Source organism: Pantoea sp. MBLJ3, from assembly GCF_000816655.1.
GTDB classification, from domain to species: domain Bacteria; phylum Pseudomonadota; class Gammaproteobacteria; order Enterobacterales; family Enterobacteriaceae; genus Pantoea; species Pantoea eucalypti.
The window spans coordinates 57,672-114,756 of record NZ_JSUT01000008.1 but is presented as its reverse complement, the minus strand read 5'-3'; the positions used below and the strand labels follow the sequence as shown (position 1 = coordinate 114,756).

Annotated in this window: 54 protein-coding genes (2 of these 54 only partly in view); 38 read left to right on the top strand and 16 right to left on the bottom strand. The window is 54.9% G+C overall.

From position 1 onward, the window contains the following. Window positions 1-688, bottom strand: partial view of an ABC transporter substrate-binding protein gene (locus NP77_RS14590; RefSeq protein ID WP_008926600.1) — the 5' portion only. Its footprint begins 374 nt before the window's first position; the window shows 688 of its 1,062 coding nt (coding positions 1-688); its start codon is at window positions 686-688; its stop codon lies off the left edge, out of view. Window positions 689-894: 206 nt separating this feature from the next. On the opposite strand from NP77_RS14590, the gene NP77_RS14585 reads away from it, so the two are divergent. The 4 genes from NP77_RS14585 to ubiA all read left to right on the top strand — a co-directional run bounded on the left by NP77_RS14585 (window position 895) and on the right by ubiA (window position 3,576). Beyond that, entirely contained in the window at window positions 895-1,602 is a 708-nt protein-coding gene (locus tag NP77_RS14585; protein ID WP_008926601.1) for a UTRA domain-containing protein, read from the top strand. Between the two features lie 69 nt (window positions 1,603-1,671). Then, window positions 1,672-2,082, top strand: coding sequence for a phosphate-starvation-inducible protein PsiE (psiE, locus tag NP77_RS14580; protein WP_003855792.1), 411 nt, complete (start codon window positions 1,672-1,674; stop codon window positions 2,080-2,082). An 86-nt stretch (window positions 2,083-2,168) separates the two neighbouring features. Next, the gene (gene ubiC, locus NP77_RS14575; RefSeq protein ID WP_003855790.1) at window positions 2,169-2,681 is read left to right on the top strand and encodes a chorismate lyase; all 513 of its coding nucleotides are present in this window, start codon (window positions 2,169-2,171) and stop codon (window positions 2,679-2,681) included. A 10-nt stretch (window positions 2,682-2,691) separates the two neighbouring features. Further along, window positions 2,692-3,576: a 4-hydroxybenzoate octaprenyltransferase gene (ubiA, locus tag NP77_RS14570; RefSeq protein WP_039660681.1), complete on the top strand. Its 885-nt coding sequence runs from the start codon at window positions 2,692-2,694 to the stop codon at window positions 3,574-3,576. 60 nt (window positions 3,577-3,636) lie between these two features. Here ubiA and plsB read toward each other — a convergent pair whose 3' ends face one another. Continuing rightward, on the bottom strand, window positions 3,637-6,060 hold the full coding sequence (gene plsB / locus NP77_RS14565; protein ID WP_003855785.1) for a glycerol-3-phosphate 1-O-acyltransferase PlsB: 2,424 nt from the start codon (window positions 6,058-6,060) through the stop codon (window positions 3,637-3,639). Between the two features lie 128 nt (window positions 6,061-6,188). On the opposite strand from plsB, the gene NP77_RS14560 reads away from it, so the two are divergent. From NP77_RS14560 to NP77_RS14545, 4 genes are all read left to right on the top strand, one after another. Next, window positions 6,189-6,557: a diacylglycerol kinase gene (locus NP77_RS14560; RefSeq protein ID WP_039660679.1), complete on the top strand. Its 369-nt coding sequence runs from the start codon at window positions 6,189-6,191 to the stop codon at window positions 6,555-6,557. 105 nt (window positions 6,558-6,662) lie between these two features. Continuing rightward, on the top strand, window positions 6,663-7,277 hold the full coding sequence (gene lexA / locus NP77_RS14555) for a transcriptional repressor LexA (RefSeq protein ID WP_003855777.1): 615 nt from the start codon (window positions 6,663-6,665) through the stop codon (window positions 7,275-7,277). Window positions 7,278-7,375: 98 nt separating this feature from the next. Then, window positions 7,376-8,698, top strand: coding sequence for an MATE family efflux transporter DinF (gene dinF / locus NP77_RS14550; protein WP_039660678.1), 1,323 nt, complete (start codon window positions 7,376-7,378; stop codon window positions 8,696-8,698). Window positions 8,699-8,862: 164 nt separating this feature from the next. Beyond that, window positions 8,863-9,075, top strand: coding sequence for a CsbD family protein (locus tag NP77_RS14545; RefSeq protein WP_003855774.1), 213 nt, complete (start codon window positions 8,863-8,865; stop codon window positions 9,073-9,075). Window positions 9,076-9,164: 89 nt separating this feature from the next. On the opposite strand, the gene zur is transcribed toward NP77_RS14545, so the two are convergent. After that, the gene (zur, locus tag NP77_RS14540) at window positions 9,165-9,686 is read right to left on the bottom strand and encodes a zinc uptake transcriptional repressor Zur (RefSeq protein ID WP_033763401.1); all 522 of its coding nucleotides are present in this window, start codon (window positions 9,684-9,686) and stop codon (window positions 9,165-9,167) included. A gap of 450 nt (window positions 9,687-10,136) precedes the next feature. Here zur and NP77_RS14535 point away from each other — a divergent pair, with 450 nt between their 5' ends. The 3 genes from NP77_RS14535 (at window position 10,137) to pspG (ending at window position 12,932) form a co-directional block, all read left to right on the top strand. After that, window positions 10,137-11,387 (top strand): conjugal transfer protein TraF, encoded by a 1,251-nt coding sequence (locus NP77_RS14535; protein ID WP_039660677.1) that lies wholly within the window; start codon window positions 10,137-10,139, stop codon window positions 11,385-11,387. A gap of 105 nt (window positions 11,388-11,492) precedes the next feature. Further along, entirely contained in the window at window positions 11,493-12,485 is a 993-nt protein-coding gene (dusA, locus tag NP77_RS14530; RefSeq protein ID WP_008926606.1) for a tRNA dihydrouridine(20/20a) synthase DusA, read from the top strand. Between the two features lie 180 nt (window positions 12,486-12,665). After that, the gene (gene pspG, locus NP77_RS14525; RefSeq protein WP_003855759.1) at window positions 12,666-12,932 is read left to right on the top strand and encodes an envelope stress response protein PspG; all 267 of its coding nucleotides are present in this window, start codon (window positions 12,666-12,668) and stop codon (window positions 12,930-12,932) included. 211 nt (window positions 12,933-13,143) lie between these two features. On the opposite strand, the gene NP77_RS14520 is transcribed toward pspG, so the two are convergent. After that, window positions 13,144-14,127: a quinone oxidoreductase gene (locus tag NP77_RS14520; RefSeq protein ID WP_003855757.1), complete on the bottom strand. Its 984-nt coding sequence runs from the start codon at window positions 14,125-14,127 to the stop codon at window positions 13,144-13,146. A 96-nt stretch (window positions 14,128-14,223) separates the two neighbouring features. On the opposite strand from NP77_RS14520, the gene dnaB reads away from it, so the two are divergent. The 6 genes from dnaB to NP77_RS14490 all read left to right on the top strand — a co-directional run bounded on the left by dnaB (window position 14,224) and on the right by NP77_RS14490 (window position 19,193). After that, window positions 14,224-15,630, top strand: a complete 1,407-nt coding sequence (gene dnaB / locus NP77_RS14515) for a replicative DNA helicase (RefSeq protein ID WP_003855755.1) — start codon at window positions 14,224-14,226, stop codon at window positions 15,628-15,630. Between the two features lie 129 nt (window positions 15,631-15,759). After that, on the top strand, window positions 15,760-16,239 hold the full coding sequence (locus tag NP77_RS14510; RefSeq protein ID WP_003855753.1) for an Lrp/AsnC family transcriptional regulator: 480 nt from the start codon (window positions 15,760-15,762) through the stop codon (window positions 16,237-16,239). A gap of 241 nt (window positions 16,240-16,480) precedes the next feature. Next, window positions 16,481-17,095 carry a YitT family protein gene (locus NP77_RS14505; protein ID WP_003855751.1) on the top strand — a complete coding sequence of 205 codons (615 nt, stop codon included), beginning with the start codon at window positions 16,481-16,483 and terminating at the stop codon, window positions 17,093-17,095. 40 nt (window positions 17,096-17,135) lie between these two features. Then, window positions 17,136-18,329, top strand: coding sequence for an amino acid aminotransferase (locus tag NP77_RS14500; RefSeq protein ID WP_156137299.1), 1,194 nt, complete (start codon window positions 17,136-17,138; stop codon window positions 18,327-18,329). A gap of 121 nt (window positions 18,330-18,450) precedes the next feature. Continuing rightward, window positions 18,451-18,870 (top strand): secondary thiamine-phosphate synthase enzyme YjbQ, encoded by a 420-nt coding sequence (locus NP77_RS14495; protein ID WP_003855749.1) that lies wholly within the window; start codon window positions 18,451-18,453, stop codon window positions 18,868-18,870. Next, the gene (locus NP77_RS14490; protein ID WP_003855748.1) at window positions 18,870-19,193 is read left to right on the top strand and encodes an MmcQ/YjbR family DNA-binding protein; all 324 of its coding nucleotides are present in this window, start codon (window positions 18,870-18,872) and stop codon (window positions 19,191-19,193) included. The genes NP77_RS14495 and NP77_RS14490 overlap by 1 nt, the downstream gene beginning before the upstream one ends. A gap of 53 nt (window positions 19,194-19,246) precedes the next feature. Here NP77_RS14490 and NP77_RS14485 read toward each other — a convergent pair whose 3' ends face one another. Together NP77_RS14485 and uvrA are read right to left on the bottom strand one after the other, a co-directional pair. Continuing rightward, window positions 19,247-20,311 carry an NAD(P)-dependent alcohol dehydrogenase gene (locus NP77_RS14485; protein ID WP_039660673.1) on the bottom strand — a complete coding sequence of 355 codons (1,065 nt, stop codon included), beginning with the start codon at window positions 20,309-20,311 and terminating at the stop codon, window positions 19,247-19,249. Window positions 20,312-20,544: 233 nt separating this feature from the next. After that, window positions 20,545-23,373, bottom strand: a complete 2,829-nt coding sequence (uvrA, locus tag NP77_RS14480; RefSeq protein ID WP_003855745.1) for an excinuclease ABC subunit UvrA — start codon at window positions 23,371-23,373, stop codon at window positions 20,545-20,547. 224 nt (window positions 23,374-23,597) lie between these two features. On the opposite strand from uvrA, the gene ssb1 reads away from it, so the two are divergent. Next, entirely contained in the window at window positions 23,598-24,149 is a 552-nt protein-coding gene (ssb1, locus tag NP77_RS14475) for a single-stranded DNA-binding protein SSB1 (RefSeq protein ID WP_003855743.1), read from the top strand. A gap of 83 nt (window positions 24,150-24,232) precedes the next feature. On the opposite strand, the gene NP77_RS14470 is transcribed toward ssb1, so the two are convergent. Next, the gene (locus NP77_RS14470; protein ID WP_039660694.1) at window positions 24,233-24,754 is read right to left on the bottom strand and encodes an isochorismatase family protein; all 522 of its coding nucleotides are present in this window, start codon (window positions 24,752-24,754) and stop codon (window positions 24,233-24,235) included. 119 nt (window positions 24,755-24,873) lie between these two features. Between NP77_RS14470 and NP77_RS14465 the strand changes: the two genes are divergently transcribed. After that, window positions 24,874-25,701 carry an AraC family transcriptional regulator gene (locus NP77_RS14465; protein WP_039660672.1) on the top strand — a complete coding sequence of 276 codons (828 nt, stop codon included), beginning with the start codon at window positions 24,874-24,876 and terminating at the stop codon, window positions 25,699-25,701. 77 nt (window positions 25,702-25,778) lie between these two features. Continuing rightward, on the top strand, window positions 25,779-26,738 hold the full coding sequence (locus NP77_RS14460) for a DMT family transporter (protein WP_039660670.1): 960 nt from the start codon (window positions 25,779-25,781) through the stop codon (window positions 26,736-26,738). A 923-nt stretch (window positions 26,739-27,661) separates the two neighbouring features. Here NP77_RS14460 and NP77_RS14455 read toward each other — a convergent pair. Continuing rightward, window positions 27,662-28,057 carry a transposase gene (locus NP77_RS14455; protein WP_003855733.1) on the bottom strand — a complete coding sequence of 132 codons (396 nt, stop codon included), beginning with the start codon at window positions 28,055-28,057 and terminating at the stop codon, window positions 27,662-27,664. A 525-nt stretch (window positions 28,058-28,582) separates the two neighbouring features. Here NP77_RS14455 and NP77_RS14450 point away from each other — a divergent pair. Both NP77_RS14450 and NP77_RS14445 read left to right on the top strand, forming a co-directional pair. Then, window positions 28,583-29,839, top strand: a complete 1,257-nt coding sequence (locus tag NP77_RS14450) for an oligosaccharide flippase family protein (protein ID WP_039660669.1) — start codon at window positions 28,583-28,585, stop codon at window positions 29,837-29,839. An 8-nt stretch (window positions 29,840-29,847) separates the two neighbouring features. Next, window positions 29,848-30,798: an ATP-grasp fold amidoligase family protein gene (locus tag NP77_RS14445; protein ID WP_008926611.1), complete on the top strand. Its 951-nt coding sequence runs from the start codon at window positions 29,848-29,850 to the stop codon at window positions 30,796-30,798. Window positions 30,799-30,864: 66 nt separating this feature from the next. Here the strand turns inward: NP77_RS14445 and NP77_RS14440 are convergent, their stop codons facing one another. Together NP77_RS14440 and soxS are read right to left on the bottom strand one after the other, a co-directional pair. After that, the gene (locus NP77_RS14440) at window positions 30,865-31,146 is read right to left on the bottom strand and encodes a YjcB family protein (RefSeq protein ID WP_008926612.1); all 282 of its coding nucleotides are present in this window, start codon (window positions 31,144-31,146) and stop codon (window positions 30,865-30,867) included. A 253-nt stretch (window positions 31,147-31,399) separates the two neighbouring features. Further along, the gene (gene soxS, locus NP77_RS14435; protein WP_003855727.1) at window positions 31,400-31,825 is read right to left on the bottom strand and encodes a superoxide response transcriptional regulator SoxS; all 426 of its coding nucleotides are present in this window, start codon (window positions 31,823-31,825) and stop codon (window positions 31,400-31,402) included. Window positions 31,826-31,925: 100 nt separating this feature from the next. Between soxS and soxR the strand changes: the two genes are divergently transcribed. The 4 genes from soxR (at window position 31,926) to NP77_RS14415 (ending at window position 36,619) form a co-directional block, all read left to right on the top strand. Beyond that, window positions 31,926-32,411 (top strand): redox-sensitive transcriptional activator SoxR, encoded by a 486-nt coding sequence (soxR, locus tag NP77_RS14430; RefSeq protein WP_003855725.1) that lies wholly within the window; start codon window positions 31,926-31,928, stop codon window positions 32,409-32,411. 39 nt (window positions 32,412-32,450) lie between these two features. Further along, window positions 32,451-33,116 carry a glutathione S-transferase family protein gene (locus tag NP77_RS14425; RefSeq protein ID WP_033743428.1) on the top strand — a complete coding sequence of 222 codons (666 nt, stop codon included), beginning with the start codon at window positions 32,451-32,453 and terminating at the stop codon, window positions 33,114-33,116. Window positions 33,117-33,474: 358 nt separating this feature from the next. Beyond that, a complete protein-coding gene (locus NP77_RS14420) occupies window positions 33,475-34,824 on the top strand; it encodes an NCS2 family permease (RefSeq protein WP_008926615.1) in 1,350 nt (449 codons plus the stop codon). 145 nt (window positions 34,825-34,969) lie between these two features. Continuing rightward, a complete protein-coding gene (locus NP77_RS14415) occupies window positions 34,970-36,619 on the top strand; it encodes a Na+/H+ antiporter (protein WP_003855721.1) in 1,650 nt (549 codons plus the stop codon). Between the two features lie 44 nt (window positions 36,620-36,663). On the opposite strand, the gene NP77_RS14410 is transcribed toward NP77_RS14415, so the two are convergent. Next, window positions 36,664-37,566 (bottom strand): LysR family transcriptional regulator, encoded by a 903-nt coding sequence (locus tag NP77_RS14410; RefSeq protein ID WP_008926616.1) that lies wholly within the window; start codon window positions 37,564-37,566, stop codon window positions 36,664-36,666. 103 nt (window positions 37,567-37,669) lie between these two features. Here NP77_RS14410 and NP77_RS14405 point away from each other — a divergent pair, with 103 nt between their 5' ends. The 3 genes from NP77_RS14405 to NP77_RS14395 all read left to right on the top strand — a co-directional run bounded on the left by NP77_RS14405 (window position 37,670) and on the right by NP77_RS14395 (window position 39,469). After that, complete coding sequence (locus NP77_RS14405; RefSeq protein ID WP_033763398.1) at window positions 37,670-38,095, top strand: CidA/LrgA family protein; 426 nt, start codon at window positions 37,670-37,672, stop codon at window positions 38,093-38,095. Further along, window positions 38,088-38,783, top strand: a complete 696-nt coding sequence (locus NP77_RS14400) for an LrgB family protein (protein ID WP_039660666.1) — start codon at window positions 38,088-38,090, stop codon at window positions 38,781-38,783. The genes NP77_RS14405 and NP77_RS14400 overlap by 8 nt, the downstream gene beginning before the upstream one ends. Window positions 38,784-38,923: 140 nt before the next feature. After that, on the top strand, window positions 38,924-39,469 hold the full coding sequence (locus NP77_RS14395; RefSeq protein ID WP_003855717.1) for a YfaZ family outer membrane protein: 546 nt from the start codon (window positions 38,924-38,926) through the stop codon (window positions 39,467-39,469). Between the two features lie 82 nt (window positions 39,470-39,551). Here the strand turns inward: NP77_RS14395 and NP77_RS14390 are convergent, their stop codons facing one another. The 3 genes from NP77_RS14390 to acs form a co-directional block, all read right to left on the bottom strand. Next, entirely contained in the window at window positions 39,552-41,207 is a 1,656-nt protein-coding gene (locus NP77_RS14390) for a cation acetate symporter (RefSeq protein ID WP_003855716.1), read from the bottom strand. Next, window positions 41,204-41,533, bottom strand: coding sequence for a DUF485 domain-containing protein (locus NP77_RS14385; protein WP_003855715.1), 330 nt, complete (start codon window positions 41,531-41,533; stop codon window positions 41,204-41,206). Before NP77_RS14385 ends, NP77_RS14390 begins: the two co-directional genes overlap by 4 nt. A 140-nt stretch (window positions 41,534-41,673) precedes the next feature. Continuing rightward, complete coding sequence (gene acs / locus NP77_RS14380; RefSeq protein WP_008926618.1) at window positions 41,674-43,629, bottom strand: acetate--CoA ligase; 1,956 nt, start codon at window positions 43,627-43,629, stop codon at window positions 41,674-41,676. Window positions 43,630-44,214: 585 nt separating this feature from the next. On the opposite strand from acs, the gene gltP reads away from it, so the two are divergent. The 5 genes from gltP to NP77_RS14355 all read left to right on the top strand — a co-directional run bounded on the left by gltP (window position 44,215) and on the right by NP77_RS14355 (window position 51,209). Then, entirely contained in the window at window positions 44,215-45,516 is a 1,302-nt protein-coding gene (gltP, locus tag NP77_RS14375; protein ID WP_039660663.1) for a glutamate/aspartate:proton symporter GltP, read from the top strand. A gap of 608 nt (window positions 45,517-46,124) precedes the next feature. After that, window positions 46,125-46,499 (top strand): helix-turn-helix domain-containing protein, encoded by a 375-nt coding sequence (locus tag NP77_RS14370; RefSeq protein ID WP_003855711.1) that lies wholly within the window; start codon window positions 46,125-46,127, stop codon window positions 46,497-46,499. A 572-nt stretch (window positions 46,500-47,071) separates the two neighbouring features. After that, window positions 47,072-47,983, top strand: coding sequence for an N-acetylmuramic acid 6-phosphate etherase (gene murQ, locus NP77_RS14365; protein ID WP_039660662.1), 912 nt, complete (start codon window positions 47,072-47,074; stop codon window positions 47,981-47,983). Then, complete coding sequence (murP, locus tag NP77_RS14360; RefSeq protein ID WP_039660660.1) at window positions 47,983-49,437, top strand: PTS N-acetylmuramic acid transporter subunit IIBC; 1,455 nt, start codon at window positions 47,983-47,985, stop codon at window positions 49,435-49,437. The genes murQ and murP overlap by 1 nt, the downstream gene beginning before the upstream one ends. 227 nt (window positions 49,438-49,664) lie before the next feature. Continuing rightward, on the top strand, window positions 49,665-51,209 hold the full coding sequence (locus NP77_RS14355; protein ID WP_039660657.1) for a PAS domain-containing methyl-accepting chemotaxis protein: 1,545 nt from the start codon (window positions 49,665-49,667) through the stop codon (window positions 51,207-51,209). On the opposite strand, the gene NP77_RS14350 is transcribed toward NP77_RS14355, so the two are convergent. Continuing rightward, window positions 51,206-52,171 (bottom strand): AraC family transcriptional regulator, encoded by a 966-nt coding sequence (locus NP77_RS14350; protein WP_039660656.1) that lies wholly within the window; start codon window positions 52,169-52,171, stop codon window positions 51,206-51,208. The genes NP77_RS14355 and NP77_RS14350 overlap by 4 nt on opposite strands. Before the next feature lie 105 nt (window positions 52,172-52,276). On the opposite strand from NP77_RS14350, the gene NP77_RS14345 reads away from it, so the two are divergent. Next, the gene (locus tag NP77_RS14345; protein WP_003855706.1) at window positions 52,277-53,464 is read left to right on the top strand and encodes an MFS transporter; all 1,188 of its coding nucleotides are present in this window, start codon (window positions 52,277-52,279) and stop codon (window positions 53,462-53,464) included. Between the two features lie 212 nt (window positions 53,465-53,676). Continuing rightward, complete coding sequence (locus NP77_RS14340; RefSeq protein ID WP_039660655.1) at window positions 53,677-53,886, top strand: DUF1471 domain-containing protein; 210 nt, start codon at window positions 53,677-53,679, stop codon at window positions 53,884-53,886. A gap of 152 nt (window positions 53,887-54,038) precedes the next feature. Here the strand turns inward: NP77_RS14340 and sbmA are convergent, their stop codons facing one another. After that, window positions 54,039-55,280, bottom strand: a complete 1,242-nt coding sequence (sbmA, locus tag NP77_RS14335) for a peptide antibiotic transporter SbmA (RefSeq protein WP_008926625.1) — start codon at window positions 55,278-55,280, stop codon at window positions 54,039-54,041. Window positions 55,281-55,555: 275 nt separating this feature from the next. Between sbmA and NP77_RS14330 the strand changes: the two genes are divergently transcribed. Both NP77_RS14330 and NP77_RS14325 read left to right on the top strand, forming a co-directional pair. Continuing rightward, a complete protein-coding gene (locus tag NP77_RS14330) occupies window positions 55,556-56,290 on the top strand; it encodes a gluconate 2-dehydrogenase subunit 3 family protein (RefSeq protein ID WP_008926626.1) in 735 nt (244 codons plus the stop codon). A 2-nt stretch (window positions 56,291-56,292) separates the two neighbouring features. Then, window positions 56,293-57,085, top strand: the 5' end (the start) of a protein-coding gene (locus NP77_RS14325) for a GMC family oxidoreductase (RefSeq protein WP_039660652.1). It continues 992 nt past the right edge of the window; the window shows 793 of its 1,785 coding nt (coding positions 1-793); it begins with the start codon at window positions 56,293-56,295; its stop codon lies off the right edge, out of view.

Genomic DNA, 57,085 nt, shown 5'->3' with positions numbered 1-57,085 from the left:
CTACTGCCATCTGCACTTCACCTTTTTCAATGTTGGCAATCACCGGATCGGTCACGCCAAGACGCCCCTGTTTTGCCAGATCGGCAAAGAAGGCCAGCGCCGGTTTCAGGTTCTTCTCATCACCGCCTAAGGCGTAGTTGGCAGCCAGGACGCCGTTGGCCGCCTGAGCTGCCACGCCGACGTCACCGATAGTAACCACATACTTACCTTTCTTCAGATCGGCCCAGCTGTGGGGGATATCTTTAACCTGCTGCTTGTCGATCAGAAAAGCGATGGTGCCGGTATAAGCCAGTGCCCAGTTACCCTCTTTATCTTTGGCCCAGGCCGGAATCTGATCCCAGTGCGTCGGTTTGTAGGGCTGGGTTACACCCTTCGCGACAGCGATTGGACCAAAGGCGGCGCCCACATCGCCGATGTCAGCGCTGGCGTTCTCTTTCTCTGCATCAAATTTCGCCAGCTCCTGCGCCGATGACATATCGGTATCGCTGTGCTTAAGGCCATATTTGGTGCTGATGTCGTTCCAGGTATCTTTCCAGTTGGCCCAGCTGTCTGGCATCCCGACGCTGTTGACCTGACCTTCACTGCGCGCCGCTTTTTCCAGCGCGGCGAGGTCGTTATCGGCGGCCTGCGCAACGGGCAGGGTGAGGACTACAGCACTGGCTACTACAGAGGCGATAAACGCTTTCATCTCAGTTGCTCCGGGTGTAAGTTGATGGGCCTGGCTGGTCTAGTCCAGCAAGAACCGAGCCAATGTAGCCCCTCTATATGAACGATTTATGACAAAGCGGCGCTGTGCGGGGAATGGGCGATGAAAGACGTGGCGCGTTCGCCCGCCACAGGCGTGTTTATCTGACCAGTAAAAGTGCGAAGTCGCACCAAAATGAGGCTACTGTTGTGGAGTCGATAGCACTCAAAACGGCGGATGCGATAGCCAGCGCACTGCTGACACGCATTCAGGCAGGTGAGTTCAGCGGCGGACGCCTGCCGGCAGAGCGTGCCTTAAGCGAGGCGTTCAGCACCACGCGGATTACTCTGCGGGAAGCGCTGGGCAAGCTGGAAGCGCAGGGGATGATCTACCGTGAACTGCGTCGTGGCTGGTTTATCGCACCGCCGCGTCTGATCTACAACCCGCTGCATCACAGCCACTTTCATGCCATGGCGACGCAGCAGGGGCGTCAGGCAACCACTGAGGTGATCGCCGCTGAGCAGGTCGCGGCGCACGAGAGCGTAGCCACTGCGTTGCGGCTGGCACCCGGCTCGGCGGTTTACTGCATACGCCGCCTGCGGCGCATTGATGGGCGTGCGGTGCTCTATGTTGAGCACTACCTCAACCCCCGTTTTTTCCCTGGCCTGCTTGATGAAGACCTGACCCGTTCCCTGACCGATCTCTATGACCAGCGCTACGGTATTCGTTATGGCGGCGCGCGTTTTACGATTATGCCAGGCCCTTTACCCGAGGTCGCAGCGCCCACACTGAATGTGGCACCGGGCAGCCCCGGCTTGCTGATCACCCGCATCAACCGCAATCAGCAAAAAGAGGTGATTGACTGCGATTGTGAATACTGGCGTTACGATGCGCTCTGTGTTGATGTGGAGGCCTGAGGCGTTATTGTGATTTGCGTCACACTCGCGCATGATGCTGCGCTAATAACTCCTTTTTAAAGGCGCAACATGAGTGACAAAAATCCTTTGGCCCGCCACCTTGCAACGGTACTGCAATGGGTGCTGAATCTGGGGCTGCTGAGTCTGGCGATTATCCTGATCGTCTTTTTAGGCAAAGAAACGATTCATCTGGCAAACGTGCTGTTTAACACCAGCGAGCAGGCTTCCTCCTATCTGCTGATTGATGGAATCGTCATCTATTTCCTCTATTTCGAATTTATCGCCCTGATTGTTAAGTACTTTCAGTCGGGCTATCATTTTCCCCTGCGCTATTTTGTCTATATCGGGATCACGGCGATTATCCGCCTGATCATCGTCGACCATAAAAATCCCTTCGATACGCTCTGCTACTCTGCGGCGATTCTGATTCTTGTCGTCACCCTGTGGCTGGCAAACAGCAACCGGCTGAAACGCGAGTAATCCTCCTGCCGTCTGACACGACGGCAGGTGTTCGCATCGCCTCTCTGCGCTAAACTAGCGACCTGAAAATTATCGGGAGTGGTGCTATGTCGCAAGACGCACTCAGCTTATTACGTTCGCTCAACTGGCTTTCTCCGTCGCAGGCCACCCTTGCGCCGCCATTGCTTGACTGGCTGATGGAGGAGGATTCAATGACGCGCCGTTTTGAACAGCACTGTCAGCGGGTCACGGTTCAGCCGCTGCGTGAAGGCTTTATCGACGCCAGCGAGTTGGGTGAGGAAAGGGCGTTATTGCCAGACGACGAACGCTTCTGGCTGCGTGAAGTGCTGCTGTTCGGCGACGATCAGCCCTGGCTGGCTGGCCGCACGCTGGTGCCGGAAAGTACCCTCAACGGGCCAGAGGCGATGCTGCAACAGCTGGGCACCCGTCCTCTGGGTCGCTATCTTTTCTCCTCGTCGACGCTGACCCGCGATTTTATTGATCCGGGCCAGGTAGAGGGATTGTGGGGACGGCGTTCACGCCTGCGTCTTTCCGGCAAACCGCTGCTGCTGACTGAACTGTTTTTGCCGGCATCGCCGCTCTATCGCGATCTGGTCTGAGGATTCTGTGGTGCAAAATAGCTTAAGTATGAATAAGTGGCGGGCCTATGCTCGCCTGATGCGTATTGATAAACCGATCGGTACGCTGCTGCTGATGTGGCCAACGCTCTGGGCGTTATGGCTGGCGGATATGTCGATTCCGCCGCTGCCGGTGCTGGCGGTGTTTGTGGCCGGGGTTTTCGTGATGCGAGCAGCCGGTTGTGTGATCAATGACTACGCCGATCGGAAAGTCGATGGTCACGTTGAGCGCACAAAGCACCGTCCACTGGCCAGCGGCGCGGTCAGTGCAAAAGAGGCTAAGCTGCTGTTTGTGATTCTGGCGCTGGTGGCGTTTGCGCTGGTGCTGACCATGAACCTGATGACGATTATGCTCTCCGTCGTGGGGCTGGCACTGGCGTGGGTTTATCCCTTTATGAAGCGCTATACCCATCTGCCGCAGGTGGTGCTGGGGGCCGCATTTGGCTGGGCGATTCCTATGGCTTGGTCCGCGGTTAGTGAGTCCTTACCTCTGGTCTGCTGGCTGGTATTTATCGCTAATATCTGCTGGACGGTGGCTTATGACACGCAGTATGCGATGGTGGACCGGGATGATGATCTGAAGATTGGTGTGAAATCGACGGCGATTTTATTTGGTCGCTTCGACAAGCTGATCATTGGCCTGCTGCAACTGGCGACCCTGCTGCTGATGGCGCTGGTGGGCATGATGCTGCATCTGAATGGTGCCTTCTACTGGACGCTGCTGCTGGCGGCTGCGCTGTTTGTTTATCAGCAGAAGCTGATTGCCGGGCGCGAACGTCAGCCCTGCTTCCAGGCTTTCCTGAATAACAACTACGTCGGGATGGTGCTGTTCCTGGGCGTACTGATGAATACGCCGCCGTTCAGTCAGCTGTTCTGAAAGTTTTGGGCATAAAAAAGGCGACCTCATGAGGTCGCCTTTTTACAATGCGCGCGGGGGTCAGTCGTGCGCCACCGCGGTTTCAATCGTCATGCGGACATCACTGGTGACAAGGTCAGCCAGAATATGCCAGGTCGCCAGGGTCTGCGCGACATCGGCATCACCGCTGTCGCTGATATACCCTTCATCACGCAACGTCAGTACCAGTGAGGTAAAGACCGCTTTGTCGAAGAACTCCGGCGCATTGATTCCGTGCAACACTGACAGACGCTGTGCCAGCGTCCGGCTCTCTTTCTCCAGCGTGCCACGGTTAATCGTAGGCTTGGCGCTGAGAATCGAGAAGGTAATGGCATAACGCTGCAGCGTTTCGCGCACACCGGCGGCCAGCAGTTGCAGCGTGCGATAGCGTGCTGCGGTAAAGCGCAACTCACCCGCTTCGAAGGTAATCAGGCCCTGACGTGCCAGCTCCTGACTTACGTCAGTCAGCAGTTGTGGCAGCTCATCGGTCTGCCAGCGCAGGAACAGTTCACTCTTCAGCATCGGATAGACCAGGCTCACCTGACGCAGCAGTTCCGCTTCACTCAGCGTCTGATGTTGCTGAACAATGGCGGCAATCAGCGACGGCATCACCAGCATGTGATGAATGTTGTTACGGTAGTAGGTCATCAACACTGCCTGCTCACGTGGCAGAATGATGATGTCGCCAATACTGTCTTTTTCACTCTCAAATTTGTTCATACCCAGGGCGTGATCCAGCAGCGCTTCTGCGGAAAGATCGGGTACGGTCGCATTGGGCGAATAAGGCACATTACGCAGCAACTGGGTATAGCACTCCAGCTGTTCAATCAGCTGTTCACGGGTTAGTGAGCGCTGACGTGACGCCAGCAGCGCCGTGACACAGAGGTTCATCGCGTTAGCCGCGCCCGCTTCATTAATACGCACCATCAGACTGGCCGCGATGTCATTAACGGTCGGCGTTAACCAGCTCGGACGTTGCGGCTCAATCGGATCGATCGCGTCGCGCCATTCCGGCACCCGCTTATTGAGATAGTTGACCAGCGGCAGCGGTTCGCCGAAGTTAACGTAACCCTGACCGAGATTGCGCAGCTTGCGTAAGCCGCGCACCATCTGCATGAAGCCCTCTTTCTCTTTGGCTGCACCGCGTAGTTCTTTGGCGTAAGTGCCCACTTCCATCACGTGCTCATAACCGATGTAGATCGGCACCAGCGTGATGGGGCGATTTCCGCCGCGCAGCATCGCCTGTAAGGTCATGGCTAAGGTGCCGGTTTTCGGGTCCAGCAGGCGACCGGTACGTGAACGGCCTCCTTCGACAAAGTATTCAACTGAATAGCCGCGGGTGAACAGCTCGCCGAGATATTCGCGGAATACCGTGGCGTAAAGCTTATTGCCTTTAAAGGTACGACGAATAAAGAAGGCGCCCAGACGACGGAAAATCGGTCCGGCTGGCCAGAAGTTGAGATTGATACCCGCGGCAATGTGCGGCGGCACCAGCCCCTGATGATAGAGCACATAGGAGAGCAGCAGATAATCCATATGGCTGCGATGGCAGGGTACATAGACAATCTCGTGGCCATCCTGCGCCAACTGGCGAACTTTTTCACCGCCATTGACGTTGATGCCCTGATAGAGACGACTCCAGAGCCAGCCCATCACACGGTCGGTGACGCGAATGGCTTCATAGGAGAAGTTAGCAGCGATCTCTTCCATCATCTCAACAGCATTCTGCTGGGCTTTCTCATGGGAGATTTTTTTGCTGCGCGCTTCATCTTCGACGGCTTTTTCAATCGCTTTGGATTGCAGCAGACGATTAAACAGATCCTGACGCGCCGGTAAACGCGGGCCGATCGCCGCCAGTCGCTGACGGGCAAAATGGATGCGTGCCACGCGAGCCAGTTTCTGGGCAATCGACTTGTCCGTACCGTGTTCCGTTGCCATGCGGCGCAGCGAGACGGTCGGCGAGAAGCGGACAAAACTGTCACGTCCGTGCCAGATGACCGCAAAGAATTTCTGCACCCCATTCAGCACACGCAGATGCGGCGTCGCTTCGCCCTGGACTTCACGTCCTGGCGCACGACCAAACATCACGGTGACCGGCAGCATCTGAATATCCAGCTCAGGATTATTGCGATGCAGGTCGAGGTAATCGTGAAAGATTTTTACCGATTCAACGCTGGGCACAAAATAGGGAAATACGCGTGGGCCATTATGAATAAACACGTGGCGCGGCAGCAGCGAACCATCAATCTCCAGCGGAATCAGCGGATCGGGCAGATGATGCCGCAGACACTGTGCGCGTAAAGTCAGTAAGTCAGCCTTCGAATCGTAAGGCAAAACATACATAATAGGTCGGGTCGGATCCAGACCATGTTCAGACACGGGATCGGCCGGAATGGCCTTACTTTTTACCAAAAAGGAGAGTGGTAAATTAAGTAATTTGTAATAGAGTTTACGCCAACCTGACATAGACAACATGAAGCCTCTTGTTAGCAAAGCGCCGCAAGCATACCAGAAAGCGCAGCGAAGATCTGTGGTGGTGCCAATTGCACGCAGCCCAGACATTGACGTCAATTGAATGAAAGGGTTCCCACATCATGGCAAATAATGCCACCGGACTTATCAGAATAGTAAAAGCCGCAGGCTACTCCTGGCAGGGACTGCGCGCCGCCTGGCAGCATGAAGCCGCCTTTCGGCAGGAAACACTGGCTGCGCTGGCCGCTATTATTATCGCGTGCTGGCTGGATGTCGATGTGATCGCCCGCATCCTCATGATTGGCGCCGTGGTGCTGGTCGTCATTGTCGAAATCCTCAATAGCGCCATTGAAGCGGTGGTTGACCGGATTGGTCAGGAACATCATCCCCTGGCGGGCCGGGCCAAAGACATGGGCTCGGCGGCGGTACTGATCAGCATCTTACTGGCCCTGTTTGTCTGGGTCGCGCTGCTCTGGACACATTTGCGATAAGCCTTCCATAACGCGCCTGAGGGCGCGTTTTCCCTGACAATCGGTTTCCATTTCGCCAATACCTGTATATACTCACAGCGACTGTATAAACAACCAGGGGGCGGGATGAAAGCATTAACCAGCAGGCAGCAGCAGGTCTATGACCTGATTCGCGACCATATATCTTCAACGGGCATGCCGCCTACGCGTGCAGAGATCGCCGCGCAACTGGGCTTCCGTTCGCCAAATGCGGCTGAAGAGCATCTGAAAGCGCTGGCGCGTAAAGGCGTTATTGAGATCGTTTCGGGTGCATCACGCGGCATTCGTCTGTTAATGGAAGAAGAAGTTTCAGAAGGACTACCGCTGATTGGCCGGGTTGCTGCCGGTGAGCCGATCATGGCGCAGGAACATATCGAAACCCACTACAAAGTGGATCCGGGCCTGTTCAAGCCTTCTGCCGACTTCCTGCTGCGCGTCAGCGGAATGTCGATGAAAGATATCGGGATTATGGACGGCGACCTGCTCGCGGTACATAAAACCCAGGATGTGCGCAACGGTCAGGTTGTCGTTGCACGCATTGATGATGAAGTCACCGTTAAACGCTGGAAAAAGCAGGGTGCTATCGTGCATCTTCTGCCTGAAAACAGCGATTTTGACCCTATCGTGGTCGACACCCGTGCGCAGTCACTGACCATTGAAGGTCTTGCGGTTGGCGTGGTGCGTAACGGCGAATGGCTTTGATTCTGAGGCCTGCGTGCATTCGCCTTTTCTGATGCTATTCTGTCTGCCCTAATTTTGTTGCCTGCTTTGCTGCAGCGACACTGAGCACGGAACGGCGAATGCGCTTTATCACGGCAACGGATAAAAATCTCTGGCGGCTTGCGCTGCCGATGATCCTTTCAAATATCACCGTTCCCTTACTGGGCGTGGTCGATACTGCAGTTATTGGTCATCTCGACAGCCCTGTCTATCTTGGCGGGGTTGCGGTCGGGACCACAGTGACCAGCTTCCTCTTTATGCTGCTGCTTTTCCTTCGAATGAGTACCACTGGCCTGACGGCGCAGGCGTTTGGTGCGGGCGATAAAACCGCTCTGGCACGCGCGCTGACGCAGCCGCTGATCATTGCGCTGCTGGCCGGCGTGCTGTTCATCGCATTGCGTTATCCGATTATTCAGCTGGCGACCCATCTGGTAGGTGGCAATCCTGATGTACTGGAACAGGCGGCGCTGTTTATTCAGATTCGCTGGCTCAGTGCACCTGCAACGCTGGCAAACCTGGTCATCCTGGGCTGGCTGTTGGGCGTTCAGTATGCGCGGGCGCCGGTAATCCTGCTGATAGTGGGCAATCTGGTGAACATCGTGCTCGATCTCTGGCTGGTGATGGGGCTGCACTGGGGTGTCGCGGGAGCAGCAACCGCCACGGCGCTGGCGGAGTACATCACGCTGGGCGTCGGCGGCATCATGGTCTGGCGGGTGTTAAAGCTGCGCGGTATTACGTTTAATCTGCTGAAGCAGAGCTGGCGCGGTGACAGCGGCCGACTGCTGCGACTGAACCGGGATATCATGTTGCGCTCTCTGATGCTGCAGCTCTGTTTCGCCTCGCTGACCGTGCTGGGTGCGCGGCTGGGTCCGGATGTGGTGGCGGTTAACGCGGTATTACTGATGTTCATTACCTTTACTGCCTACGCGCTGGATGGTTTTGCCTACGCGGTTGAAGCTTTTGCCGGCGAAGCGCATGGCGCAAAAGATGGCAGTAAATTGCAGCACGTCTGGCACTCAGCCTGTCGGCAGGCGGTGGTAGTCGCTCTCTTCTTCTCGCTGGTTTATGCCATTTTTGGCCCGCAGATTGTTACCCTGCTGACCTCGCTTGAGTCACTGCAGCAGACAGCTGACCGCTATCTGGTCTGGCAGATAATCATGCCGCTGATCGGCGTCTGGTGTTATCTGCTGGATGGAATGTTCATCGGGGCGACACGTGGACGCGAGATGCGTAACAGCATGGTCGTGGCGGCGGCTGGCTACTTTCTGACGCTGCTCAGCGTACCGTTACTGGGCAACCACGGTCTCTGGCTGGCGGTGACGGTATTCCTGGCGCTGCGCGGCCTGTCACTGTGGCTCATCTGGCGTAAGCACTGGCGTCAGAACAGCTGGTTTGAGGCGTGATCCAGCAGCGCTGACCCGGGAGGATACGGATTATTCTGTATTATTCTGCATTTTTGAAATTGGCTACTACAATTAACTCTAACAAGCGAAGTTAACCCGCGCTTTGTATCGTTATTTTGTTAAGCAGCAAGATAATTATTTAACCCGAGGATTGGAGGTCTGCCATGAACAAAGATGAAGCGAGCGGCAACTGGAAGCAGTTCAAAGGCAAAATGAAAGAGAAATGGGGCAAGCTGACCGACGATGATATGCAGGTTATCGAAGGTAAACGCGATCAGCTGGTCGGTAAAATCCAGGAACGCTACGGCTATGCAAAAGATGAAGCAGAGCGCGAAGTAGCAGACTGGGAAGGCACCAATAAAGATTACCGCTGGTAATCAGCGCATTCCCCGATAGCCCGCTAAAATCGTTCCGGCGCGCCTGCACCGGAACAGTACAGGGACGGAACCGCACAAGGATGTGCCCGTCAGCCGCGTTTTCCCCGCTTTTTACCCTCATCCTGATGATTATGATCGCAACTCTCATGGTGCGTGCAGGCTTCAACGACGGCACAACTTTCACATAAACCATGTGCTTCAATCACGCTGTGGCGTAATGCAAACTGCGCTTCACCCGCCAGTGTCGCGATAATCTTTTCTACGCCCTGTGCCTGTTTCTCAGTAACGGCTGCACAACGGTCACAGACCAGCATGACTGACGTATGTGCCGGTGCTTCAAAGTGGTGACACATGACGTAGCTATTGTTGGATTCCACCCGATGAATGAAACCCTGTTCCAGCAGGAAATCCAGCGCCCGATAGACCGTGGGCGGCTTAGCCTGTGGTTCGCTGACGCGAAGTTGATCCAGCAGGTCGTAGGCGCTGATAGAGCCCGGCTGTTCCGCCATCAGGCGCAACACCTCAGCACGCTGCGAAGTCAGACGCACACCGCGCTGCAGGCACATTTTTTCGGCCTGAATCAAAATTTGCTGCGACGTCATGTTGGTCATGAAAATTCTCCGCTGGATAAGTGATGTTATTTTATCACACATAGTTTCGCGGTGCTGAGGTTGGTTTTTGTCTGATAAAACAGCATTATTCGCCTGATAAAGCAGCATATTTAGAATTCAGCCCGCTTTTTATCTCAAATATGACGATAATTCAGATCCATTCTGCAACCGTCTGAAGCGGAATTTGTTGGCATTTTGCTTTGCATCTCACTGAGTTAAGAAGTAATGTTCAGAAAGACTTAAGAAAAGTCTGGCATTGTTTGAAATGCACCGATGCAGTCTGAACTATTACAACGGTTTTTTGATTGGAAAACGTCCAATCCTTTGAATTAAGACACTGTTTCCTTTGAATTCACAGCAATAACGCGTTAGCCAGGGTTCACAATAGGGCTAACAAACTATTCAGTCGTTGAATGTTTCAATGACAATTTCTCAGGTGATGGCAGGCAAATGGTGAAAAAATCCGCTCAACGTTCAGCGCTGAAGTACTCCGCTGTAGTGACCGCGCTTTTCCTTTCTTCTTCCGCCATGGCGGCAGGGACCTGGTACGATGCACGTAATGACGCCATGGGTGGCACCGGCGTAGCATCTTCTCTTTATGGTTCCGCAGTGCTGGCGAACCCGGCATTGATGACGCGTGCTAAACCCGACGATAACGTCAGCATTATTGTTCCTTCAGCGGGTATTCAGGTTACGGACAAAGATAAGCTGCTTGATAAAGTTGATGATATTTCGGACACCGTGGATCGTTACCGCACAGTGCTGAATAACTTTACGCCAGCGGATTTCTTCCGCGGCTACCCTGAATTACGCGCCGCCTCCGGCGATGTCGCTAACAAACTCAGCGATTTGCGTGGCAACAAAGCGGATGGCAGTGCGGGTGCGGCCGTGGCCGTGACCATCCCCAATGAGACCCTGCCTTTCGCCTTTATCACCAAAGCCTACGGAACCGCGCACGTCCGCGCCAATGTCGTACAGGGTGATATCGACTATCTGCGCGGTGTTGCTGACGGTACGCGGTTCCCACGTCCTGGCGATCAAAATAACCTGCGCTCCAGCGCCAATGGCCTGGCGGCACTGACCACCGATTACGGTGTCGCGGTGGCGCATGAGTTCACCATCGCCGGTCAGCCAGTATCTGTTGGTGTGACGCCAAAAGTGCAGAAAACCTGGCTCTATAACTATACCGCCAGCATCTACAACTACGACAAGAACGACATCAACAATAGTAAGTATCGCAGCACCGACACCGGCTTTAACGTTGATGCCGGTCTGGCGACCACCTTTGCTGAAAACTGGACGCTGGGCGTGACCGGACAGAACCTGGTTTCACGCGATCTGCAGACCAAAGAAGTGAATGGTTACCGCGACACCTACCAGATTCGCCCGCTGGTCACCACCGGTCTCTCCTGGGATAAAGGTCCGTTTACCGTGACGGGCGATGTGGATCTGACTGAAACCAAACGCTTCAAAAGCCAGGATAACAGCCAGTATGCGGCGGTGGGCGCGGAATACCGCGTATTTGACTGGCTGCAGCTGCGTGGCGGTTATCGTGCGGACATGCGTTCTCACGACGAGAATGTCGCCACAGCAGGTTTTGGTGTGTCACCGTTTAACAAAGCCGTCCATCTGGATCTGGCTGGCTCAGTGGGTGCTAACAACACCTGGGGCGCGATGATGCAGCTCGGCTTTAACTTCTAACCGCGTTATTCAGGCTGTCGGGGTCGGGCGATGCACTATCGCCCGACCTTGTGTTATCCTTGCACAGAATTCCATCATCTTTAATTACCGGATTGCCTGCGCTTCATGTCTAATTTCTCTTCGCAACGCTTCTCTATTGCCCCTATGCTCGACTGGACCGATCGTCACTGTCGCTATTTTCATCGTCAGCTGACCGGCGATACGCTGCTCTACACCGAAATGGTGACCACGGGCGCGATCATTCATGGCAAAGGGGATTACCTGGCTTACAGTGAGGCGGAACATCCGGTCGCATTGCAGCTCGGTGGAAGCGATCCGGCGGCGCTGGCGCAGTGCGCGAAGCTGGCAGAGCAGCGTGGCTACGATGAAGTGAACCTCAATGTCGGCTGTCCCTCCGATCGCGTACAAAATGGTCGTTTCGGTGCCTGCCTGATGGCCGAAGCGAATCTGGTTGCGGATGCCATTAAAGCGATGCGCGACGTGGTCTCCATTCCGGTCACGGTGAAAACCCGCATCGGGATTGATGAGCTGGATAGCTATGAATTCCTGACTGATTTCATCGGCACGGTGGCGGGACGCGGCGAGTGCGAGACATTTATCATTCATGCGCGCAAAGCCTGGCTCTCTGGCCTCAGCCCTAAAGAGAACCGCGAAATTCCCCCGCTGGATTATCCACGCGTCTATCAGCTGAAACGCGATTTTCCGCATCTGACGATCGCGCTGAATGGCGGCGTGAAAACGCTGGAAGAGGCAAAGACTCATCTGCAACACCTCGATGGTGTGATGATGGGACGTGAAGCCTATCAAAACCCCGGCATTCTGGCGCAGGTCGATCAGACGTTGTTTGGTCGTCAGCATCCGGCGGCTAACCCGGTGGACGTGGTGCGCGCCATGTACCCCTACATTGAAGCGGAACTGGCGAAGGGCACCTATCTGGGGCACGTCACGCGCCATATGCTGGGACTGTTCCAGGGCATTCCCGGCGCCCGTCAATGGCGACGCCACCTGAGTGAAAACGCCCACAAACCGGGTGCTGATGTCCGTGTGCTGGAAGCCGCGCTGGCGCTGGTAGCGGATAAGATCCCGCAGGAAGCCTGATCTGCAATCCCGTCCTGAAAAACCAGCCCTCAGGGCTGGTTTTTTTTACGCCACTTTATGGTTTTTTTCGCCAAAGCGTCATGCGGCTTTTGATTTTTATTATATAAAAATCAATGAATTAATGGTTGGCACGCTTCTTGTAATAGCGATAACAATCGATTTCAAAAAAGGAGCGCTGACGTGGAAATATTATTCGTATTAGGGTTTTTCCTGATGCTGTTGCTGACCGGTGTTTCGCTGATTGGTGTGCTGGCGGCACTGGTTGTCGCAACCATCGTGATGTTTGTCGGTGGACTGTTCGCACTCGTGATCAAAGTATTGCCGTGGCTGGTGCTGGCGGTGATCGCTGTATGGCTGCATCGGGCCTTTTTTGGCGACAGCGATGCGCGAGCGCGTCGTAAGCTGAGACGTAAAATCGACAGGCTGGACCGTAAAGGCTGGCGCTAAATGCGGTGATGATCACACTGTGAGAGATTGCTCAGCGCTGAACTGCAATTAACCATACTTTTTACTTATGTTTTCTGGCAGGATGCCTGAGGTCAAATCGATGTGCCATCGACTCGACATGAATTCATCGCCGCTGTCCCTACACCAGCGCGAACAAAACATAAAAAACAGAAGAGGGCTTCCCATGGGAAGCCCTTTTTGTTGCCTGCAATTACGGGATTAACAGACAGGATCCCTGCGTGGCGCGGCTCTCCAGCAACTGGTGCGCTTTGCTGGCCTCTTTCAGCGCAAACTTCTGCTGTTCCGGCACATCCACTTTAATTGCGCCACTCGCCAGCAGAGAGAACAGTTCGGCGCTGGCGATTTCCAGCTCCTGACGGTTGGTGACATAGCCAAAGAGTGAAGGGCGTGTCACAAACAGTGAGCCTTTTTTATTCAGAATACTGAGATCAACGCCGGTTACCGGCCCCGATGCGTTACCAAAACTGACCATCAGGCCATGACGGCGCAGCGAGTCCAGCGACGCCTCCCAGGTATCTTTACCCACGGAGTCATACACCACGGCCACTTTTTTCCCTTCAGTCAGCTCGCTGACGCGCTGTGCAATGTTCTCTTCGCGGTAATTAATGGTCGCCCAGGCGCCGGCATTTTTCGCCATTGTGGCTTTTTCCGCTGAACCCACAGTGCCGATCAAATGCGCACCCAGCGCTTTTGCCCACTGACAGGCGATTAACCCGACGCCGCCGGCGGCAGCATGAAACAGGAAGGTCTCACCGGCGCTGATTTTATAGGTCTGGCGCAACAGATATTGCGTGGTGAGTCCTTTCAGAAAGCTGGCTGCGCCCTGCTCAAAGCTGATGGCTTCCGGAAGATGCATCAGGCGATCTTCCGCCACGTTGTGCACGTCACTGTAAGCACCCATAGCCGCCATGCAGTAGACCACGCGATCGCCGGGTTTAAACAGGGTCACACCATGGCCTACGCGCGACACCACGCCCGCGGCTTCTGTCCCCAGGCCTGAGGGAAAATCGGCAACCGGATAGAGCCCGCTGCGAACATAAGTATCGATGTAATTAATCCCGATAGCGCGATTTTCAACCTGCACTTCATGTTCAGCGGGGTCAGCAGGTTCAAAATCCGTCCACGCTAAAACGTCCGGACCGCCATGTGCGCTGAACTGAATACGCTTTGCCATTCTGACTCCTGTGATTGTTTCATCATGAGGGTGAGGCACGCACCCCAACTAAGGTATACTTGCGCGTCCCCACAGAAGATCGGTAATGCATTCACTATGGCAGGAAATAAACCCACCAACAAATCGAACGAAACGCAGGATCGCCAGCTCGCAGGCGTGAAAATGCCCCCGCATTCTCTGGAAGCGGAGCAGTCGGTGCTCGGTGGGTTAATGCTGGATAACGAGCGCTGGGATAACGTCTCTGAGCGCGTCGTCGCGAATGACTTTTACAACCGCTCGCATCGGCTGATTTTTTCCGAGATGCAGCGGCTGCTGGAAAACAGCAAACCCATTGACCTGATTACGCTCTCCGAATCGCTGGAAACCCGTGGTGAACTGGAGATGGCGGGCGGATTCGCCTATCTGGCCGAACTGGCGAAAAACACCCCGAGCGCGGCAAACATTGGCGCGTATGCTGACATCGTGCGTGAACGTGCGGTGGTGCGTGAGATGATCTCCGTCGCCAACCAGATTGCCGATGCCGGTTACGATCCGCAGGGACGTAACAGCGAAGAGCTGCTCGATTTTGCCGAGTCGAACGTCTTTAAAATTGCGGAAGCGCGCGCGGATAAAGATGCTGGCCCGAAAAACATTGAGCAGATTCTGGAATCGACCGTCTCCCGTATCGAATCGCTCTATCAGACGCCGCACGATGGTGTCACCGGCGTCGATACCGGCTATCAGGATCTGAATAAAAAGACCGCAGGCCTGCAGGGCTCTGACCTGATTATTGTCGCCGCACGTCCGTCGATGGGTAAAACCACCTTTGCGATGAACCTGTGCGAAAACGCCGCCATGCTGCAGGAAAAGCCGGTGCTGATATTCAGTCTGGAGATGCCCAGCGAGCAGATCATGATGCGTATGCTGGCCTCGCTCTCCCGCGTCGATCAGACCCGCATCCGAACCGGACAGCTGGATGATGAGGACTGGGCGCGAATCTCCGGCACCATGGGCATCCTGCTGGAGAAGAAGAACATGTACATTGATGACTCTTCTGGCCTGACGCCTACCGAAGTGCGTTCGCGCGCCCGGCGCATCTACCGTGAAAACGGTGGCTTAAGCATGATCATGATCGACTACTTACAGCTGATGCGTGTGCCGGCGCTGTCGGACAACCGTACGCTGGAAATTGCGGAGATCTCCCGCTCGCTGAAAGCACTGGCCAAAGAGCTGAATGTACCGGTGGTGGCGCTGTCGCAGCTCAACCGCTCACTGGAACAGCGTGCTGACAAGCGTCCGGTCAACTCGGATCTGCGTGAATCGGGCTCGATCGAGCAGGATGCGGATTTGATCATGTTTATCTACCGCGATGAGGTTTACCACGAAAACAGCGATCTCAAAGGGATCGCCGAGATCATTCTGGGTAAACAGCGTAATGGTCCCATCGGTACGGTGCGCCTGACCTTTAACGGTCAGTGGTCGCGCTTTGATAACTACGCGGGCCCGCAATACGACGACGAATAATCGCCGGTTTGTGCTGTCATGCACGATCTGTGCATGACAGCACCCATCATCAGAAAATAGTGTTGGACAACCTCTCGGGTAATCGGGTTATCTGTAATAAAGCGACGCCTGGACCGATGTGGAAACGGAATGACTCACGTAGACGATTACGACCTTAAAATCCTCACTTTATTACAATCTAACGGCCGTCTGACCAATCAGGAACTTAGCGATCTGGTCGGCCTTTCCGCCTCACAATGTTCCCGCCGCCGTATCAATCTGGAACAGGCTAATCTCATCCTGGGTTATCACGCCCGGCTGTCGCCCGATGCGATCGGACTTGGCATGGTGGGATTAATCGAGGTGCGCTTAATTAACCACACCGCAGAATATGTCGAGAGCTTTCACCGCATGGTGGAGCAGGAGCAGGCGATCGTGGACGCTTACAAAACGACCGGCGACGCTGACTATCTGCTTAAAGTGGCGGTGGCCGATCTCAATTCCCTCAGTGCACTAATCAGCCAGTTAGTCGCGGGCCACCAGAGTGTTTCCCATGTGAAAACCTCGGTAGTACTGGGACGAATGAAAGAGAACGGGCTGATGATGATCCCCGGAGAGAAGACGCGCTAAAAAGGTGCGTGCCGCGCGCTTTTGGTGCACACTTGCGGCAATAAATGCAAATAACGCGCATGTTAACGGACTTTAATGCATAGGTTGATGGTACAGGCCAGAATTTGTGCACAATTTTCCGTTATAAAGCGCTTTAGATATCAACAGGATATCGCGGGCACTTCGTTTACAGCCGTTAAGGGGTGTGACGCTGGTGTGTTTTTTGCATAGAAACGGCATCTTTTGCACTGAGAAAACCTCCATGGATAACATCGCAGAACCCTCCCGCGTCCCACATTCGCGCATTGAAGATGCGCTGGCGATGGTGCTCGGCACCCTGATGGTCTCGTTCGGCGTCATTATGCTGAAACAGGCGGGCGCGCTGACCGGCAGCACCGCAGGCATCGCCTTTCTGATCAGTTATCTCTCGCCGCTTTCGTTTGGCAGCGCGTTCTTCCTGATCAACATCCCTTTTTACTGGCTGGCGGTAAAACGCATGGGCTGGGAATTTACCCTTAAAACGTTCTGTGCCGTCGGACTGGTATCGCTGTTTACCCAGCTGCACCCGCTGTTCGTCCACTTTTCTGACCTTAACCCCTTCTATGCGACACTGTTCGGTAACGTCATCATGGGAATCGGGTTTATAGTGTTATTTCGTCATAAGGCGAGCCTGGGCGGCATCAATATTCTGGCCCTGTGGCTACAGGATCGCTTTGGGATCCGCGCGGGTAAACTGCAAATGGCGGTTGATACCTGCGTCGTGCTGGCCTCACTGTTTGTGGTGAGCGGCCCCATCCTGCTTGCGTCTATTGCGGGCGCGGTGATCCTGAATCTGATAATTGCAATGAACCATCGTCCGGGACGCTATCGGGTTTAATCCGCCTCTGACCTCTGGACCAATCATGGAGACCTACACCGTGTTTCAAAACGTTGATGCCTATGCTGGCGATCCGATTCTGTCGTTGATGGAAGCGTTCAAACAAGATCCACGCGAACACAAAGTTAACCTGAGTATCGGGCTCTATTACGACGAACAGAATATCATCCCGCAGCTGAAGGCCGTCGCCGCTGCCGAAGAGCAGATCTATGCTGAGCCGCATCAGGCTTCCCTCTATCTGCCGATGGAAGGGCTGAACCGTTACCGCAGTGCGATTGCACCACTGCTGTTTGGTGCCGATCATCCGGTGTTAAACGCGGGCCGGATTGCATCGATTCAGACGCTGGGTGGTTCTGGCGCGCTGAAAGTGGGCGCGGATTTCCTGAAGCGTTACTTCCCGCAATCTGCAGTCTGGGTCAGCGATCCGACCTGGGAAAACCACATCGCGATCTTTAATGGCGCAGGTTTTGAGGTCAATACCTATCCCTGGTATGACGCAGAGACCCACGGTGTGCGATTTGATGCCTTCATCAGCACGCTGAAAACCTTGCCTGCGCAGAGCATCGTGCTGCTGCATCCCTGCTGCCATAACCCGACCGGCGCTGACCTGACTGATGCGCAGTGGGATCAGACCGTTGAGGTGCTGAAAGCACAGCAGCTGATTCCTTTCCTTGATATCGCCTATCAGGGCTTTGGTGCCGGTATGCAGCAGGACGCTTATGCACTGCGTGCGGTCGCGGCGGCGGGTCTGCCTGCGCTGGTCAGTAACTCCTTCTCCAAAATCTTTTCGCTCTATGGCGAGCGCGTAGGCGGTCTCTCCATCGTCTGTGACAGCGCCGAAGAGTCAGCGCGCGTGCTGGGCCAGTTGAAAGCCACCGTTCGCCGCAACTACTCCAGCCCGCCTAACTTTGGTGCGCAGGTGGTTGCGCGCGTTCTCAATGATGAGGCACTGAAAGCCAGCTGGCTGGCTGAAGTGGAAGCGATGCGTCTGCGTATTCTCGCGATGCGTCAGTCGCTGGTGGATGTGCTGAGTACCGCGCTGCCAGGTAAAAACTTTGACTACCTGCTGAAACAGCGTGGCATGTTCAGCTATACCGGCCTGAGTGCGCAACAGGTCGATCGTCTGCGTAACGAGTTTGGCATCTATCTGGTGGGCAGCGGCCGCATGTGTGTGGCCGGTCTGAACAGCAAAAACGTGCATCAGGTCGCTGAAGCCTTTGCCGCCGTGATGTAATGGCTGTCTGGCTGTGAATAAAACCGTCAGGGTTCGCTCTGGCGGTTTTTTTATGGGTCAGGGTTTACCTTTCGGCGTCATGCTGCACACTTAAACGGGATAACCGTTTCAGGAATACGCTATGTGGCATCAACAAACTATTACGCTGAGCGCGAAGCCGCGTGGATTTCATCTGGTCACCGATGAGATCGTCAACTCGCTCTCCGGACTGCGTGATATCAAAACCGGTCTGCTGCATCTGCTGTTACAGCACACCTCGGCGTCGTTAACCTTAAATGAGAATTGTGACCCGACGGTGCGCAGCGACATGGAGCAGCATTTCATGCGGCATGTGCCGGAGAACGCACCTTATCAGCATGACTACGAAGGGCGTGACGATATGCCGGCGCATATCAAATCATCGATTGTAGGCGTTTCGCTGTTATTGCCGGTTCAGCGGGGGCGTCTGGTGCTGGGCACCTGGCAGGGTATCTGGCTGGGCGAGCATCGCATTGAGGGCGGTGCCAGGCGGATTGTCGCTACGTTACAAGGGGAGTCGTAATGAATAACTCAGATTTATTGACCTACTGCATGAGCAAGCCGGGCGCGGAGCAGAGCGTCCACAGTGACTGGAAGGCAACGCAGATTAAAAGCAACGGTGTGCTGTTTGCAATGGTGCATGAGGCAAAAGGGCGGCCAGCCGTTTCGCTGAAATCGACGCCTGCGCTGGCCGAATTACTGCGCGAAGAGCATAGCGACATCATTCCCAGTGAGCATCTGAACAAGTCACACTGGAGCACGCTGTTTCTGGACGGCTCGCTGAAAGATTCGCAGATTTACTATCTGGTCGATGCTTCATTCCAGCAGGTTGCGGCTGCCCGATAAACGGCAATAAAAAAACCCTCTTACCCGAGCAAGAGGGTGTCAGATCTGACGGGTTACGCGGCAGGCTGCTCGCGCAGGGTATCGATGTCGATAACAAAGCGGTATTTCACATCGCTTTTCAGCATGCGCTCATAGGCTTCGTTAATCTGATCCATCGCGATCATTTCAATGTCTGACGTAATGCCATGCTCACCACAGAAATCGAGCATCTCCTGGGTTTCTGCGATGCCGCCAATCAGTGAACCGGCGATGCTGCGACGCTTGAAGATCAGGTTAAACACCTGTGGTGCCGGGTGATCGTGCTCCGGTGCACCGACCAGCGTCATGTTGCCGTCCAGTTTCAGCAGGGTGATGAACGGGTTGAGATCGTGCTGAGCAGCCACGGTGTTCAGAATGAAGTCAAAGCTGTTCGCGTGCTGCGCCATCTGCTCTGGATCTTTAGAAATCACCACTTCATCGGCACCCAGACGTTTGCCATCTTCAATTTTGGACGGCGAGGTGGTGAACAGCACCACATGTGCGCCCATTGCATGGGCAATTTTCACGCCCATATGACCCAGGCCGCCTAAACCGACGATACCCACTTTCTTGCCAGGACCGACATTCCAGTGACGCAGCGGTGAGTAGGTGGTGATACCGGCACACAGCAGCGGTGCAACGCCCGCCAGCTCCAGGTTCTCCGGAATGCGCAGCACAAAGCTCTCATCAACCACCATCGACGTTGAGTAACCGCCGTAGGTAATGGCGCCGGTTTCGCGATCTTCGCCGTTATAGGTGCCGACAAAGCCGTTTTCACAATACTGCTCCAGACCCTGCTGACAGCTCGGACAGCTGCGGCATGAATCGACCATACAGCCGACGCCGACCAGATCGCCGACTTTGTATTTCTGCGTCTGCGGGCCAACAGCGGTCACGCGACCGACAATTTCATGACCCGGAACCACAGGGAAAATGGTGTTTTTCCACTCATTACGGGCCTGGTGCAGGTCTGAGTGGCAAACGCCACAGAACAGCACTTCAAGCTGAACGTCATGGGCGCGCAGCTCACGCGGCTTAAAATCGAACGGTGCCAGTTTGGATTTTGCATCCTGAGCAGCATACGCATGCGTAATATTCATGGTGTCTCCAGTTTCGATGTGTCGTGAGTGTTATTCGATGAAGTGCAGCAGCGTTAATGTGCTGCGAAAACAGGGCGACGCCAGGGACGTGCCAAAGAGGAACTGCTTAAGGATAGTCAGCCTGGGGAAAAGCGTATATGCCTATACATGTCTGAATCTTGCCTGATTCTGCATTTTTCTGGCTGAATCAGCAGATGACATGAAAAGGCCCGCACGCGGCGGGCCTGCAGGAATTACTTCTGTAACAGAGGCTTCAGGAAACGTGCAGTATGGGATTTCTCACACTCCGCCACGGTTTCTGGCGTGCCGGCAACCAGGATTTCACCGCCGCCGCTGCCGCCTTCCGGACCGAGATCCACAATCCAGTCTGCGGTTTTGACCACGTCAAGATTGTGCTCAATGACCACGATGGTGTTGCCCTGATTACGCAGCTGATGCAGCACTTCCAGCAGCTGCTGGATATCGGCAAAGTGCAGACCGGTGGTCGGCTCATCAAGAATATAGAGTGTCTGACCGGTGCCGCGCTTCGACAGTTCACGCGCCAGCTTCACACGCTGGGCTTCACCGCCGGACAGGGTCGTGGCGGACTGACCGAGGCGGATATAGGTAAGACCCACATCGATCAGCGTCTGCAACTTACGCGCCAGCGCCGGCACGGCATCGAAGAACTCGCGTGCTTCTTCGATAGTCATCTCCAGCACTTCGTGAATGCTCTTGCCTTTGTACTTCACTTCCAGCGTTTCACGGTTATAGCGTTTGCCTTTGCACTGGTCGCACGGCACATAAATGTCCGGCAGGAAGTGCATTTCGACTTTCAGCACACCATCGCCCTGACAGGCTTCACAACGTCCGCCTCGTACGTTAAAGCTGAAGCGACCCGGATTATAGCCACGCGAACGCGCTTCTGGCACGCCCGCAAACAGTTCACGCACCGGCGTGAAGATGCCGGTGTAGGTGGCTGGGTTAGAGCGCGGTGTACGACCAATCGGACTCTGATCGATGTCGATCACTTTGTCGAAGTGCTCCAGCCCCGCCACTTCGCGGTAAGGTGCCGGTTCGGCGATAGTCGCGCCATTCAGCGCTCGCTGGGCAATCGGGAACAGCGTATCGTTGATCAGGGTCGATTTACCCGAGCCGGAAACACCGGTAATGCAGGTGAAAAGCCCGACCGGCAGCGTCAGCGTGACATCTTTGAGGTTGTTGCCGCGTGCGCCGGTAATCTTCAGCACTTTGGCCGGATCGCCTTTGACGCGTTCCTCTGGCACCGTAATACCCCGCTTGCCGCTCAGGAACTGGCCCGTCAGTGACGCGTCTTCCGCCATAATCTGATCGACGGTACCTTCAGCCACCACCTGTCCGCCATGGACGCCTGCACCCGGACCGATGTCGATGACATGATCAGCGGCACGAATCGCATCTTCATCATGCTCAACTACGATCACGGTGTTACCGAGGTCTCGCAGATGAATCAGGGTGCCAAGCAGACGTTCGTTGTCGCGCTGATGCAGGCCGATTGAAGGCTCATCCAGCACATACATGACACCGACCAGGCCGGCACCAATCTGGCTGGCCAGACGGATACGCTGCGCTTCTCCACCGGAAAGGGTCTCGGCGGAACGGGACATCGAGAGATAGTTCAGGCCGACGTTGACCAGGAAGCTCAGGCGATCGCCAATCTCTTTCAGAATCTTCTCGGCGATCTGCGCGCGCTGGCCGCTGAGTTTCATGTTTTCAAAGAAGGACATCGCATGGCCGATGCTCATCTCAGAGATGGTCGGCAGCGTAGTATTCTCGACGAAGACGTGGCGCGCTTCACGACGCAGACGGGTGCCTTCACAGCTGGCACAGGCGCGGTTGCTGATAAATTTCGCCAGCTCTTCGCGTACCGCTGAAGACTCGGTCTCTTTGTAGCGGCGCTCCATGTTATTGAGCACGCCTTCAAACGGATGACGGCGAACAGACGTATCGCCGCGATCGTTGATGTATTTAAATTCGATGCTCTCTTTGCCTGAACCGTAGAGAATCACTTTCTGTACGTTTTCTGGCAGGCTGCCGAACGACGCTTCGATATCAAAATCGAGGTGTTCCGCCAGCGAACGCAGCATCTGGAAGTAGTAGAAATTGCGGCGATCCCAGCCACGGATTGCGCCGCCTGCCAGAGAAAGTTCAGGATTCTGCACCACGCGGTCAGGATCGAAGTATTGCTGTACCCCCAGGCCGTCGCAGGTTGGACAGGCGCCTGCCGGGTTGTTAAACGAGAACAGGCGCGGCTCCAGCTCGCTCATGCTGTAACCACAGATGGGGCAGGCGAAGTTAGCCGAGAAGAGCAGCTCTTCTGCGGCGCTGTCATCCATGTCCGCCACGATAGCCGTGCCGCCGGAGAGCTCCAGCGTGGTTTCAAACGACTCCGCCAGACGGGTCGCCAGATCGTCACGCACTTTAAAGCGGTCAATCACCACTTCAATGGTGTGCTTCTTCTGCAGCTCAAGTTTCGGCGGATCGGAGAGGTCACACACTTCGCCATCGATACGTGCACGGATGTAGCCCTGCGTCGCCAGATTTTCCAGCGTCTTGGTGTGCTCACCCTTGCGATCTTTCACCACCGGTGCCAGCAGCATCAGGCGACGGCCTTCCGGCTGGGAAAGCACCTGATCCACCATCTGGCTCACGGTCTGCGCCGCCAGCGGCACATCATGATCCGGGCAGCGCGGTTCGCCTACGCGGGCAAACAGCAGACGCAGATAATCGTGAATCTCAGTGATGGTTCCCACGGTTGAACGTGGGTTATGCGAGGTGGATTTCTGTTCGATGGAAATGGCGGGCGACAAACCTTCGATATGATCGACGTCCGGCTTCTCCATTAACGAAAGAAACTGGCGCGCATACGCAGAGAGCGACTCTACATAGCGGCGCTGACCTTCCGCATACAGCGTATCAAACGCCAGTGAGGATTTACCTGACCCTGACAGGCCGGTCACCACAATGAGTTTGTCGCGTGGGATGGTCAGGTTGATGTTTTTCAAATTATGGGTGCGGGCACCACGAACTTCGATCTTATCCATTCACCTTTCCCGGATTAGCAGCACTCACCGCGCCTTGCCGACACGGCCAGAATAAACGTGTCATTATGGCACAAAAAATAGACTGAATAAATATCCAGTACTCTTGCGCGCCAGAACAGAGAGCGTTAAAACTGGAACCCTGCTCGAAAGTGGGAAACAGTCCGCAGGACGTGTTAGAATTGATAGATTAGACTGTATGCATTAACTCATCGGGAGACAGCAACATGGCCAGTCGTGGCGTTAACAAAGTGATTCTTGTCGGGAATCTGGGTCAGGATCCGGAAGTACGTTACATGCCAAATGGTGGCGCTGTTGCCAACATTACGCTGGCTACGTCAGAGAGCTGGCGCGACAAGCAGACCGGTGAAAATAAAGAGATCACTGAGTGGCACCGTGTGGTGCTGTTTGGCAAACTGGCTGAAGTCGCAGGCGAATACCTGAAAAAAGGTTCGCAGGTTTACATCGAAGGCCAGCTGCGTACCCGTAAATGGCAGGATCAGGGCGGCCAGGAACGTTACACCACCGAAGTCGTGGTTAACGTTGGCGGCACCATGCAGATGCTGGGCGGCCGTCAGCAGGGTGGAAACGCGGGTGCGCCAGCAGGTGGCGGCGCGCAGGGTGGCAACAACAATGGCTGGGGTCAGCCGCAGCAGCCGCAGGGCAATAACAACCAGTTCAGTGGCGGCGCGCAGTCTCGTCCGCAGCAGCCACAGAGCGCGCCGGCCAGCAACAACAACGAACCCCCAATGGATTTCGACGACGATATTCCATTCTGATTTCGCTGGCTGGAATTCTTCTGGCAAAGAGTGCAAAAAGCCCGCTTATGCGGGCTTTTTTTATGCGCGGCTTTTGCGGCCTGTTACGACCATTCTGCCAGAATGGCCTCCGTGCTCAGCACACGCGGCACGTTGCCGGGGATCAGCAGTGAAGCCCACACCTCATTGTGCTGGTTAATCAGCGCATCGGCGCTGACCCAGCGGCGATCTGCCGTGGTGTGTGCATCCGCAGCGACGGTGATAGCATAGCCCGCACTGGCTCCGACTTTTATTGTGGTATCCAGGCAGTAGTCTGTGGCACAGCCGCACACCACAAATTCCTTAATCGCCAGCCTTTCTAACAGCGCGCCCAGCTCGGTTTGCCAGAAGCTGTCGCAGGCGGTTTTCGTGATGTAGTGCGCGCCAGCAGGCTGAGCGATTTCCGGCAGCAGCTCAAACGCTTCATTCCCCTCACACATCGTGCCTTCACGATGTTGTATAAAGAGGGTGATGTCGGCGCGTGCGGTCAGCCGGTTAATCTGCGCCACTCGTCCCGCTTTATCGAAGCGTGGCGTGCTGAATACGCCATTCTGCATATTGACAACCAATACCACCCGCTGTGCCATGCTTAACTCCATCTGGTTTAAAAAAACAGTGTTACCTGCGGCGTGATGGATAGCAATCTTTTGCATTTCCACCCTGGTCACAGGCATGCTTAACCCACTGGTTAAATAAGGAGAGAGAAGTGGAAGGTGTTCCGGCGAGTTTCCCCTATGAGAAAGATCGCGCCCGCTTTCAGCAACTCGCAGAGCTGCCTGGTGTGGAGCTTTATCAGGCTCACATCTCCCGCTACGCCTTTGAACCGCATACCCATGAAGCTTTCGGAATTGGCACTATCGAAGCGGGTGCACAGCGCTTTCGCTATCGTGGCACTGAATATACGGCGCCGGAGAACTCGCTGGTCATGATGAATCCGGATGAGCTGCACACCGGTGAGTCCGCTTGCGAAGAGGGCTGGCGGTATCAGATGATCTACATTCAGCCGCAGCTGATGGACGAACTGACCGGCGATCGCGGCTGGTGGTTTAATGAGGCGCTGCTGACCGATTCACGTGTGGCGCAACCGCTCTCCCGAACACTTGCCGCACTCTGGCAGGCGGAGTCTGAACTGGCACGTCAGAGCCTGATCGCGGAACTGCTGCTGCAGATCCGTCCGCTGGCATGCATGTCTTCACAGGGCAGACCCGACACCCGGCATCGTTTTGATCAGGTAAAAGATTTCCTGCGCGACAACCTTGCTGAACCCGTGCGGCTGGATGAGCTGGCAGCGCTGGCATCGTTATCGCCATGGCACTTTTTACGCGCTTTTCGCCAGCACTATCACGTGACGCCCCATCAGATGCTGATGGCTTTCCGGCTCTATGACGCCAAGCAAAGGCTGGCTCAGGGAGAAGCGGCCGCCAGCGTCGCGGCGGCGGTGGGATTAACCGATCAGGCTCATCTCACCCGCGCTTTTGCCAATCGGTACGGCATCACGCCGGGCCGCTATCAGAAGCAGGTGCGCCAATCCTGATATCACCGCAATCTGCTACAAGCATTCCCCGCCCGAACCCGCCACACTCTGTCAAAAAGTTATATAAGGAAGGAATCATGTTTGCTGGTGTCATGTTTGCCGTCACTGCCGGGCTGATGTGGGGGCTGATCTTTGTCGGGCCACTGCTGGTGCCTGACTACCCCGGCGCGCTGCAGTCGGCGGGACGCTATGTGGCGTTTGGATTGATTGCGCTGCCGCTGGCCTGGCATGGTCGTCATCGCCTGCGTCAGCTGGCTCGCGCCGACTGGCTTGAGGCCGTAAAACTCTCGCTGGTGGGAAACCTCTTCTACTATGCGTTTCTGGCGAACGCCATTCAGCGCACTGGCGGCCCGGTCTCGACCATGATTATTGGCACACTGCCGGTGGTGATCGCCGTGACGGCCAATCTCTGTTACGGCCATCTTGAAGGAAGATTGCCGTGGCGGCGGCTGTTTCCGGCGCTTGTCATGATGGCGGCCGGCTTACTCTGCGTAAACGCGGCGGAGCTAAAAAGTCAGGGCCAGTTGCTTGATCTGAGCCGTTATCTCACTGGTATCGTGCTGGCGCTACTGGCCGTAGTCTGCTGGACCTGGTATCCGCTGCGTAATGCCCGCTGGCTGCGCACACATCCCGAGCTGCGGCCGTCGACCTGGGCCACCGCGCAGGGTCTGGTCACATTGCCTATGGCGCTGATCATGTATGCGCTGGTCAGTGTGCAGCTCACCTGGCAACAGCCCGACTTTTCGTTGCCATTTGGGCCGCGTCCCGGCGTGTTTATCTCTCTGATGCTGACCATTGGCCTGCTCTGCTCCTGGCTCGGCACCTTATGCTGGAACGCTGCCAGCCAGCGTCTGCCGACCGTATTGATGGGGCCACTGATCGTTTTCGAGATTCTTTTTGGCCTGTTGTGGACTTTTCTCTGGTATCAAAGCTGGCCACCGCAGCTCACTGTGACCGGCATTGTTTGTCTGCTGGCTGGGGTGCTGTGGGCAATGCGTATTAAACCTCAACCTCTTGTGGTTTCATTGAACGAGTAAACCGCAACGTCCATCCAAATCGCTCTGCCGCGCGAACAGCATGTCGCGCGGCTTTTTAAGATTAAACCCTATGCCGATTTGCACGCTCTCCGACAGATTTATGCCGCGAAATCGATTTCATTCCACCAGGTGATAGTACCGTCTCCCGCAATTGTCTCTCTCATCCCCCATTTTTAAGTGAAAAAACGGTACTTACGGTCTGCGGAGAACACGCCTTTTCGGGTCTGACCGTGTTTTATTGCTCAGATATCGGTCATTAATCAGGAAAAATAGCGCAGCATTATGGACGTTATGCTTTCTCTCACGGCTTTTTATTGCATGGTGGCACTGAGAACGAGAGGCGAAAAACCACCATTAACTTCACTCAGTGATAAATGAGTAAGAGAATTCCGCCTTTGCGTTATTAATTAAAGATTAATCTCTGGCATCAATGATGCGCAATGATGAGAGTGAAAAGAGAAGCGCGTAACGTTAGTGATAAGGAGCAATAAACTATTTATCCCGGATTAATCCTGGAGAAAGTTTATGCAATAAACCCATCATCGGAAATTAAAGCGCAGCCGCAGAATTTGAGTCAGGGCCACCGTTAACTTAAAACGGCGACGGCTGTTTTTCGCACGATGTTTAAAGCAGCTTAATAGTATTAAGCAGAATTAGTTCCGACGATTAGCTGGGCTTACGTAAGAAATAGAGGGCCCAATCCCGTGTCAACGAGATTGGGAAGGGAAGAACAGGCGTAGAATGCGAGACTTTTGCTGTTGTGAATCAATTTTACCGCAAAAAAAGAAGCTTAGCCGTGAAGCCATTCATTAGTTATAAATGGAGCGGAAAAGGGTGCCGCAATTGTCCTGTTAAATGATCTTCATCTCTTCTGGTAAGAACAAATCTCAGCGTTAAGTCTAAAAAGCGCGGTAGCATTGGGTTTAGCGGTTCTCCGTGCCTGACGGATAATGGTACACACTGCGACTGATATCTAATAGTCTGCAGCTACGGCGTGTACCGATGTCGAAGGTGGCCTGCAGGAAATCCACAGCCTGACGTTTTTCATTTGTCGTAAAGAAGTGCTTCAGAACGCTCTGCAGCATCTCTTTATCGGAGTTGAGCGTCTGCAACTCACGCGTGATGTTTTGCAGTTTTTCTTCCAGCTCCTTGATTTTTCTGCCTTCTTCCGAAGACAATCCAGAAAACTTCTTTTTCCAGCTATAGAACGTGGCTTCAGAGATACCTAACTCTTCACAGATCTCTCTGACTTTCACGCCCGATTCAGAAGCTTTAATGGCATTTGTGATTTGATCTTCGCTGTATCGTGACTTTCTCATAAATGCTCTTACCTTTCTTATCGATTAATGGATGAGAATGACTTTAATAATTTCTGGCACTGTAAGGTTTTATTAAGGCAGTATTAAAGTGCGCGAATTGAATTGCGAAGCCTAAATTAAGATATTTAGAAGAAATATCATCATGGGATAAATCTTATTTTATTCTTATCGGGGGGGCGTACCTTCCTGGAGGGGCATTTTTGTTATAAATTCATCGCATCCAAAATACGAAATAAATACAACGTATGCGGGATATTTAGCCTGAGCGATGTGATTAATATGGCGGTCAGGCGCTTTAGGGTTGTTTTATTTTCAGCCTGAAATCGTTTCCATTTGAAGTGATTCGCACCATTTATAATAAGAATTATCCTGAATTCACTCTCCGGATTATGACTTGCATCTCAATTTTCGGACCAGTTTGGTCTGAAGTCTTACATTTTCGCCAGGCCCACTGAGCGCTTATTAATTCGTTACAGGGATGTTGTACCGAAGCGGTTGTAGTTGAGTAATACTAAGGAAGAGTCGATGAAATTGAGCGTAATGTCTAATGCCGCCTGGATGATGTCTGAGAAGATCATCTCCGTTTTTGGCGTCATTTTTGTGACGTCTTACGTGGCGAAGTCTTTTGGCCCAACGGTGTTTGGTCAGATGGCGTTTTCAACCTCACTATTTGCGATGGTGCAAACCGTTGCGATTTTTGGCACCGAAACCATTCTGTTTAAGCGCGTCAGCAAAAATGCGTCAAAAGGCCTGCGCCTGATGACCATTGCCCGTACGCTGCGAATGGTGTTATTGCTGGTCACTTCGGTGCCAGTCTTAATCTGGGTCTGGTACAACATGCAGGAAAATTTCCTGGCGTTTGCACTGGCCTCATTTGTTGCCTCCGTTTTTGTCACCCAGGACACCTTCAGCGTTTATAACAACGCGCGTCTTGCTTCGCGTCTTAACACCATTGCTAACGCCGTGGGCATGCTGCTGAGTTTCAGCATCAGCTTTACCGTCGCCTGGCTGCGTCTCAATCCACTCTGGCTGACGCTGTCGATTGTCGCCGTCACGCTGGTGCCTTACCTGATCAAGCGTCGCAACTTCTATCAGGACCATCAGGATCAGATGCCGCCCCGCGAGAAGCGTACCGCCTATCTGCGCTATCTGATGTATGCCGGACTGCCACTGGCCATCTCCAGCATCTTTATTTCGGTGCAGGTCAAAGCCGCACAGATGTTTCTGGCAGGCACGGCTCCCGCCCGCGATCTGGGTCTGTTTGCGGCGGCGAATACCATTTCCGCTTCCTGGATTTTTATCCCGGTAGCGCTCATCACCTCCTGCTTCACTGAGATTTTCAGGGAGCGCGGCGAGGTCGCCATTAAGCTGGCTGCGCGGCTCAATGGTTACGTTATGGGTGTTTCATTGTTGATGCTGCTTGTTATTTCGCTGTATGGCGAGCGGATCATCATTGCGTTGTACGGGCCGGCATACACACAGTCAGGAAGTCTCATTACGTTGCTGTCGATAGCGACCAGCTTTTCGGCAATGGGGACCGTAGCGTATCGCTACATGGTCAAAGAGGGAGGATTTAACTACTTACTGAGGAAAATCATCTGCCTGATGGTCATCAGTCTGCCGCTCTCCTGGTGGTTGATCCAGGGTCACGGCATCATGGGGGCCGCGTGGAGCGTTTTCCTTTCAGAACTTTTGTCCCTGACCGTAATGAATTACTTCTTTAAAAACGGCGTCATTCAAAAGATTCAGGTTTCCTCACTCAACTACAAAACATACAAATGAGGTCAGATATGCTCAAGTTGAAAGAAGAACTCAGAAGAAGTGTGCAGTACTTTATTAAGAAGATGCCCTGGGCTTATCAGGACCGCATTTACTACTTCCACAAGTTCAGAAAGCTGCCCAATCTGCGTCAGCCAAAAGTGTTCAATGAGAAGGTGCTGTACCGTAAGTTTATCTTCGGCGATTACCAGAATTACGGTCGTCTGTCAGATAAGTACTCGGTGCGCGAATTCATTGCTGAAAAAATCGGTAATGAATACCTGATTCCGTTGGTACACGAAACCACTGACCCGACAACGCTGAACAGCTTACCCTGCTGGAAGGGGACGGTGATCAAGCCGAACCACGCCTCCAACATGGTTGAGATTTTGCTGGAAGAGCCGGATGCCCTGCGCAAGCAGCAGATCATTCATGACTGCTATCGCTGGCTGAAGACTGACTTTGCCAACGAAGCGCGTGAGATTCACTATCGCTACATCAAGCCACGTATCCTGGTTGAGAAGTACATTGGTGATGGCAAGAGCGCGCCGATTGATTACAAGTTCCATATGTTCAACAAGCGGGATGGCAAGTTCGAATATGTGCTGCAGGTGATCTACAACCGCTGTCAGCCGCTGCTGTCGATGAATTTCTACGTGAACAACCTCAACGAGGCCTATCACAAAATTCGCGATACCGGTCTGGATGTGTCACCGATTATGCCGTCACTGGAACATGCGCTCGAACTGAGTAAAAAACTGGCCAGTGATTTCGACTACGTACGTGTGGACTGGTATATCCATGACGAACGGATCTACTTTGGCGAACTGACCTTCACCCCAGGTGCAGGACTGGTCACCGGCTTAGATCGTGGTTTAAATCAGATGATGGGAGATATGTGGATTCAGGACCGCCGCGGAACGCAGAGCCCGGGCGCTACCGTGCAGGATGTTAATATTCCTGCCATGTTGAAGAAAATTTAAGCACACACAGCAATATAAAAAACCCCGCTTAGCGGGGTTTTTTATGCGCAAAATTCAGGCAATCAATCAGGGCATCGGCCAGTCAGCAGGCGCCTGGCTCATTGCTTCAATAAAGGCATGCTTTGAGATTTCCACGAAGTTATGCACGTTATCCATACTCAGGGTAATGCCCATCAGACCGGTGACAAACCAGCAGGTCATGCCTAAACCAATCCCGCCACACATAAATGCCATCACGTGACGGCTATCCTGACGAAGTTTGGTTTTCAGGGTGCTGGCAAAAAACATCATGACTGCGCTCAGCAATTCCCAACGCATAACAAGAAAACTGGTGGTTAACGTAGCCATTGGCCGGACCTCAATATCAACAGGTAATCCTGACAATCTGCGGACATCACCGGCGACAAAAAAGTGTGTCAGGGAAGACTTTTTTGCCGTCAAACCAGGTTTAAAGTGTGACTTGGGTCACATTATATCACCCGATTTTAAATTTTGAACAAAATTTACACGGGTGTGGCAGTGACACGAAGGAAGGGTAAGCAGCAGAAGAAGAACGGCGGAAAAATCAGTCAGATGCGCCCAGGGCGGGCGCAACGGAGAATCAGCGAACCGGGCAACACTCGCCGGTGGTGCGCTGGGTAAAGCTATTGATTGGATCGTTATAGCCAAAACCTGGCAGGCGAGGGCGCTGAATCGCCTGACGACGCATGGTGTGCCGATAAGCGGTTGGCGTCTGTGCAAACTGACGACGAAACACGCGGGAAAAGGTTTGCTGCGAGTCATAGCCATACTGCATCGCAATATCAAACACCGGTCGCTGTGTCTGTGACAAAGCTTCAGCTGCCAGCGTCAGGCGGCGCTCACGAATATAGCCACCCAGCGTTTGTTTCGTTACGGAACGGAACATACGCTGCAGATGCCATTTCGAATAGCCCGATTTGGCCGCAACTTCATCAATCGACAAGCTCTTATCCAGGTTCTGGTCAATCCAGTGCGTCAGGGAATGAATGATCTCTTCTTGCATCATGGCCTCATCCTTCTGGTGTTTAATAAACGCTAATGGGTGTTTAGGGGTTTCGATGGAGAGCAAGTATAATTCCTCAAGTTAACTTGAGGTAAAGAGCCTGATGAAAAAAGAACGCAACTATCCAAAACCGGTTTTAACACCGGGTGAAGTGGCGCGCCGTAGCGGTGTGGCGGTCTCGGCGCTGCACTTCTATGAGACAAAAGGATTGATCTCCAGCACGCGAAATAGCGGCAATCAGCGGCGATACAGCCGTGACGTGCTGCGACGTGTCGCGATTATCAAGATTGCGCAGCGCATCGGTATTCCGCTGGCGACCGTGAGTGACAGTCTGGACCATATTCCCGCAAACAAGCGTATGTCCACACCAGAGTGGGATGCCCTGACGCAGCACTGGCGCGAAGAGCTGGATAAGCGTATCGAAACCCTGACCCGCCTGCGCAATGACCTCGATGGCTGTATCGGCTGCGGCTGCCTGTCGATGCGCGACTGCCCGCTACGCAACCCCGGCGATCGGCTGGGTCAGCAGGGCTCAGGTGCCGTGCTACTCGACCCGGAACAGGATGATAAACATACCGATACAGAGTGACGTCTATACTTGGTGAAGGTCAAAACACAGGGAATCATGATGATCACCGTTCACCATCTCGAGAAATCGCGCTCACATCGGGTGCTGTGGCTGCTGGAAGAGCTTGAAGTGCCGTACCAGATTAAACGCTATCAACGCGAACCGACCATGCTGGCTCCGGAGGCGCTAAGAAAAGTGCATCCGCTGGGGAAATCGCCCGTCATTACCGATGGCAATCGGGTGGTGGCAGAATCCGGTGCCATTCTCGAATATCTTGAAGAGAAACATGACCACGCGTTCCGGCTGAAAGTCAGTGATGAGGAATCACGGCTACAGTGCCGCTACTGGCTGCATTATGCCGAAGGCTCGCTGATGCCACTGCTGGTCATGAAGCTAATCTTTGGTCAGATGGGCAAAGCACCGGTGCCCTGGCTGCTGCGTCCGGTTGGGGCAGCATTCGGCAAAGGCGTGCAGAAAGCTTTCCTGGATAAACAGCTGAAGCCGCACATGCAGATGATCGAACAGCATCTGGCTACGCATCCCTGGTTTGCCGGCCAGCGTTTCTCGATTGCGGATATCCAGATGAGCTTTCCGCTGCTGGCGCTGGCGCAACGTGCCGGACTCGATCAGATGCCTGCCACGCAGAAATGGCTTCAGACCGTGCAGCAGCGTGCTGCCTGGCAACGTGCGATTGATCAGGGCGGCGAGCTTTCACTGCCAGGTTAGTTCTCTTTTCCACCGGCGCGTCGGATCTCCTCATGCCTGCGCCGGTGCGCTTTTTCTCCGGAAAATCGCTTTAACTTCAGGATGTCAGCGAGTGATCATGGCTTGTACCGGACGCCTATCCCCTCTTTATCTCTGATTTTTATGCTGATGAATCTCCCTGTTGCTGTTGAAAATATGCCGCTAAACGCCCGATAATCCCCTGCCTTTTTATCTGGCCGATTTTAGCGGCTAACTATCTGCGGCAAGGTAAACGTTTGCCTGCCAGGTTAAACCGGGCAGTGACGCCGTCTACCCGCTTATTCCAGGGACAGCGATGGTCGCAGAGCGATCCACACAACAAGAAATTTGAGGCTCAACTATGTCAACTGAATCACGCCCGGCCAGTGGAAAACTGGACGCCTGGTTCTCGATCTCGGCGCGCGGCAGCAGCGTGCGGCAGGAAATTCTGGCCGGACTCACCACCTTCCTGGCGATGGTCTACTCCGTCATCGTGGTGCCGGGAATGCTGGGCAAAGCCGGTTTCTCCCCCTCCGCCGTGTTTGTCGCCACCTGCCTGGTCGCCAGCTTTGGCTCCCTCCTTATGGGGCTATGGGCCAATCTGCCGATGGCGATTGGCTGTGCGATCTCTTTAACCGCCTTTACCGCTTTCAGCCTGGTGCTGGGTCAGCACATCAGCGTGCCGGTGGCGCTGGGTGCAGTGTTTCTGATGGGCCTGCTGTTTACCCTGATCTCGGTGACCGGCATCCGCGCCTGGATCCTGCGTAATCTGCCAATGGGTGTAGCGCACGGAACCGGCGTCGGGATTGGCCTTTTTCTGCTGCTGATTGCGGCTGACGGCGTCGGGCTGGTCGTAAAAAATCCGGCACCGGGCCTGCCGGTGGCACTGGGCCACTTCACCAGTTTCCCGGTGATGATGACGCTGCTGGGACTGGCCGCGATTATTGGACTGGAGAAGCGTCGGGTGCCCGGCGGCATTCTGCTGACGATTATCGCTATTTCACTGCTGGGCCTGATCTTTGACCCTGCGGTGACCTGGCAGGGACTGTTTGCACTGCCAAGCCTGCGTGATGCCAGCGGTCAGTCGCTGCTGTTTAGCCTGGACATTATGGGCGCGATGCAGCCGGTGGTGCTGCCCAGCGTACTGGCACTCGTGATGACCGCGGTCTTTGACGCTACCGGCACGATTCGCGCGGTCGCGGGTCAGGCCAATCTGCTGGATAAACAGGGGCAGATTATTAATGGTGGCCGTGCGCTGACCAGTGATTCTGTCAGCAGCCTGTTCGCGGGACTGGTGGGCGCATCACCGGCTGCGGTCTATATCGAATCGGCGGCAGGCACCGCAGCAGGCGGCAAAACGGGTCTTACTGCGATTGTGGTTGGCCTGCTGTTTCTCGCTATTCTGTTTATGTCACCGCTGGCTTATCTGGTGCCGGCTTACGCGACCGCACCCGCCTTAATGTATGTGGGGCTGCTGATGCTCAGCAACGTGGCAAAAGTCGACTTCAATGATTTTGTCGATGCGATGTCGGGCCTGCTAACGGCCGTGATCATTGTGCTCACCTGCAACATCGTAACCGGCATCATGATCGGTTTTGCCAGCCTGGTGGTGGGCCGCCTCTTTGCCGGTGAATGGCGTAAGCTCAACGTCGGTACGGTCATTATTGCTGTCGCGCTGGTGGCATTTTACGCCGGTGGCTGGGCTATCTGACGGCACAACCGGGCGTGCGCTTGTGCGCCCGGTATTTATCACTTTTTTCCCGCCCGGCGCACGCGTAGCTGACACCCTTCACCGCAGTTTGTTTTACACTTTAATGCTTAACCAATGATTGAAAGAAACGACGCCTAAGGAAAGCATGGAAATCTTTTTTACAATTCTCATCATGACGCTGGTCGTGTCGCTCTCTGGCGTCGCGGCTCGTATTCTCCCTTTTCAGATCCCCTTGCCACTCGTTCAGATCGCCGTGGGTGCGATGCTGGCCTGGCCAACGTTTGGTCTGCATGTCGACTTTGATCCAGAGCTGTTTCTGGTGCTGTTCATTCCGCCGTTGCTGTTTGCGGATGGCTGGAAGACGCCCATCAGTGAGTTCCTGCATCATGGCCGCGAGATAATTGGCTTAGCGCTGGCGCTGGTGCTGATTACGGTGTTCGGCATTGGCTATCTGATCTACTGGCTGGTGCCGGGTATCCCGTTGATTCCGGCGCTGGCGCTGGCGGCCGTGTTGTCGCCTACCGATGCCGTGGCGCTTTCCGGCATTGTGGGTGAAGGCCGCATTCCCAAAAAGATTATGTCGATTGTGCAGGGTGAAGCCCTGATGAATGATGCATCGGGTCTGGTTTCACTGAAATTTGCCGTGGCCGTTGCCATGGGCACGATGGTGTTTACCTGGGGCGGTGCCAGCATTGAGTTTCTGAAGGTCGCCGTGGGTGGCCTGGTCGCGGGTGTGGCAATCTGCTGGCTATACGGTAAGTCGTTGCGCCTGCTCAGCCGCTGGAGCGGTGACGATCCGGCCACTCAGACCGTACTGCTGCTGCTATTGCCTTTCGCCTCTTATCTGATTGCTGAACATCTGGGTGTTTCAGGCATCCTGGCGGCGGTGGCGGCCGGTATGACCATCACCCGTTCCGGTATTATTCGTCAGGCCCCGCTGGCGATGCGTCTTCGTGCAAACAGCGTCTGGCAGATGCTGGAGTTCGTGTTCAACGGCATGGTCTTCCTGATGCTGGGCCTGCAGCTGCCGGATATTCTGCAGACCTCAATCGACCAGGCACAGGCCGATCCGAACGTCGAACTCTGGATGCTGTTTGCCGATATCGGGCTGGTCTACGCCGCGCTGATGATCGTGCGTTTTGGCTGGCTGTGGATTATGCAGCGTTTCAGCAAACGGCTGCTGAAGAAGAAGCCGATGGAGTTCTCTAACTACTCGCTACGTGAGCTGTTGATCGCCTCTTTTGCTGGAGTGCGCGGTGCCATTACGCTGGCCGGTGTGCTGTCGATTCCGCTGTTCCTGACCAATGGCGAGCCTTTCCCGGCGCGTTATGAGCTGGTGTTTATCGCCACCGGTGTGATTCTGTTCTCATTGCTGGTGGGCGTAGTGCTGCTGCCGATTCTCCTGCGTGGCGTGGATACCATTGATAAAGGTGCGCACCGCCGTGAGCTGCAGAATGCCCGTGCGGTAATGGCAGGCGCCGCGATTGAAAGCCTTCACAAGATGGAAGAGCGACTGGATAACGGATCGGAAGAGAACATCGATCCGGAACTGCTCAAAGAGGTGAGTCTGCGAGTGATTGGCAACCTGCGTCGTCGTGCCGAAGGAAAGAATGACCTCGAACACGCGCTGTATGCTGAGAACCTTGAGCGTCGCTTCCGTCTGACCGGATTGCGTGCCGAGCGCGCGGAGCTCTATCATCTGCGCGCGACCCAGCAAATTTCCAATGAGACGATGCAGACGTTACTGCACGATTTGGACCTACTGGAAGCGTTGCTGATCGAAAAAGAAGAGTAAGTCTGACCGGCACGCCTGCGCATTCATGCGGGCGTGCCAGCCTTTCACACCGACAGGCGCGGCGGCTCATCCGGCCAGTGCTCCCGGCAACAGTTGATCCACGCCTGCGCACTGCGCGACAGATAACTCCCTTCCCGCCAGATTAAACCCAGACTCCACTTCAGTTCCGATTCCAGCGGCAGCCACAAGAGCGACTGCTTATCCAGCCGCTGACAGATAGGCTCTGGCAGAATCGCCAGCCCCATTTCCGCCTGCACCATCGCCGCCAGAAAATCCCACTGACCGCTACGCACTGCCACCGTGGGCGTCAGGTTAAGCCGCTGAAACGCCTGCATCAGCTGACGATTCAGCGAAAACTCCTCATTGAAAATCAGCAGCGGATGCGCGGCCAGTTCTGCCAGCCCAATCTGCTGGCGGCTGAGCCACTCCGGGCGACGCGGCAGCAGCACGCAAAGCGGATGATGCATCAGGGGCAGGGTGTTCAGCGGCAGCTCAGCGTCGACCGGCAGTGCGGTCAGGGCGATATCCAGACTGCCCGCCAGCACCGCCTGCTGAACGGTCAGACCGCCGAACTCAGAGATTTTCAGCTGAACGCCGGGATAGCGGCGGCGAAAGGCGGAAATCGATCCAGCTATCTGCATACCGACCATCGGCGGAATGCCGAGTCGCAGCTCGCCGGTTTTAAGCTGGTTGATGTCACCAATCTCCGCTTCCAGCTGATGAAACTCCTGCAGGATTGCCAGGCCACGCTGATAGACCGCCTGACCGCTGTCGGTAAGATGAAGCCTCCGGCCATCGCGCAGGATCAGCGTGCAGCCCAGCTCCTCCTCCAGCTGGCGCAGCATTTTGCTGATGGTTGGCTGCGTCACAAACAGCTTTTGTGCCGCGCGGGTAAAGCTCTGCTGGCGAACCACTTCAGTAAAGTAACGCAGGGCGCGCACGTCCATAACTATTCCTTTCAGGCATGATTACGATAATTTTAATTCATTTTTTTCACACTCTGTTGGCGTTTTATACTGGCGACATCAATTTAATCGGGGAGACACGGTGATGGCGTTAGCACTCACTCCACTCAGCAACCGCGCAGTGCAATGGCTTAGCCTGCCACTGCAGGTAGGGTTATATATTGGCCTGTTTGTCGCCAGTCAACAGCTGGTGAGCTGGCTGCACCTGCCACTGCCTGCCAATATCGTCGGGATGCTGGTGCTGCTGGCGTTGATCGTAACGCGGATTGTGCCGCTGAACTGGGTAAAAGCCGGGTCGCGCTGGCTGCTGGCCGAAATGTTGCTGTTTTTTATTCCGGCGGTAGTGGCGGTCGTGAACTATGGCGCGCTGCTGCGTGTGGATGGCTGGCGCATCTGTGTGGTGATTGGTGTCAGTACGACGCTGGTGCTGGCGTCGACCGCCTGGGTCGTGGACCGGCTTTATCAGTATGAAGTCGCGCGCGCCGCGCGTAAGCAGAATCCAGATGCGTGATTTTATCATCAGTCTCTTGTGTGTCGCGGTTACGCTGCTGGTGTATGCGCTGAATAAACGGCTTTATAGCCGCTGGCGGACACTGCTGTTAATGCCACTGGTCATGACGCCGCTGGTGCTGGTCGGACTGCTGCTGCTGACGCACATCAGCTGGCAGGATTACATTGCTGAAAACCACTGGCTGCTCTGGTTGCTGGGACCCGCTACGCTGGCGTTTGCAGTGCCAGTCTATGAGAACGTGGAGATTATTAAGCGGCACTGGCTATCCCTGAGCGCGGGCGTATTGACCGCCACGGTGGTCGCTGTCTGCAGCTCGGTCTGGCTGGCGCGGCTGTTGACGCTGCCAGAGTCAATCCAGCGCAGTCTGGCGGTGCGCTCCATTACTACCCCGTTTGCGCTGGCCGCAGCCGGACCAATTGGCGGTCAGCCCGATCTGGTTGCGCTGTTTGTGGTCATCACTGGCGTGTTTGGCATGGCGGTAGGTGACGTGCTGTTTCTGCGCCTCGCAATCAAGCAGGGTGTGGCGAAAGGGGCCGGGTTTGGGGCTGCGTCGCACGGTGCCGGAACGGCGCGTGCTTATCAGCTTGGGCAGCAGGAGGGCGTGGTCGCCAGCCTGGTTATGATGCTCTCGGGCGTAGTGACCGTGGTGCTGGCTCCGCTGATTGGACACCTGATGTGGACAATATAGTCTACACTGCGTAGCGCAGAGGCAGCGGTAATTCTGAACGCGACACGTATTTTTACGTAAAGTTTCCCGGATTTTGTTGTCTCTCCGTTTCAGGCTGTTAACCTTGCGGCCGAATTAATTGTCCTTCACGGAGTGGAATCATGTTTAAGCAACTTGTTACCGGGAGCGCCCTTGGGCTGGTTTTACTGAGCGGCGCCGCTCAGGCAATTGAAGGCAGTGTTGATGTCAGCGAACACAACACCAACCTGAACCTGGGTCTGGGCACCACAACACCCGGTCTGTTTCTGAAAGGTAACTGGCTGCGTAGCGACCATGACGGCAGCACCTACGGTGCCGGTCTGGGTTACAACGTTGATTTCGGGCCGCTGCGTCTGGCGCCGACCGCAAAAGCGATTTTCACCCATCCTGAAGATGGAAAAGATGGATTTGCGGTGGCGCTGGGTGGTGCAGCACACTACAGCTTCAACAGCATGTGGGGCCTGTATGGTGAGTATTATTACGCGCCAGAGTCGTTCACCGATCATCTCGACAGCTATCAGGAAGCCGCTGGCGGCCTGAGCTTCACGCCGGTTTCACTGCTTAACCTGCGTGTGGGTTATCAGTACATCGAACTGAACAACAAAGATGGACGCAAAGATAACGTGCTGGTCGATGGCCCGTACGTGGGTGCATCTCTGCGCTTCTGATTCTGTTGCATGAAAGAGAAGGGCGACTACTTCTGTAGTCGCCCTTTTTTATTGGCTGCTCGTTATCAATGTTAAACGGCGATCAGTGCGCCTTACCCTGTTCAATGCCGGTGCCCGTCTGCGAGCGAATAAACTGTGCGCGGAAGCGCGAACGTTCCTCTGCGCCCTGCTGCGAATGGTCGGTGACAGAGAAGAGCCAGATGCCCACAAATGCCACTACCATGGAGAACAGCGCCGGATATTCATACGGGAAAATCGGTGTCGCATTTCCCAGCACCTGCACCCACACGGTTGGGCCAAGGATCATCAGAATGACGGCAGTCAGCAGACCCAGCCAGCCGCCCACCATCGCGCCGCGCGTGGTGAGTTTTGACCAGTACATCGACAGCAGAATGATCGGGAAGTTACAGCTGGCCGCAATTGAGAAGGCCAGCCCGACCATAAAGGCGATGTTCTGCTTCTCAAACAGAATACCCAGCGCAATAGCGACCACGCCCAGCGCCAGCACGGTGATTTTAGAAACCCGCAGCTCATCTTTCTCGCTCGCCTGACCTTTGCGGTACACGCTGGCATAGAGGTCGTGAGAAACCGCCGACGCACCCGCCAGGGTCAGGCCCGCGACCACGGCCAGAATGGTGGCAAAGGCAACCGCTGAGATAAAGCCCAGGAAGGTGCTGCCGCCCACGGCGTTAGCCAGATGCACCGCCGCCATATTGGTCCCACCAATCAAGGCGCCGCTGGCATCTTTAAAGGCCGGATTAGCGCCCACCAGCAGGATGGCACCGAAGCCGATAATAAAGGTGAGGAAGTAGAAGTAACCCATAAAGCCGGTGGCCCAGAAGACACTTTTACGGGCCTCTTTGGCATCCGCGACGGTGAAGAAGCGCATCAGAATGTGCGGCAATCCGGCTGTACCAAACATCAGGCCCAGCCCCAGCGACAGCGCCGAGATAGGATCTTTCACCAGTCCGCCAGGCTGCATAATCGCGATGCCTTTTGGATGGACTGCCATCGCTTCGGTGAACAGCGTATTAAAGCTGAAATTGGCTGCTTTCATTACCATGATGGCCATAAAAGAGGCACCAAACAGCAGCAGCACCGCCTTGATGATCTGCACCCAGGTGGTTGCCAGCATGCCGCCAAACAGCACGTACATCACCATCAGAATGCCCACCAGAACCACCGCCACATGATAGTTCAGGCCAAACAGCAGCTGGATAAGCTTACCGGCACCCACCATCTGCGCGATCAGGTAGAGCGCCACCACCACCAGCGAACCGCAGGCTGACAGGGTGCGAATCGGCATCTGCTTCAGACGATAGGAGGCGACGTCAGCAAAGGTATAACGACCCAGGTTGCGCAGCCGCTCGGCAATTAAAAACAGAATCATCGGCCAGCCGACCAGGAAGCCGAGCGAGTAGATCAGTCCGTCATAGCCGGAGGTGTAAACCAGCGCCGAAATGCCCAGGAACGAGGCTGCTGACATGAAGTCACCCGCCATCGCCAGGCCATTCTGAAAGCCGGTGATATTGCCGCCCGCAGTGTAGTAGTCGTTGCGCGAACGGGTGCGCTTTGACGCCCAGTAAGTAATCCCCAGCGTGGCGCCGACGAAAATCGTAAACATGATAATCGCCTGATAGTTGGTCGCCTGGCGCTGCACCGCACCGGTAATCGCATCGGCGGCCAGCGCTGAAAACGGCAACATCAGGGCCAGTAGCCATAAGGTGAGACGGGTCATGATTTCACCTCGCGGAGGATCGCTTTGGTTAAACGGTCAAATTCCCCGTTGGCGCGCCAGACATAGACACCGGTCAGCACAAATGACATCACAATCAGCCCGACGCCAATCGGGATGCCGCGCGTCACATTGGTTCCGGCATGCAGCGGCGTACCGAGCCAGCCGGGCGCAAACGCAATCAGCAGGATAAAACCGACATAGAGCACCAGCATAATCAGCGACAGCAGCGTCGCGAACGCCTGGCGCTTATGGACTAACTCATGAAAAAGCGGATTACGTTCAATCTGCTGATTGATTGCATCCTGATTCGAAAGGGCGTCATTCATCACATTTTCTCCAGAGGGCTTGCAGGCAAGAACCTCACGACAGGGCGTGGATTCAGCTGGTTATAATATTTGTGACTACCGGAACAGACTGCGTAGGGCGGGGGTGGCGGGAAGCGATCTTCCCGCCGGACAGCGTGCGCTTAAGGCATTTTGATCGACTGTTTCTCCTCAAGCAGTTTTTCAACTACGCCAGGATCGGCGAGGGTAGAGGTATCACCCAGGTTGCTGGTATCACCGGTGGCAATTTTGCGCAGAATACGGCGCATGATTTTGCCGGAGCGGGTTTTCGGCAGTGAGTCGGTCCAGTGCAGCACATCAGGCGTGGCAATGGGGCCAATCTCTTTGCGGACCCACTGGCGCACTTCGGTGTACAGCTCTGGCGAAGGCTCTTCGCCGTGATTCAGCGTGATATAGGCATAAATCGCCTGGCCTTTGATGCTGTGAGGTATCCCCACCACGGCCGCTTCGGCAATTTTAGGGTGCGACACCAGCGCCGATTCAATCTCAGCGGTTCCCAGGCGGTGACCGGAGACGTTGAGCACGTCATCGACGCGTCCCGTGATCCAGTAGTAGCCATCTTCATCGCGACGGGCACCGTCTCCACTGAAGTAAACATTTTTAAAGGTAGAGAAGTAAGTCTGCTCAAAACGGTCGTGATCGCCAAAGAGGGTACGTGCCTGTCCCGGCCACGACTCGGTGATCACCAGATTGCCTTCACAGGCACCTTCCTGTGGCTGACCTTCGTTGTCCACCAGCGCCGGTTGCACGCCAAAGAACGGTCGGGTGGCGGAACCGGCTTTCAGTTCGGTCGCACCCGGCAGCGGCGTGATCATGAAGCCGCCGGTTTCGGTCTGCCACCAGGTATCCACAATCGGGCAGCGGCTGTTACCAATTTTCTTGTAGTACCACTCCCAGGCTTCCGGGTTAATCGGCTCGCCGACCGAACCCATAATGCGCAGGCTGCTGCGGTCGGTGCCGGCAATCGCTTTGTCCCCTTCCGCCATCAGCGCACGGATGGCGGTCGGCGCGGTGTAAAGCAGGGTGACTTTGTGTTTATCAACCACTTCCGCCATGCGGCTCGGTGTTGGCCAGTTCGGCACCCCTTCAAACATCAGGGTGGTGGCACCACAGGCCAGCGGACCATACACCAGATAGCTGTGACCGGTTACCCAGCCGACGTCTGCGGTGCACCAGTAGATATCATCCTGATGATAATCAAAGACGAACTTAAAGGTGGTGGCGGCATAGACCAGATACCCGCCAGTGGTATGCAGCACACCTTTGGGTTTGCCGGTTGAGCCCGACGTATAAAGGATAAACAGGGGATCTTCCGCGCCGACTTCGGCTGCAGAATGGTTGGTGCTGGCGTTGAGCATCAGGTCATGCCACCACTGATCGCGGCCTTCAACCCAGCCCACATCTTTACCGGTGCGCTGGAACACCACCACGTTTTTCACGCTGGTGACGTTGGGATTTTTTAATGCGTCATCGACATTTTTCTTCAGCGGAATGCTGCGGCCGGCGCGAATGCCTTCATCGGCCGTAATCACCAGCGAAGCGCTGGAATCGACGATACGGCCAGCGACCGCTTCCGGTGAGAAGCCGCCAAAAATCACCGAGTGGACGGCACCAATACGCGCGCAGGCCAGCATTGCCACCGCGGCTTCCGGCACCATCGGCATATAGATCGCCACCACGTCGCCTTTTTTCACGTCCAGCAGCTCCAGCACGTTGGCGAAGCGACAGACTTCAGCATGCAGCTGGCGGAAGGTCAGGGTTTTGCTTTCGCTGGCGTCATCGCCTTCCCAGATAATCGCCGGGTGATCGCCGCGCGTGGCGAGATGACGGTCAAGGCAGTTTGCCGCCAGGTTGAGCGTGCCATCTTCGTACCAGCGAATGTTAATGTTACCTGGCGCAAACGAGCAGTTTTTCACTTTGCTGTAAGGCTTAATCCAGTCAAGGATTTTGCCCTGTTCGCCCCAGAAGCTGTCTGGATCGTCGACAGATTGCTGATACATCGCCTGATACTGCTCTGCTGTAATCAGGGTGTTTGCTGCAATATTCTCTGGAACAGGATGAATGTGATTTTGGCTCATGGCGGATCTCCTTGAAGATGTTAATGATATGTCAATCAATGGTTAATTAAAGCCTGCCCTGAGTCTTTGTTTCTTTTTTGCGCCACAGATCACGTGATAGCGCTTCCGCCGCAAAACGTGAAGCCGGATTGCTACTTTCGTTTAACGCTCTGACGGCGATGGGGAATTAAGAAGGGGTATGAAAAGGGAATGGGCTGGATAAAAAGCAAGCAAACGCGCCGGCAGCCTTTTTAACCAGTAGTGAATAGCTATGCGTAAATTCATCTAAGTATTACTTTTCATAACAGCAGGTTAGGTATTTTTACTTCCGGCAGCACTTTATGCTGCTTAGGTGGCTAACTTTTAATCGGATCTGCCAGGGGTTGCATTTACCACAGTGAAAATGGTACTTATCTCGCCCCTGTTCTGCAGGTATCAACTCAGACCGCGTCTGAAAATGGGTATGGGAATCATCAGATTTTCATACGAGGCGCTGTTTCTAAACACCCTCTAATTTACCGGGCTTTTTGCTCACTCCCTGTGTGTATTGTCTTCTGCACCTTCGCAGTAGAGAGAAACGGGTTTTGACTGAGGAAATTACGCGTTATGAAAGGTTTTAAAATCAGCCTGGCCTGGCAGATTCTGACAGCCCTGGTGCTTGGCATCGTTGTGGGTGCTGTATTGCATAATCAGCCAGACAATCGTGAATGGTTAGTCGCTAACATTCTCAGTCCTGCAGGCGATATCTTTATTCATCTTATCAAGATGATTGTGGTACCGATTGTGATTTCATCCCTGGTTGTCGGCATCGCTGGCGTGGGTGATGCAAAAAAGCTGGGACGCATCGGCGTCAAAACGATTCTCTACTTTGAAGTGATCACCACCCTTGCCATTGTGGTCGGTATTACGCTGGCCAACGTATTTCAACCCGGCACCGGCATTGATATGTCAACGCTGGCAACGGTGGACATCTCTAAATATGAAGCGACAACGGCAGAGGTACAGGGCGGTCCGCACAGCCTGGTCACCACCATTCTGTCGCTGATCCCGCAGAATATCTTCGCTTCCATGGCGAAGGGCGACATGCTGCCGATTATCTTTTTCTCGGTGCTGTTTGGCTTAGGTCTGTCGTCACTGCCGTCGGAACAGCGCGACCCGCTGGTAAACCTGTTCCGTGGCATTTCTGAAACGATGTTTAAAGTGACGCACATGATCATGCGTTATGCGCCGGTCGGTGTGTTTGCGCTGATTGCGGTGACCATCGCTAACTTCGGATTTGCCTCGCTGTGGCCGCTGGCTAAGCTGGTGCTGCTGGTTTACGCGGCAATTCTGTTCTTCGCTTTTGTGGTGCTGGGCGGAGTCGCGCGCTTCTGTAAGCTGCGGATTACTACGCTGATGCGTATCCTGAAGGATGAGCTGATTCTCTCTTACTCTACCTCCAGCTCAGAAACCGTGTTGCCACGCATCATGGAGAAGATGGAAGCCTACGGCGCACCAAAAGCGATAACCAGCTTCGTGGTGCCGACCGGTTATTCGTTCAATCTGGATGGTTCGACGCTGTATCAGAGTATCGCGGCGATCTTTATTGCCCAGCTGTACGGCATTGACCTGTCGCTGACCGATGAGATTGTGCTGGTCCTGACGCTGATGGTGACCTCGAAAGGGATCGCGGGTGTGCCAGGCGTGTCGTTCGTGGTGCTGCTGGCCACGCTGGGCAGCGTTGGTATTCCTCTTGAAGGTCTGGCGTTTATCGCCGGTGTTGACCGCATCATGGATATGGCGCGTACTGCGCTGAACGTGGTCGGTAACGCGCTGGCGGTGCTGGTGATTGCCCGCTGGGAAAACCAGTTCGACGCTGAACAGGCAAAAGAGTATGAGCTGCAGTTGCGTACACAGACCGCAAGCTGAGAACAGCGTTAACGTAAAGAGGGGCTCAACGAAAGTTGGGCCCTTTTTGTTTGTGTGGCTTTGTCATCGTTCTTAGCAGGATGAGCATTCAAAAAATTAGTTATATAAATATAACTAAATAACGCTTTTGATAGCTTTTTCGTTGCTTTTATGACTGAATTTGGTTATTTTTAAAGGTGGATTGAAAGCGTGCTTTGACAACAAGGAGTGTTGACGGATGCCAGAAATTAACTGGACGAAAAGGGCATTTAAACAGCTATATAGGCTGCCTCAGAAAGAAGGTAACGCCATCGAAGATGCTGTAGAGGCGCTGGCTAAGTGGCCTGATATTCCCATCTGAAGGTCGAAAAGCTGACGGATGATAAAGAGAAGCGAATGAAGTTGGTGGTGGGTCACTACCGCGTGCTGTGGAAGATAGAGAAAGGTCAGCCAGTGGTTATCGCTATTCTAGAAGTCGTAAGAAGAACATCGACCACGTATAAAAAGCGTTAGCAAGGGGTTGGAGTTAGCCTGCGTCACCACTGAGTTAAGAGCAGATAAGAACATAGCTAAGTCGCGCCAGCAGATGATCAGGTCTGGACTGTTGCGGCAGTAAGGAGTGATTAACCATGAATGCGATACAGTTTCTGACAGACGAGCGCGGGAACCGCACGGGTGCCGTCATCCCCATTGAGTTGTTTAACCGGCTCATGGCCGGGCGTCACTTAGACGACGTATTTGAGCCTCTCACCTATAAAGCGGGACCGGATGATGACGAAACGATTCCCCATGACGTAATGAAAATCAGCCGGAGGCAATCTGTTCCTTTGCATGTTGCCTGGCGTTTACATCGGCAAATGTCGCAGGAAGAGGTCGCGAACAAATTAGGCATCACGCAGGCTGGCGTTTCGAAGTTAGAGTCGAGAAAGAAACCTCAAAAACAAACGCTTGAGAAGCTGGCAGCCTTATATGACTGCAGAACGTCACAACTTTATATTGATTAAATCAACGTGCTTTTAAACCGCATTGTGCCTTTCAGTCGGACACAAAGGGTGGCTACGTAAAGTCGGCGTAAACCCATCCCTGGGGCCTCGGCCGCCGCATCCATGCGGCGGACGCTTTACTCCGCTCCCCCTTTGTATCCGCCTTTATGCCAGCTATGCGCTGTATTTTAAGAAAATCAAAAGATCGTATCGAAGGATTTATTTGCGATACAGCACGGATTTTTAAATCTTATCGGCAAGCTCAAGCCCTTTACAAACAGCAATAAAACAGCCTAAGGGAAGAAAAGGTTCACCTGAAGAGTAAAGCGTCCCACCGCCAGGGATGGCGTGGGCCGAGCGTCATGGATGACGAATGCGTCTTTACGATCAGGTGAACCTTTTCTGACTGGCTCTGATCACAAAGCCATTAAGCCCCGAATGCCAGGCACCCTGCTTAAGCTCAACGCTAACCAGCCCAATCCCCCGCAACATGACCCACCCCACAGCCATTGAAAAAAGATCTCACTCAATGAATTAATCATTCGTTATGATAGTGAGTAAATTGAATAATTTATTCCTTAGCGGAGCCCGCCATGAAACTCGACCTCAGCCAGATGCTCACCGAAGGCCGCAACCCGGCCAGCCAGAACATTGATGAACTCTCCACCGAAGCGATGCTGCGCGTCATTAATGACGAAGATAAAAAGGTGGCGCTGGCGGTTGAGGCCATCGTGCCGCAAATCGCCACCGCCGTTGACGCCATCTGTGCCGCGTTTCGTGCAGGTGGACGACTGATCTATTGCGGTGCGGGCACCTCCGGGCGGCTGGGCATCCTGGATGCCAGCGAATGCCCGCCTACCTTTGGCACGCCGCGTGAGCAGGTGATTGGCCTGATTGCCGGCGGCCACACCGCAATACTACAGGCGGTTGAAAACGCCGAAGATAACCGGGAACAGGGCGCGCAGGATTTGAAAGACATCCATTTTAGCCGCCATGACGTGCTGGTCGGTATCGCCGCCAGTGGTCGCACACCTTATGTGCTGGGTGCGCTGGCTTACGCGAATGAACTGGGCTCGACCACTGTGTCGCTTAGCTGTAATCCGGGCAGCGCGATGTCACAGGTTGCCGCCATTGCGCTCACACCCGTGGTCGGTCCGGAAGTGGTCACCGGCTCCTCCCGCATGAAAGCGGGCACGGCGCAGAAACTGGTGCTCAACATGCTCACCACCGGATCAATGATCCGCAGCGGAAAAGTCTATGGCAACCTGATGGTCGATGTGGAAGCCACTAACCAGAAACTGGTGCAGCGCCAGGTCAACATCGTCATGCAGGCTACGGATTGTGATGACGCGACTGCTCGTGCGGCGCTGACCGGCTGTGGCGGACACTGCAAAACCGCCATCCTGATGGTACTGGCTGACCTGAACGCCGATGAGGCCAAAGCGCTGCTCGGTCAGCATCAGGGCTTTATCCGTCAGGCGCTACAGGCAGCGGGGGCACGCTGATGGCGAAAATCACCGAGGCACTGTTACGCGACATCCTGCAGGCGGTCGGTGGTGCGCAGAATATCGCGGCCTGCGGTCACTGCATGACACGGCTCCGCCTGACGCTGAATCAGCCAGAACAGGCTGATCTTTCCAGGTTAAAAAGCCTGCCGGGCGTGCTGGGGGTCATCGACAGCGATGCGCAGTTACAGATTGTCGTGGGGCCAGGAAAAGCGCAAACCGCCGCCGAGGGAATGCAAAGCCTGCTGTCGCAGGGTGATACTGCAATGGCTTCGCAGGGCGAAACGGCGGCGCTTAGCCAGCTGGCAGCGCAGCAGAAGCAGCAGCTAAAGGCGAAACAGACCAGTGGGGTGCATCAGTTCCTGTCGCGCTTCGCCACTATCTTCACGCCGCTAATCCCAGGCTTTATCGGCGCGGGACTGCTGCTGGGATTTGCCACGCTGATTGAACAGAGTCTCCATCTTAATGCGCCCGGCGATCACGCGCCCTGGCTGCTGCACACCGTGGCCTACATGAAGGTGTTCGGCAAAGGGCTGTTCACCTTTCTCAGTATTCTGATCGGCTATAACGCACAGAAAGCCTTTGGCGGCAGCGGCGTAAACGGCGCCATCATCGCCTCGCTGTTTGTGCTCGGCTATGTGCCCACGGCCACCACCGGCTACTACAGCGGTATGGAGAGCTTCTTTGGTCTGACGATCGATCCGCGCGGCAACATTATCGGTGTGCTGATGGCGGCGATTATCGGGGCGTGGATAGAGAAACAGCTGCGCAAAATCATTCCTGACAACCTGGATATGATCCTCACCTCGCTGTTTACGCTGGTGATCACGGGCACCATCACCTATCTGCTGATTATGCCGCTGGGCGGCGAACTGTTTAAGGGAATGTCGTGGCTGTTTATCCACCTCAATAGCAATCCCTTTGGCTGCGCGCTGCTGGCTGGACTGTTCCTGATTGCGGTGATGTTCGGTATTCATCAGGGCTTTATTCCTGTCTATTTTGCGCTGATGGAAACCCAGGGATTTAACTCGTTGTTTCCGATTCTGGCAATGGCGGGCGCAGGGCAGGTCGGCGCATCACTGGCACTCTGGTGCAAAGCAGAAAAAGGTGCGCTGCTGCGGGCGCAGATCAAAGGTGCAATTGTCCCGGGCCTGCTTGGGGTGGGCGAGCCGCTGATTTATGGTGTCACGCTGCCCCGCCTCAAGCCCTTTATCACCGCCTGTGGCGGTGGAGCACTGGGCGGTTTCTTTATTGGATTGGTCGCGTGGCTGGGTTTGCCAGTGGGGATGAACACGGTATTCGGGCCGTCCGGGCTGGTCACTCTGCCACTGATGACCTCCAGCCAGGGCATTTTCGCCGGGATGGCAGTTTACCTGGCCGGGCTGATCGTCGCATGGACCGGCGGTTTTCTGCTCACCTGGTGGTTTGGCACCCGTAATGTTGACCTCAGTTAAGCCACTGCCGAAATCCTCCAGTCTGGCTAACGGATAAAAACAGATCAAAAGTGTGAAAGCCGCTGCAAAGTGGCTTTTTTCGCGGCAGAAATTAAAACGTATCACTAAAGAGTCGGCGCGGGCATGCCGAAAACATAAAAAAGGGTAATCGTTATTTCTCAGCCCACCGTTTTCACGCCGCGCCTCAGACTGTTGCGTGCAGGACGTCGGGTCTCCAAGGACTTTTGATGCGTAACAACCAGCCTGTCTCTCAGCGTGAATATCTGTTCGATGATCATGCGACACTGATGTCGACCACCGATCTCAACAGCCACATTACCTACGCCAACGACGCGTTTATCGAAGCAAGCGGATTCACTGCTGACGAGATCAACGGCCAGCCGCATAACATGGTGCGTCACCCCGATATGCCGCCAGAAGCCTTTGCCGATATGTGGGCGACGCTGAAGCAGGGCGAACCCTGGACTGCGCTGGTCAAAAACCGCCGGAAAAACGGCGACCACTACTGGGTGCGTGCCAATGCCATTCCGGTCGTACGCGACGGTAAAGTGCAGGGTTATATGTCCGTGCGCACCAAACCTACGGCAGAAGAGGTGCGTCAGACAGAAGTGCTCTATCAGGATTTTCGTGAAGGCCGCGCCAGAGGGCGACGTTTTCACAAAGGCCTGCTGGTGCTTAGCGGCTGGCGTCGTCCCGCCTCAATCCTGAAGACGCTGCCCCTGCGCTGGCGGATTCGCAGCACGCTAATGGCGTTACTGCCTCTCTCGGTGGCGGGCGTCTGGGCACTGGGCATGACCCACACTGCACTGGCAGGCTTTGCTGCGGGAATGGCTGCGCTGCTTCTGCTCTGCAGTCTGTGGCTGGAGCAGCAGATTTCACGTCCTATTGAGCGGATGTGCAAACAGGCACTCCGCGTAGCGACCGGTGCCAGCCATCAGGTTGAACAGATGGATCGTGTGGATGAGGTCGGCGTCACACTCCGCGCCATTGGCCAGCTCGGATTGATGTTCCGCTGGCTGGTGGATGATGTCAGCGGCCAGGCGATCAATGTGCTGAGTGCCAGCGATGCCATCGCCCGCAGTAACAACGAACTGAGTCGCCGTACTGAACAGGCGGCGGCTAACGTGCAGCAAACCGCGGCGACCATGAACGAAATGACCGCGACGGTGAAGAGCAACACCGAAACTGCACATGAGGCGAATAGCCTCTCAGCCAGCACCAGTCACGCCGCCAGCAAAGGCGGCGATGTGATGACGGATATGATGGGCATGATGGGCGAAATTGCCGACAGCTCAACGCGTATCGCCAATATAACCAGCGTGATCGACGGCATTGCCTTCCAGACTAATATTCTGGCGTTGAATGCTGCGGTGGAAGCGGCGCGGGCAGGTGAGCAGGGTAAAGGCTTTGCCGTGGTCGCGGGTGAAGTTCGCAGCCTGGCGCAACGCAGCGCTAAAGCCGCCAGCGAGATTAAAATGCTGGTTGAAACCAGCAGCAGCCGGGTCAAATCGGGCAATGAGCATGCCAGCGCGGCGGGCCGGACGATGCAGGATATCGTGTCGCAGGTGCAGAATGTCACTGCGCTAATCGCCCAGATCAGTGCCGCCACGGCCGAACAGGCGACGGCGCTCAGCGAGGTCAGCTCAGCAGTAGAAGATCTCGATGATATCACCCATCAGAACGCTGCCCGCGTGACAGAAAGCGCCGAGGCGTCTGGTCGCATGACCCATCAGGCTAACCGTCTGGTGGAAGCGATCAGCGTCTTTCGCTAAGAAGCCAGCGCCTGCGTGCTTTCGCGTCCGGCACGCAGCGCGCCAGGCGACTGACCAACGATCCGCTTAAACGCGCGACTGAACGCCGCAATCGAGCCGTAGCCGAGATGATAGGCCACGGCTTCCACCGCTTCCCCATTGTTCACAATCCGCTGCACCGCCAGCCGCATCCGCAACTCCGTAAGATAACGCAGCGGCGTCATACCGGTGGCATTGAGAAAACGTCCGGCAAACACCGAGCGCGAACAGCCTGCCACGCTGGCCAGTCGCGCTACCGTCCAGTTTTCGCCCGGCTCCCGATGCATCGCGGCAATCGCCTGACTCAGACGCGGGTCGCGCATTGCCTGCACCAGCCCGCTACTCTGGCCGCAGCCGTTTTCTACCCAGCCGCGCACAATCAGCGCGGCAACGACATCCGCCAGACGCGACAGAATGCCGGCAAACCCCGCCTGACGCGTGCGTGACTCCCGCTCCATTGCGGCCAGGATCGGCTGAATCTCCGGGTACTGCGACAGCAGAGTGCTCACCAGCATCACATCCGGCATGGTATTGATCAGCGGCTGCATGCCGCCAAGCTCAAACGCCATGCAGGCGCTGAACAGCAGTACGCTGTGCTCGTCCTCACCGGCATCTTCCGGGGCGGCGATGGCGCAGACGCTGTCGCAGAGCGGCTTGCTCGCCATGTTTTTAATGCACTGGCAGTCCGCCTCCTCACTGGAGATCAGGCTGTGCGGTTTACCGTGTGGCACCAGCAGCGCATCGCCGCTGTTGAGCTGAAACACCTCGCCGGAGGCGCTGCGCACCAGCAGTGAGCCACGTCCGACAAAGTGGAACTGCGCCCGGCCCGGCGCGTGCTCGTAGCGCAACCCGAATGGCGCGCTTACCGCGATGCGCTGGTAGTTCACGCCATACAGGCGCATCCCCATCAGCAGTTCACTGGTCAGATCTCCATAGTGGCTCATGTGATTCCAGACGAATTATCAAAAATGAAGGTGTAAGCATCATAGATCGTCCTGATGCGACACTCTATGCTCACACTCACTTTTTTTATCTTCCGGAGAAGCAGCATGAGTCTGACAACCGAAGTGGCTGATGAGGTTTCCTCGCCGACCCGTCCCGCGTGGGGTGCGGTATTTGCCATGGCATTTGGGGTGTTCAGCCTCATCACCGCCGAATTTTTACCTGTGAGTCTGTTGACGCCGATGGCGCACAGTCTCGGTGTATCCGAAGGGCAGGCGGGACAGACCGTCACTATTACTGCACTGGTCGCGCTGTTTACCAGCCTGGTGACCGGCAGCGTCACGCGGCGAATTGACCGCCGTATTGTGATGCTGGTTTTTTCACTGTTGCTGATCGCCTCTGCGCTGATGGTGGCCTTTGCGGCTGACCTGACGGTAATCCTGCTGGCGCGGGTGCTGCTGGGTATGGCCATTGGTGGCTTCTGGACACTTTCAACCGCTATCACTATGCGTCTGGTGCCCAGCGATCAGGTGCCACGTGCACTCTCTATTGTGTTTAGTGGTATCTCGCTGGCGACAATTATCGCTACGCCGCTTGGCAGCTATCTCGGTGGACTGGTCGGCTGGCGCAACATCTTTATGCTGACCGCCGGGCTGGGCGCGGTGGCGCTGCTGTGGCAATTCTTTACGCTGCCCGCCATGCCGGCAGAGAACAAAGCCCGCAACGGCGGGGTGCTGGCACTGCTGCGTATCGGTGTGATGCGGTGGGGCATGCTGGCCGTGATCATGATGTTTACCGGCCACTTCGCTTTCTTTACTTACCTGCGTCCGTTTCTGGAAGGTGTCGCGCAGCTCAACCTCAATCAGCTGTCGCTGGTGCTGCTGGCCTTTGGCGTAGCGAACTTCTTTGGCACCTCGCTGGCCGGTTATCTGGTCACCCGCAGTGTGTCGCTGACGCTGAGTGGCATGGCGCTGTTAATGAGTATCACCGCGCTGCTGCTGGTGAGCTTTGGTGATGTCAGCTGGCTGGTCGGCGCGGGCGTGGCGATCTGGGGGATGGCGTTTGGTTCGATGCCAACCGGCTGGTCTACGTGGATTTCACGCGCGGTGCCGGATGATGCGGAATCGGGCGGCGGTTTACTGGTTGCCACTATCCAGCTGGCGATTACCGTTGGTGCGGCGGCAGGCGGCTGGATGTTTGACCTGCGCGGCGCAGGCGGTGTGTTTGTTGCCAGCGGCGTACTGATGCTGCTGGCTGCGCTAACTATCTTCAGCCGGGTAAGGCATCACGGATAATTCTCTGAAGGCAGCGCGTTATGCTGCCTTTTTTATTGAATATGGATTATTAACCTTTTGAGTGATAACTGTGCGAAATGTGCTTTTTATCATCAGTTTTATTGAATGAGTTAAGCAAAACCCTCCGCTTTTTACTGATCAACTTCAGGGCTAATATATCTATCAACAAGGCAGCACGCCTTACCTGATAAAAATTAACCGAGGAATTGACCATGAAATCTATCAAAACTTTTGCAGCTGTTATCGCCCTTTCTGTTCTGCCATTCGCCAGCTTCGCCCAATCTGTGACCGCTGTCGACTCTACGCTGGACGGTGCTGAAGCGAAAATCGCTGCGCAGGCTCAGGATGCTGGTGCTTCATATAAAATCACTGAAGCCTACAACAACAACGGCGTTCACATGACTGCTGAGCTGCTGAAATAAGCTGCACTTTACCCTCTGATGCTGACAGGACGCCTTCGGGCGTCCTGGCGGCGTTTCTGCTGAAGTAAAAGATTTTACTTCCAGATTTTGCAAACGAAAAAGCCACTCTGACGAGTGGCTTTTTTATGTCAAAAAACGGCAATCCTCACCCGTTACACGTCTTCCGATGCCTCGCGCATCATCTCATCGTGCGGCACATCATCCAGAATCTGCTCAAAGCTGCGCAGACGTTTGTAGATCGACATCAGTTCGATCAGCGTTGACCAGGAGGCGATCAGATACTGGAACGAGCCGCGTACCTGATCAAACACGTTGGTGATCTGGTTGAGTAAGCCCAGCGTAATCGTGCCCGCGACAATCGACGGGAACAGCAGGAAAAGACCAAACACATTATCGACCTGCAGATAGAGAATGCGGGTGATATTGAAATAGAGATAATGGAAATAGAGTCGGAAGTAGTTAACCCGTACCCGACTGAACAGCTCCTGCACCGTTTGTGGCCCGGCGCGATCGGCATTGTCTTCGCCGTAAACCAGCTCTTTACGGTAGGCGGCTTCAACCCGCTGATTGCGGAACTCCAGCCCCGGCAGCTTAATCCCAACCAGCGCCAGCAACCCGGTGCCGAATACGGACCAGAGCACAGCGGCTATCACCAGCGCGTAAGGAATATTGCCGAGGATCGGAATATCTTTCACATGATGTGACAGCGCGACCAGCACCGGCAAAAACGCGACCAGCGTCATAATCGCCTGAATAAAACTCACCCCCCAGTTTTCCAGCGTGGTTGCAAACCGCATGGTGTCTTCCTGCACACGCTGTGCAGCACCTTCGACATGACGCAGGCGCTGCCAGTTGTGCATGTAGTAGTTATTCATGGCCGTACGCCAGCGGAAAACCCAGTGGCTGATAAAGAAGGAGTTGAGTACGCCAATCACCACCGCGATTAATGCGATGCCGAGAAAAGAGATAACCTCATGGTAAAACTCTGCAATCTGCACCGATCCCGCTTTGGTCAGCGCTTTCTGAATCAGATCGTAGAACGGGCCATACCAGGCATTAATGGCGACACCTACCTGCACGCCAAACCAGGTGACAAAGATGATCAGCGCAGAACCCCACACAGACCAGCGCCGCCATGGATGCGGATCAATAAGCCGCCAGGCCCCGGCAAAAATAGCTACCATTATCCAGTAATAGAGATAAAACCAGAGCTGACTTGCGGCAATAAAACGCGCCGCCGTCGTTGGGAGGGGCTGCTTCATTGCGGTTTCAAAAGTGGGCCAGATGCCTGGCAGATGGGCGGCAAAGCCGAACCAGGCAAAAATTGCTAATAAGCTCCAGACAGCCGCAGAGCTGAAAAACAGCGCTGGCCGCGGAAAAAAAGACTTAAACATAGGTACTCCGCTGTTGTGTATTGCTTGTTATAACGTTTTTGACGTGTCGCTGTCTGTAGTCTGTTGTTTCTGCTCATGACAGGAAGAAGATAGATGTTAATGAAATTGTGCGATTTTGTTTCTTTGAACTAAATCTTTGTGAATGGCAGTGATACAATATGCAGGTTTGTTACCGGTAACAAGCAGGCGCCACGCCTGTATCTGCTGATAAAAACCATTACAACGCAACCACCACTTTTTCATACCGCCAGTGAGTGCGGGAATGAGGCAATGTCATGTCAGAACAAAAAAAGGGTCATTCACGCAGGGATTTTTTGCTGAAGACAATTACCCTGGCGCCTGCGATGGCGGTAGGCTCCACCGCAATGGGCGCGCTCTCCCTTCCGCTGGCCGCGCAGGCGGCTGAAACCCCGGCCGCACCGCAGCAGGCACGTGATTACCAGCCGAACTGGTTTACCGCCGAAGAGTTTGCCTTTATTACCGCCGCCGTGGCACGCCTGATTCCCAGCGATGAACGCGGACCGGGAGCGCTGGAAGCGGGCGTGCCGGAATTTATCGATCGTCAAATGAATACGCCGTATGCCACGGGATCGAACTGGTATATGCAGGGTCCGTTTAATCCCGACCTGCCGAAAGAGCTGGGCTATCAGCTGCCGCTGGTGCCACAGCAGATTTACCGCCTTGGTCTGGCCGATGCCGATAATTACAGCAAAAAGCAGCACGGCAAGGTCTTTGCTCAGCTCAGCGGTGAGCAGCAGGATGCCTTATTGCAGGCGATGGAGAGTGGCAGCGCGGAATTCAGCCAGCTGCCGGCAAAAGTCTTCTTCAGCTTCCTGCTGCAGAACACCCGTGAAGGCTTCTTTAGCGATCCTATCCACGGCGGGAATCAGGGCATGGTCGGCTGGAAGCTGATCAACTTCCCTGGCGCCCGCGCCGACTTTATGGATTGGGTAGAGCGCGGCGAACGGTATCCGTTCCCGTCAGTGTCGATTCGCGGAGAGAGAAGCTAAGCATGGCAAACGAAATGAAAAAAGTGGATGCGGTCATTGTCGGCTTCGGCTGGGCAGGCGCGATTATGGCGAAAGAGCTGACTGAAGCGGGCCTTAACGTACTGGCGCTGGAGCGCGGGCCGCATCGTGATACCTATCCCGATGGATCCTATCCGCAGTCCATTGATGAGCTGACCTATAACGTCCGCAAAAAGCTCTTCCAGGACCTCTCCAAAAGCACCGTGACGATTCGTCATGACGCTTCTCAGACGGCGGTACCTTATCGCCAGCTGGCGGCATTTTTGCCCGGCACCGGTACCGGTGGCGCAGGCCTGCACTGGTCAGGCGTCCATTTCCGTGTTGATCCCGTTGAGCTGCGGATGCGCAGCCATTACGAAGAGCGCTACGGTAAAAACTTCATTCCGGAAGGCATGACGATTCAGGATTTTGGCGTCAGCTACGATGAACTGGAGCCGTTCTTCGACAAGGCGGAAAAAGTCTTTGGCACCTCAGGCAGCGCCTGGAGTATCAAAGGTAAAGTGGTCGGCAAAGATAAAGGTGGTAACCCGTTTGCGCCCGACCGCTCAGATAACTTCCCGCTGCCCGCGCAGAAGCGTACTTACTCGGCGCAGTTGTTTGCTCAGGCGGCAGAGTCAGTGGGTTATCATCCTTATGATCTGCCCTCCGCCAATACGTCAGGTCCGTACACCAATACCTATGGCGCGCAGATGGGGCCGTGCAACTTCTGCGGTTACTGCAGCGGCTACGCCTGCTACATGTATTCCAAAGCGTCGCCGAACGTCAATATCCTGCCCG

Excerpts from the sequence above, each read along its gene's own strand:
- NP77_RS14545 (WP_003855774.1), top strand. The coding sequence starts at position 8,863 with ATGAACAAAGATGAAGCGAGCGGCAACTGGAAGCAGTTCAAAGGCAAA.
- NP77_RS14445 (WP_008926611.1), top strand. The coding sequence starts at position 29,848 with ATGCTCAAGTTGAAAGAAGAACTCAGAAGAAGTGTGCAGTACTTTATT.
- NP77_RS14425 (WP_033743428.1), top strand. The coding sequence starts at position 32,451 with ATGATCACCGTTCACCATCTCGAGAAATCGCGCTCACATCGGGTGCTG.
- NP77_RS14535 (WP_039660677.1), top strand. The coding sequence starts at position 10,137 with ATGGTGAAAAAATCCGCTCAACGTTCAGCGCTGAAGTACTCCGCTGTA.
- NP77_RS14485 (WP_039660673.1), bottom strand. The coding sequence starts at position 20,311 with ATGAATATTACGCATGCGTATGCTGCTCAGGATGCAAAATCCAAACTG.
- NP77_RS14560 (WP_039660679.1), top strand. The coding sequence starts at position 6,189 with ATGGCAAATAATGCCACCGGACTTATCAGAATAGTAAAAGCCGCAGGC.
- NP77_RS14450 (WP_039660669.1), top strand. The coding sequence starts at position 28,583 with ATGAAATTGAGCGTAATGTCTAATGCCGCCTGGATGATGTCTGAGAAG.
- dusA (WP_008926606.1), top strand. The coding sequence starts at position 11,493 with ATGTCTAATTTCTCTTCGCAACGCTTCTCTATTGCCCCTATGCTCGAC.
- soxS (WP_003855727.1), bottom strand. The coding sequence starts at position 31,825 with ATGATGCAAGAAGAGATCATTCATTCCCTGACGCACTGGATTGACCAG.
- ssb1 (WP_003855743.1), top strand. The coding sequence starts at position 23,598 with ATGGCCAGTCGTGGCGTTAACAAAGTGATTCTTGTCGGGAATCTGGGT.
- NP77_RS14460 (WP_039660670.1), top strand. The coding sequence starts at position 25,779 with ATGTTTGCTGGTGTCATGTTTGCCGTCACTGCCGGGCTGATGTGGGGG.
- NP77_RS14395 (WP_003855717.1), top strand. The coding sequence starts at position 38,924 with ATGTTTAAGCAACTTGTTACCGGGAGCGCCCTTGGGCTGGTTTTACTG.
- acs (WP_008926618.1), bottom strand. The coding sequence starts at position 43,629 with ATGAGCCAAAATCACATTCATCCTGTTCCAGAGAATATTGCAGCAAAC.
- NP77_RS14400 (WP_039660666.1), top strand. The coding sequence starts at position 38,088 with ATGCGTGATTTTATCATCAGTCTCTTGTGTGTCGCGGTTACGCTGCTG.
- lexA (WP_003855777.1), top strand. The coding sequence starts at position 6,663 with ATGAAAGCATTAACCAGCAGGCAGCAGCAGGTCTATGACCTGATTCGC.
- zur (WP_033763401.1), bottom strand. The coding sequence starts at position 9,686 with ATGACCAACATGACGTCGCAGCAAATTTTGATTCAGGCCGAAAAAATG.
- NP77_RS14495 (WP_003855749.1), top strand. The coding sequence starts at position 18,451 with ATGTGGCATCAACAAACTATTACGCTGAGCGCGAAGCCGCGTGGATTT.
- dnaB (WP_003855755.1), top strand. The coding sequence starts at position 14,224 with ATGGCAGGAAATAAACCCACCAACAAATCGAACGAAACGCAGGATCGC.
- NP77_RS14415 (WP_003855721.1), top strand. The coding sequence starts at position 34,970 with ATGGAAATCTTTTTTACAATTCTCATCATGACGCTGGTCGTGTCGCTC.
- NP77_RS14405 (WP_033763398.1), top strand. The coding sequence starts at position 37,670 with ATGGCGTTAGCACTCACTCCACTCAGCAACCGCGCAGTGCAATGGCTT.
- NP77_RS14330 (WP_008926626.1), top strand. The coding sequence starts at position 55,556 with ATGTCAGAACAAAAAAAGGGTCATTCACGCAGGGATTTTTTGCTGAAG.
- NP77_RS14440 (WP_008926612.1), bottom strand. The coding sequence starts at position 31,146 with ATGGCTACGTTAACCACCAGTTTTCTTGTTATGCGTTGGGAATTGCTG.
- murQ (WP_039660662.1), top strand. The coding sequence starts at position 47,072 with ATGAAACTCGACCTCAGCCAGATGCTCACCGAAGGCCGCAACCCGGCC.
- NP77_RS14345 (WP_003855706.1), top strand. The coding sequence starts at position 52,277 with ATGAGTCTGACAACCGAAGTGGCTGATGAGGTTTCCTCGCCGACCCGT.
- soxR (WP_003855725.1), top strand. The coding sequence starts at position 31,926 with ATGAAAAAAGAACGCAACTATCCAAAACCGGTTTTAACACCGGGTGAA.
- sbmA (WP_008926625.1), bottom strand. The coding sequence starts at position 55,280 with ATGTTTAAGTCTTTTTTTCCGCGGCCAGCGCTGTTTTTCAGCTCTGCG.
- ubiC (WP_003855790.1), top strand. The coding sequence starts at position 2,169 with ATGTCGCAAGACGCACTCAGCTTATTACGTTCGCTCAACTGGCTTTCT.
- psiE (WP_003855792.1), top strand. The coding sequence starts at position 1,672 with ATGAGTGACAAAAATCCTTTGGCCCGCCACCTTGCAACGGTACTGCAA.
- NP77_RS14410 (WP_008926616.1), bottom strand. The coding sequence starts at position 37,566 with ATGGACGTGCGCGCCCTGCGTTACTTTACTGAAGTGGTTCGCCAGCAG.
- NP77_RS14340 (WP_039660655.1), top strand. The coding sequence starts at position 53,677 with ATGAAATCTATCAAAACTTTTGCAGCTGTTATCGCCCTTTCTGTTCTG.
- NP77_RS14520 (WP_003855757.1), bottom strand. The coding sequence starts at position 14,127 with ATGGCAAAGCGTATTCAGTTCAGCGCACATGGCGGTCCGGACGTTTTA.
- NP77_RS14390 (WP_003855716.1), bottom strand. The coding sequence starts at position 41,207 with ATGACCCGTCTCACCTTATGGCTACTGGCCCTGATGTTGCCGTTTTCA.
- NP77_RS14510 (WP_003855753.1), top strand. The coding sequence starts at position 15,760 with ATGACTCACGTAGACGATTACGACCTTAAAATCCTCACTTTATTACAA.
- uvrA (WP_003855745.1), bottom strand. The coding sequence starts at position 23,373 with ATGGATAAGATCGAAGTTCGTGGTGCCCGCACCCATAATTTGAAAAAC.
- NP77_RS14420 (WP_008926615.1), top strand. The coding sequence starts at position 33,475 with ATGTCAACTGAATCACGCCCGGCCAGTGGAAAACTGGACGCCTGGTTC.
- dinF (WP_039660678.1), top strand. The coding sequence starts at position 7,376 with ATGCGCTTTATCACGGCAACGGATAAAAATCTCTGGCGGCTTGCGCTG.
- NP77_RS14490 (WP_003855748.1), top strand. The coding sequence starts at position 18,870 with ATGAATAACTCAGATTTATTGACCTACTGCATGAGCAAGCCGGGCGCG.
- plsB (WP_003855785.1), bottom strand. The coding sequence starts at position 6,060 with ATGTCAGGTTGGCGTAAACTCTATTACAAATTACTTAATTTACCACTC.
- NP77_RS14505 (WP_003855751.1), top strand. The coding sequence starts at position 16,481 with ATGGATAACATCGCAGAACCCTCCCGCGTCCCACATTCGCGCATTGAA.
- NP77_RS14455 (WP_003855733.1), bottom strand. The coding sequence starts at position 28,057 with ATGAGAAAGTCACGATACAGCGAAGATCAAATCACAAATGCCATTAAA.
- murP (WP_039660660.1), top strand. The coding sequence starts at position 47,983 with ATGGCGAAAATCACCGAGGCACTGTTACGCGACATCCTGCAGGCGGTC.
- NP77_RS14370 (WP_003855711.1), top strand. The coding sequence starts at position 46,125 with ATGAATGCGATACAGTTTCTGACAGACGAGCGCGGGAACCGCACGGGT.
- gltP (WP_039660663.1), top strand. The coding sequence starts at position 44,215 with ATGAAAGGTTTTAAAATCAGCCTGGCCTGGCAGATTCTGACAGCCCTG.
- NP77_RS14350 (WP_039660656.1), bottom strand. The coding sequence starts at position 52,171 with ATGAGCCACTATGGAGATCTGACCAGTGAACTGCTGATGGGGATGCGC.
- NP77_RS14355 (WP_039660657.1), top strand. The coding sequence starts at position 49,665 with ATGCGTAACAACCAGCCTGTCTCTCAGCGTGAATATCTGTTCGATGAT.
- NP77_RS14470 (WP_039660694.1), bottom strand. The coding sequence starts at position 24,754 with ATGGCACAGCGGGTGGTATTGGTTGTCAATATGCAGAATGGCGTATTC.
- NP77_RS14385 (WP_003855715.1), bottom strand. The coding sequence starts at position 41,533 with ATGAATGACGCCCTTTCGAATCAGGATGCAATCAATCAGCAGATTGAA.